The organism is Nonomuraea sp. ATR24, from assembly GCF_041950485.1.
Lineage (GTDB): Bacteria > Actinomycetota > Actinomycetes > Streptosporangiales > Streptosporangiaceae > Nonomuraea > Nonomuraea ceibae.
In genome coordinates, this window is sequence record NZ_JBGNUU010000002.1 from 173,028 (window position 1) to 230,184 (window position 57,157).

General features: G+C 72.4%; 54 protein-coding genes and 1 riboswitch. Of the genes, 12 read left to right on the top strand and 42 right to left on the bottom strand.

Features of this window, described 5'->3' with window-relative positions; all coding sequences use genetic code 11:
- Positions 1-54 precede the first annotated feature (54 nt).
- The 3 genes from ACBI99_RS04650 to ACBI99_RS04660 form a co-directional block, all read right to left on the bottom strand.
- Positions 55-453, bottom strand: coding sequence for a DUF3040 domain-containing protein (locus ACBI99_RS04650; protein WP_219507278.1), 399 nt, complete (start codon positions 451-453; stop codon positions 55-57).
- Positions 454-655: 202 nt separating this feature from the next.
- Positions 656-1,897, bottom strand: coding sequence for a DNA polymerase IV (gene dinB, locus ACBI99_RS04655; RefSeq protein WP_375071730.1), 1,242 nt, complete (start codon positions 1,895-1,897; stop codon positions 656-658).
- Positions 1,898-1,924: 27 nt separating this feature from the next.
- Positions 1,925-2,683 (bottom strand): methyltransferase domain-containing protein, encoded by a 759-nt coding sequence (locus ACBI99_RS04660; RefSeq protein ID WP_375071731.1) that lies wholly within the window; start codon positions 2,681-2,683, stop codon positions 1,925-1,927.
- A gap of 195 nt (positions 2,684-2,878) precedes the next feature.
- Here ACBI99_RS04660 and ACBI99_RS04665 point away from each other — a divergent pair, with 195 nt between their 5' ends.
- Entirely contained in the window at positions 2,879-3,481 is a 603-nt protein-coding gene (locus ACBI99_RS04665; RefSeq protein WP_375071732.1) for a TetR family transcriptional regulator, read from the top strand.
- A gap of 95 nt (positions 3,482-3,576) precedes the next feature.
- Positions 3,577-5,157: an MDR family MFS transporter gene (locus ACBI99_RS04670; protein WP_375071733.1), complete on the top strand. Its 1,581-nt coding sequence runs from the start codon at positions 3,577-3,579 to the stop codon at positions 5,155-5,157.
- 96 nt (positions 5,158-5,253) lie between these two features.
- On the opposite strand, the gene nusB is transcribed toward ACBI99_RS04670, so the two are convergent.
- From nusB to ACBI99_RS04705, 7 genes are all read right to left on the bottom strand, one after another.
- Positions 5,254-5,664: a transcription antitermination factor NusB gene (nusB, locus tag ACBI99_RS04675; protein ID WP_219507271.1), complete on the bottom strand. Its 411-nt coding sequence runs from the start codon at positions 5,662-5,664 to the stop codon at positions 5,254-5,256.
- A 1-nt stretch (position 5,665) separates the two neighbouring features.
- Positions 5,666-6,226, bottom strand: a complete 561-nt coding sequence (gene efp, locus ACBI99_RS04680) for an elongation factor P (RefSeq protein WP_219507269.1) — start codon at positions 6,224-6,226, stop codon at positions 5,666-5,668.
- 25 nt (positions 6,227-6,251) lie between these two features.
- A complete protein-coding gene (locus ACBI99_RS04685) occupies positions 6,252-7,289 on the bottom strand; it encodes a Xaa-Pro peptidase family protein (protein WP_357586598.1) in 1,038 nt (345 codons plus the stop codon).
- Positions 7,290-7,328: 39 nt separating this feature from the next.
- Positions 7,329-8,744 (bottom strand): protein kinase, encoded by a 1,416-nt coding sequence (locus tag ACBI99_RS04690; protein WP_375071734.1) that lies wholly within the window; start codon positions 8,742-8,744, stop codon positions 7,329-7,331.
- Between the two features lie 167 nt (positions 8,745-8,911).
- Positions 8,912-10,195 (bottom strand): dicarboxylate/amino acid:cation symporter, encoded by a 1,284-nt coding sequence (locus tag ACBI99_RS04695; RefSeq protein WP_308125840.1) that lies wholly within the window; start codon positions 10,193-10,195, stop codon positions 8,912-8,914.
- A 60-nt stretch (positions 10,196-10,255) separates the two neighbouring features.
- Positions 10,256-10,339 carry a putative leader peptide gene (locus ACBI99_RS04700; RefSeq protein ID WP_375071964.1) on the bottom strand — a complete coding sequence of 28 codons (84 nt, stop codon included), beginning with the start codon at positions 10,337-10,339 and terminating at the stop codon, positions 10,256-10,258.
- 65 nt (positions 10,340-10,404) lie between these two features.
- Positions 10,405-11,445 (bottom strand): LLM class F420-dependent oxidoreductase, encoded by a 1,041-nt coding sequence (locus ACBI99_RS04705; protein ID WP_219507266.1) that lies wholly within the window; start codon positions 11,443-11,445, stop codon positions 10,405-10,407.
- Positions 11,446-11,526: 81 nt separating this feature from the next.
- Between ACBI99_RS04705 and ACBI99_RS04710 the strand changes: the two genes are divergently transcribed.
- On the top strand, positions 11,527-12,417 hold the full coding sequence (locus ACBI99_RS04710; protein WP_219507265.1) for an endonuclease/exonuclease/phosphatase family protein: 891 nt from the start codon (positions 11,527-11,529) through the stop codon (positions 12,415-12,417).
- On the opposite strand, the gene ACBI99_RS04715 is transcribed toward ACBI99_RS04710, so the two are convergent.
- From ACBI99_RS04715 to ACBI99_RS04765, 11 genes are all read right to left on the bottom strand, one after another.
- The gene (locus ACBI99_RS04715; RefSeq protein ID WP_375071735.1) at positions 12,400-12,960 is read right to left on the bottom strand and encodes an NTP transferase domain-containing protein; all 561 of its coding nucleotides are present in this window, start codon (positions 12,958-12,960) and stop codon (positions 12,400-12,402) included. The two genes, ACBI99_RS04710 and ACBI99_RS04715, sit on opposite strands and share 18 nt — an antisense overlap.
- A complete protein-coding gene (locus tag ACBI99_RS04720) occupies positions 12,957-14,063 on the bottom strand; it encodes an XdhC family protein (protein ID WP_375071736.1) in 1,107 nt (368 codons plus the stop codon). Before ACBI99_RS04720 ends, ACBI99_RS04715 begins: the two co-directional genes overlap by 4 nt.
- Positions 14,056-15,123: a VWA domain-containing protein gene (locus ACBI99_RS04725; protein WP_375071737.1), complete on the bottom strand. Its 1,068-nt coding sequence runs from the start codon at positions 15,121-15,123 to the stop codon at positions 14,056-14,058. The genes ACBI99_RS04720 and ACBI99_RS04725 overlap by 8 nt, the downstream gene beginning before the upstream one ends.
- Entirely contained in the window at positions 15,116-16,006 is an 891-nt protein-coding gene (locus ACBI99_RS04730; RefSeq protein ID WP_375071738.1) for an AAA family ATPase, read from the bottom strand. Before ACBI99_RS04730 ends, ACBI99_RS04725 begins: the two co-directional genes overlap by 8 nt.
- An 18-nt stretch (positions 16,007-16,024) precedes the next feature.
- Positions 16,025-16,477 (bottom strand): PH domain-containing protein, encoded by a 453-nt coding sequence (locus ACBI99_RS04735; RefSeq protein WP_219507260.1) that lies wholly within the window; start codon positions 16,475-16,477, stop codon positions 16,025-16,027.
- A gap of 19 nt (positions 16,478-16,496) precedes the next feature.
- The gene (ribH, locus tag ACBI99_RS04740; RefSeq protein WP_219507259.1) at positions 16,497-16,967 is read right to left on the bottom strand and encodes a 6,7-dimethyl-8-ribityllumazine synthase; all 471 of its coding nucleotides are present in this window, start codon (positions 16,965-16,967) and stop codon (positions 16,497-16,499) included.
- Positions 16,964-18,181, bottom strand: coding sequence for a bifunctional 3,4-dihydroxy-2-butanone-4-phosphate synthase/GTP cyclohydrolase II (locus ACBI99_RS04745; RefSeq protein WP_219507258.1), 1,218 nt, complete (start codon positions 18,179-18,181; stop codon positions 16,964-16,966). Before ACBI99_RS04745 ends, ribH begins: the two co-directional genes overlap by 4 nt.
- The gene (locus tag ACBI99_RS04750) at positions 18,178-18,840 is read right to left on the bottom strand and encodes a nicotinamide riboside transporter PnuC (RefSeq protein WP_375071739.1); all 663 of its coding nucleotides are present in this window, start codon (positions 18,838-18,840) and stop codon (positions 18,178-18,180) included. Before ACBI99_RS04750 ends, ACBI99_RS04745 begins: the two co-directional genes overlap by 4 nt.
- The gene (locus ACBI99_RS04755; RefSeq protein ID WP_357586583.1) at positions 18,837-19,427 is read right to left on the bottom strand and encodes a riboflavin synthase; all 591 of its coding nucleotides are present in this window, start codon (positions 19,425-19,427) and stop codon (positions 18,837-18,839) included. Before ACBI99_RS04755 ends, ACBI99_RS04750 begins: the two co-directional genes overlap by 4 nt.
- Positions 19,427-20,551, bottom strand: a complete 1,125-nt coding sequence (gene ribD / locus ACBI99_RS04760) for a bifunctional diaminohydroxyphosphoribosylaminopyrimidine deaminase/5-amino-6-(5-phosphoribosylamino)uracil reductase RibD (RefSeq protein WP_375071740.1) — start codon at positions 20,549-20,551, stop codon at positions 19,427-19,429. Before ribD ends, ACBI99_RS04755 begins: the two co-directional genes overlap by 1 nt.
- Before the next feature lie 105 nt (positions 20,552-20,656).
- Positions 20,657-20,787, bottom strand: a riboswitch (FMN riboswitch).
- A 64-nt stretch (positions 20,788-20,851) separates the two neighbouring features.
- Positions 20,852-21,661, bottom strand: coding sequence for an oxygenase MpaB family protein (locus ACBI99_RS04765; RefSeq protein ID WP_364172325.1), 810 nt, complete (start codon positions 21,659-21,661; stop codon positions 20,852-20,854).
- 178 nt (positions 21,662-21,839) lie between these two features.
- Here ACBI99_RS04765 and ACBI99_RS04770 point away from each other — a divergent pair, with 178 nt between their 5' ends.
- Genes ACBI99_RS04770 through ACBI99_RS04790 form a run of 5 tightly spaced genes read left to right on the top strand, consistent with a single transcriptional unit; the run spans position 21,840 to position 27,714 of the window.
- Positions 21,840-22,841 carry an ABC transporter permease gene (locus ACBI99_RS04770; protein WP_219507254.1) on the top strand — a complete coding sequence of 334 codons (1,002 nt, stop codon included), beginning with the start codon at positions 21,840-21,842 and terminating at the stop codon, positions 22,839-22,841.
- Positions 22,842-22,850: 9 nt separating this feature from the next.
- Positions 22,851-24,632 carry an ABC transporter substrate-binding protein gene (locus ACBI99_RS04775; RefSeq protein ID WP_219507253.1) on the top strand — a complete coding sequence of 594 codons (1,782 nt, stop codon included), beginning with the start codon at positions 22,851-22,853 and terminating at the stop codon, positions 24,630-24,632.
- A 57-nt stretch (positions 24,633-24,689) separates the two neighbouring features.
- A complete protein-coding gene (locus ACBI99_RS04780; RefSeq protein ID WP_219507252.1) occupies positions 24,690-25,670 on the top strand; it encodes an ABC transporter permease in 981 nt (326 codons plus the stop codon).
- Complete coding sequence (locus ACBI99_RS04785) at positions 25,670-26,683, top strand: ABC transporter ATP-binding protein (protein WP_219507251.1); 1,014 nt, start codon at positions 25,670-25,672, stop codon at positions 26,681-26,683. The genes ACBI99_RS04780 and ACBI99_RS04785 overlap by 1 nt, the downstream gene beginning before the upstream one ends.
- Positions 26,680-27,714, top strand: a complete 1,035-nt coding sequence (locus ACBI99_RS04790) for an ABC transporter ATP-binding protein (RefSeq protein ID WP_219507250.1) — start codon at positions 26,680-26,682, stop codon at positions 27,712-27,714. Before ACBI99_RS04785 ends, ACBI99_RS04790 begins: the two co-directional genes overlap by 4 nt.
- A 63-nt stretch (positions 27,715-27,777) precedes the next feature.
- Here the strand turns inward: ACBI99_RS04790 and rpe are convergent, their stop codons facing one another.
- The 21 genes from rpe to pyrR all read right to left on the bottom strand — a co-directional run bounded on the left by rpe (position 27,778) and on the right by pyrR (position 52,153).
- Positions 27,778-28,440, bottom strand: a complete 663-nt coding sequence (gene rpe / locus ACBI99_RS04795) for a ribulose-phosphate 3-epimerase (protein WP_357586579.1) — start codon at positions 28,438-28,440, stop codon at positions 27,778-27,780.
- Between the two features lie 64 nt (positions 28,441-28,504).
- Positions 28,505-29,974: an RsmB/NOP family class I SAM-dependent RNA methyltransferase gene (locus ACBI99_RS04800; RefSeq protein ID WP_375071741.1), complete on the bottom strand. Its 1,470-nt coding sequence runs from the start codon at positions 29,972-29,974 to the stop codon at positions 28,505-28,507.
- A 49-nt stretch (positions 29,975-30,023) separates the two neighbouring features.
- The gene (gene fmt / locus ACBI99_RS04805; protein WP_375071742.1) at positions 30,024-30,956 is read right to left on the bottom strand and encodes a methionyl-tRNA formyltransferase; all 933 of its coding nucleotides are present in this window, start codon (positions 30,954-30,956) and stop codon (positions 30,024-30,026) included.
- A gap of 2 nt (positions 30,957-30,958) precedes the next feature.
- On the bottom strand, positions 30,959-31,507 hold the full coding sequence (gene def / locus ACBI99_RS04810) for a peptide deformylase (protein WP_219507245.1): 549 nt from the start codon (positions 31,505-31,507) through the stop codon (positions 30,959-30,961).
- A 26-nt stretch (positions 31,508-31,533) separates the two neighbouring features.
- Positions 31,534-32,871 (bottom strand): hypothetical protein, encoded by a 1,338-nt coding sequence (locus ACBI99_RS04815; protein WP_375071743.1) that lies wholly within the window; start codon positions 32,869-32,871, stop codon positions 31,534-31,536.
- 37 nt (positions 32,872-32,908) lie between these two features.
- Complete coding sequence (locus ACBI99_RS04820; protein WP_357586573.1) at positions 32,909-34,402, bottom strand: hypothetical protein; 1,494 nt, start codon at positions 34,400-34,402, stop codon at positions 32,909-32,911.
- A gap of 50 nt (positions 34,403-34,452) precedes the next feature.
- The gene (locus ACBI99_RS04825; protein WP_375071744.1) at positions 34,453-37,497 is read right to left on the bottom strand and encodes a hypothetical protein; all 3,045 of its coding nucleotides are present in this window, start codon (positions 37,495-37,497) and stop codon (positions 34,453-34,455) included.
- 249 nt (positions 37,498-37,746) lie between these two features.
- Positions 37,747-38,934, bottom strand: coding sequence for a methionine adenosyltransferase (gene metK, locus ACBI99_RS04830; RefSeq protein ID WP_219507240.1), 1,188 nt, complete (start codon positions 38,932-38,934; stop codon positions 37,747-37,749).
- 158 nt (positions 38,935-39,092) lie between these two features.
- Complete coding sequence (locus ACBI99_RS04835; protein ID WP_219507239.1) at positions 39,093-39,461, bottom strand: hypothetical protein; 369 nt, start codon at positions 39,459-39,461, stop codon at positions 39,093-39,095.
- Between the two features lie 95 nt (positions 39,462-39,556).
- A complete protein-coding gene (gene coaBC, locus ACBI99_RS04840) occupies positions 39,557-40,741 on the bottom strand; it encodes a bifunctional phosphopantothenoylcysteine decarboxylase/phosphopantothenate--cysteine ligase CoaBC (protein ID WP_357586569.1) in 1,185 nt (394 codons plus the stop codon).
- Between the two features lie 7 nt (positions 40,742-40,748).
- The gene (rpoZ, locus tag ACBI99_RS04845) at positions 40,749-41,018 is read right to left on the bottom strand and encodes a DNA-directed RNA polymerase subunit omega (RefSeq protein WP_219507237.1); all 270 of its coding nucleotides are present in this window, start codon (positions 41,016-41,018) and stop codon (positions 40,749-40,751) included.
- A gap of 5 nt (positions 41,019-41,023) precedes the next feature.
- On the bottom strand, positions 41,024-41,596 hold the full coding sequence (gene gmk, locus ACBI99_RS04850) for a guanylate kinase (protein WP_246645243.1): 573 nt from the start codon (positions 41,594-41,596) through the stop codon (positions 41,024-41,026).
- Positions 41,597-41,735: 139 nt separating this feature from the next.
- On the bottom strand, positions 41,736-42,059 hold the full coding sequence (mihF, locus tag ACBI99_RS04855) for an integration host factor, actinobacterial type (RefSeq protein WP_020541698.1): 324 nt from the start codon (positions 42,057-42,059) through the stop codon (positions 41,736-41,738).
- A 401-nt stretch (positions 42,060-42,460) separates the two neighbouring features.
- Positions 42,461-43,159 carry an orotidine-5'-phosphate decarboxylase gene (gene pyrF, locus ACBI99_RS04860; RefSeq protein WP_219507235.1) on the bottom strand — a complete coding sequence of 233 codons (699 nt, stop codon included), beginning with the start codon at positions 43,157-43,159 and terminating at the stop codon, positions 42,461-42,463.
- Positions 43,156-44,133: a dihydroorotate dehydrogenase gene (locus ACBI99_RS04865; RefSeq protein WP_219507234.1), complete on the bottom strand. Its 978-nt coding sequence runs from the start codon at positions 44,131-44,133 to the stop codon at positions 43,156-43,158. The genes pyrF and ACBI99_RS04865 overlap by 4 nt, the downstream gene beginning before the upstream one ends.
- Before the next feature lie 11 nt (positions 44,134-44,144).
- Entirely contained in the window at positions 44,145-45,011 is an 867-nt protein-coding gene (locus tag ACBI99_RS04870; RefSeq protein WP_246645242.1) for a dihydroorotate dehydrogenase electron transfer subunit, read from the bottom strand.
- A 22-nt stretch (positions 45,012-45,033) separates the two neighbouring features.
- A complete protein-coding gene (gene carB / locus ACBI99_RS04875) occupies positions 45,034-48,321 on the bottom strand; it encodes a carbamoyl-phosphate synthase large subunit (RefSeq protein ID WP_219507231.1) in 3,288 nt (1,095 codons plus the stop codon).
- Positions 48,308-49,414, bottom strand: coding sequence for a glutamine-hydrolyzing carbamoyl-phosphate synthase small subunit (gene carA / locus ACBI99_RS04880; protein ID WP_219507230.1), 1,107 nt, complete (start codon positions 49,412-49,414; stop codon positions 48,308-48,310). Before carA ends, carB begins: the two co-directional genes overlap by 14 nt.
- Positions 49,411-50,697: a dihydroorotase gene (locus ACBI99_RS04885; RefSeq protein WP_219507228.1), complete on the bottom strand. Its 1,287-nt coding sequence runs from the start codon at positions 50,695-50,697 to the stop codon at positions 49,411-49,413. The genes carA and ACBI99_RS04885 overlap by 4 nt, the downstream gene beginning before the upstream one ends.
- Positions 50,694-51,611, bottom strand: a complete 918-nt coding sequence (locus tag ACBI99_RS04890; protein ID WP_219507227.1) for an aspartate carbamoyltransferase catalytic subunit — start codon at positions 51,609-51,611, stop codon at positions 50,694-50,696. The genes ACBI99_RS04885 and ACBI99_RS04890 overlap by 4 nt, the downstream gene beginning before the upstream one ends.
- On the bottom strand, positions 51,608-52,153 hold the full coding sequence (gene pyrR / locus ACBI99_RS04895) for a bifunctional pyr operon transcriptional regulator/uracil phosphoribosyltransferase PyrR (RefSeq protein ID WP_219507225.1): 546 nt from the start codon (positions 52,151-52,153) through the stop codon (positions 51,608-51,610). Before pyrR ends, ACBI99_RS04890 begins: the two co-directional genes overlap by 4 nt.
- 146 nt (positions 52,154-52,299) lie before the next feature.
- On the opposite strand from pyrR, the gene ACBI99_RS04900 reads away from it, so the two are divergent.
- The 4 genes from ACBI99_RS04900 (at position 52,300) to ACBI99_RS04915 (ending at position 56,687) form a co-directional block, all read left to right on the top strand.
- Positions 52,300-53,544, top strand: a complete 1,245-nt coding sequence (locus ACBI99_RS04900) for an arginine deiminase (protein ID WP_219507223.1) — start codon at positions 52,300-52,302, stop codon at positions 53,542-53,544.
- Positions 53,545-53,553: 9 nt separating this feature from the next.
- Positions 53,554-54,975: an amino acid permease gene (locus ACBI99_RS04905; protein WP_219507222.1), complete on the top strand. Its 1,422-nt coding sequence runs from the start codon at positions 53,554-53,556 to the stop codon at positions 54,973-54,975.
- Positions 54,975-55,865 carry a universal stress protein gene (locus ACBI99_RS04910; RefSeq protein WP_375071745.1) on the top strand — a complete coding sequence of 297 codons (891 nt, stop codon included), beginning with the start codon at positions 54,975-54,977 and terminating at the stop codon, positions 55,863-55,865. The genes ACBI99_RS04905 and ACBI99_RS04910 overlap by 1 nt, the downstream gene beginning before the upstream one ends.
- Positions 55,866-56,192: 327 nt before the next feature.
- Positions 56,193-56,687, top strand: coding sequence for a transcriptional regulator (locus ACBI99_RS04915; RefSeq protein ID WP_026214021.1), 495 nt, complete (start codon positions 56,193-56,195; stop codon positions 56,685-56,687).
- Positions 56,688-57,157 lie beyond the last annotated feature (470 nt).

Genomic DNA, 57,157 nt, shown 5'->3' on the forward strand with positions numbered 1-57,157 from the left:
CCCCCCCCCCCCCCCCCCCCCCCCCCCCACGACCGTTTCACGGGCTGTTGAGGCTCAGCGCTCGTCGTGTCGACGGCGCCAGCGCTCCTCCATGCGTTCCATGAAGGTCCCCCGGTTTCCCCGGCGGGCCTGTTTGCCCGGAGCGGGGGCGCCGGGCGCCGGGGCGGAGTCGCCGCCGAACCCGTTCATGCGTTTCCAACTGGACAGACCCCACAGACACGCGGCGAGCATGACCACGAAACCGCCGACGCCGAGCGGGATCAGGTTGATCACAACGCCGACCATCAGCAGGACGACGCCGAGAGCAAAGCCGACGGAGGCTTTGATCAGGCGACGCTTGTAATGGCTGCGCGGGTCACTGATCCTTACGGTGTTGGCCCACTTCGGGTCCTCGGCGTAGAGGGCCTGCTCGATCTGGTCGAGCAAGCGCTGCTCGTGCTCAGAGAGCGGCACGGCGCCTCCCAAGGACGGCCCCTGGACGGGGAAGACGGCAACGGACGACACGGGGTGTCCGAACCTCGCGGTCGGTTATCCCCAGAATACGAGGCTGTAGACGTAGGCGAAAGCAAACGTCCAACGCAGACCAAACCGGAGGTGACGTCATGGCTTCATTCTGCGCCATATCGCCCTCCTCCCCGGAAGTCGTGACATCTCCTCACGCCTCCATTTCATCAAGTCTGCCCCGGACAAGCGAAGCCGGGAGCACCGCATCGGGGCCGAATCTGCGTACGGCCCGGTCCATGGCCTGCTCGGCCTCGCGCCAGCCGGTCTCCCGCTCACCCAGGCTGAGCTGGCGTGAGGCCGAATCGGCCGGGCGCAGGCCCTCCATCCGGACCCCCACGAGGCGCAGCCGCACCCGTTCCAGACCTGCCGCCTGGAACAGCTCGCACGCTGTGGCGTAAATCTCCTGGGCGACGTCGGTCGGCTCCTTGAGAGTCCGGGACCGGCTGATCGTGGAGAAGTCGGCTCGGCGCAGCTTCACACTTACAGTCCTGCCCACGTGTCCGGCCTTACGCATCCTGGCCGCGACCCGTTCGGACAGTCTCAGCAGCTCACGCCTGATCACGTCGGGGTCGTCGACGTCCGCGGCGAAGGTCTCCTCGTTGCCGATGCTCTTGTCGGGGACGTGCGCGGTCACCGGCCGCTCGTCGCGCCCCCACGCCAGCGCCGCCAGGTGGCCGCCGACCGCCTGGCCGAGCTCGCGCTGCAGCGTGGACACCGGCACTCTGGCCAGGTCGCCGACGGTGCGGATGCCGAGGCGGACGAGCGACTGCTCGGTGCGCTCGCCCACGCCCCACAGCGCCGAGACCGGCAACGGGTGCAGGAAGGCCACGACGTCATCGGGCGACACCACGAGCATGCCGTCGGGCTTGCACTGCTTTGAGGCGAGTTTGGCGATGAATTTGCTGCCCGCGACGCCCACTGAGCAGGTGATGCCGTAGCGCTCCAGCACCTCGGCCCTGATCCCGGCCGCGATCTCCGCGGGCGAGCCCAGCCGGCGCCGCGCCCCCGCCACGTCGAGGAACGCCTCGTCGGAGGCGATCGGCTCGACGAGCGGCGTGATCGCGTGGAAGATCTCCATCACGCCCCTGGAGACCTCGGCGTACTTGCCGTGGCTGGGCGGGATGATCGTGGCCTGCGGGCACAGCCGGCGCGCCCGGCTCATCGGCATCGCCGAGTGCACGCCCCGCGCCCTGGCCTCGTAGGTGGCGCTGAGCACCACGCCCCGGCCCGCGGGCGAGCCCACGATCACCGGCAGGCCGCGCAGCTCGGGCCGCTCCAGCAGCTCGACGCTGGCGAAGAAGGCGTCCATGTCGACATGCAGGATCGGGCAGCCGCTGTCGTCGCCCCCGGTCCGCGGAGCGGGGCCGATGCCGGTGATCTGCTTGCGAGACACGCCGCCGAGTCTATCCGAACAGGCGTTCTACGCCGAGGCCTTGTGGCCCAGCACGTGCAGCTGGGTCGCGATGTCGCGCAGCACCGGATGGGCGGAGGCGGCCTGCTCCAGCGCCGCCAGCGCCTCGGCGGCGCCCGCCTCGCCGTCGACCAGCCGGCTGGGCACCAGGTCGGCGAAGACACGCACCCCGTGCACCACGCCCGGCCGGAACCCGGCCGAGGTCAGCAGCCCGGTCAGGGTCTCGCCGGTGAAGCGGCGCGGCGTGGGGTCGCGGTCGCCCCAGCTGCCCATCGGGTCGGCCAGCACGGCCCTGGCCTCGTCGAACTGCCCGGCCAGCGCCCGGTGGATGGCGCTGGCGACGGGGTTGGCGGCCAGCACGCTCACCGCGCCGCCCTCGCGCAGCAGCCCGGCCATCGCCGACAGCGCGCCGACCGGGTCGTCCACGTACTCGAGCACGCTGTGCGACAGCACCAGGTCGGCGCTGTCGCGGCTGAGCAGGTCGCCCAGGTCGGCGGCGTCGCCCTGCAGACCGCGCACCTCCACGTCACGCTCCTTGGCCCGGCGCTCCAGCGCGGCCAGCGAGTCGGGGCTCGGGTCGACGACGGTCACGGTGTGGCCCAGCGCGGCCAGCGGCACGGCGAACCCGCCGGTGCCGCCCCCGGCGTCGACGATGTCGAGGGCCTCGCGCCCGGTGGCGGCGGCCAGCTCGGCCAGCACCGCCCGTAGCGCGTCCCAGACGACGGCGGTCCGCACCGCCGGGGTCCTCGTGACGCCTTCAGCACGCAACGTCGAGCCTCCCTCTTTCCACCGACCAGCCCAGCCTACGCCGTGCGCGCCGCCCTCCGCGCCCCCGGACGGCAGGCGCTTTCCCTCGGATGCGCCAACCGGGCCTCCGTCCGGGATGCGTACCTTGTGTGATCTGCCGTACTTCGCATCATGAAAGATTGCAGATCCTGAAATTTCTTCCCTACCCTGTTCGTTGTGACCACCGTGGACAGCAACGACGAGCTCAGCCGGAGGGACCGCAAGAAGCTCGAGACCCGCGCGGCGCTGGAGCGCGCCGCCCTGACGCTGGTCGCCGAGCGCGGCCTCGCGGGGGTCACGGTGGAGGACATAGCGGAGGCCGTGGACGTCTCCTCGCGCACGTTCTTCAACTACTTCCCGTCCAAGGAAGACGCCCTCATCGGCCGCAACCGGATGGTCGGCGCCGAGCTCAAGGAACGGCTGGCCGGCGTCCCCGGCGACGTGCCCGCCCTCGACGCGCTGCACCTGGTGCTGCGCGAGCAGGCCGAGCAGGTGCAGGACCAGCGCGAGTGGTGGCTGCTCCGGCTGAGGGTGCTGGAGCAGAACCCGTCGCTCCTGCCGCACCTCGTCTCCGGCGGCGTCGAGACCGAGCTGGTGCTGACGGGCCTGCTCGCCGAGCGGGCCGGCGACGAGGGCTACGCCCACCTCGTGACGGCCGTCTCCATGGCGGCCTTCCGGGCCGTGATGATGCGCTGGAGCGCCGGTGACGGGGTCCCCACGCTGACGGTGCTGCTCGACGAGGCGTTCACCCGGCTGGCCGGCGGCCTGTCCACGCCCTGACCCGCCCCGAAGACCCTCCCAAGACCTTCCCTGAACCATCGCCCGACCGCGCGGCGCCCGACCGGGGCGCCGCGTGCCCCTGCCTGAGAGGAAACATGACAACGACCAGCGCGCAGCCCGGACCCGAGGCCGCGCCCGCCGAGCGCACATCCCGGCGCAAGGTCCTGCAGGCTCTGTCAGGGCTGATGGTGGGCATGTTCGTGTCCATCCTGGCCTCGACCGTCGTGGCCAACGCCCTGCCCCGCATCATCACCGACCTGAACGGCTCCCAGACCGTCTACACCTGGATCGTCACCTCCGAGCTGCTGGCCATGACGGCCACGGTGCCGCTCTGGGGGAAGATGTCCGACCTCTACAGCAAGAAGCTGCTCATCCAGCTCTCCCTGGGACTGTTCGTCGCCGGCTCGCTCATCGCGGGCCTGACGCCGAACGTGGAGATCCTCATCGTCAGCCGGGTCGTCCAGGGCGTCGGCGCGGGCGGCATGACGGCGCTGTCGATGGTCGTGATGGCGGCCATGATCCCGCCGCGCGAGCTGGGCCGCTACGCCGGCATCTTCGGCGCCGTGTTCGGCATCGGCACGGTCGCCGGGCCGCTGATCGGCGGCGTGCTCGTCGACACCTCCTGGCTCGGCTGGCGCTGGTGCTTCCTGTTCGGCGTGCCGTTCACGATCGTGGCCATCATCCTGCTGCAGCGCACGCTGAACCTGCCGGTGGTGCGCAAGGACGTGAAGGTCGACTACCTGGGCGCGCTGCTCATCACGGTGGGCGTCTCCACGCTGCTCATCTGGTCGTCGCTGGCCGGCCACCAGTTCGCCTGGGGCTCCTGGTGGACCGTGGGCCTCGTGGGCGGCGGCCTGATCGTCCTGGCGCTGGCCGTCTGGGTGGAGTCGCGGGCGCCTGAGCCGATCATCCCGCTGTACCTGTTCCGCAACCGCACCGTCACCCTCACCACCGTGGCGAGCGTGCTGGTGGGTGTGGCGATGTTCGGCGGCACCGTGTTCCTGTCGCAGTACTTCCAGGTGGCGCTCGGCAAGTCGCCGACCGTCGCGGGCCTGATGAGCCTGCCGATGGTGTTCGGCCTGCTGATCTCCTCGACCGTCGCGGGCCAGCTCATCACCAAGTGGGGCCGCTGGAAGGGCTTCCTGGTGGCGGGCGGCGTCACGATGCTCGCCGGGATGGCCCTGCTCAGCACCATCGACGGCAAGACCAGCACGGTGCTGCTCGGCATCTACATGGCGGTGCTCGGCATCGGCGTCGGCATGCTCATGCAGAACCTGGTCCTGGCCGCGCAGAACGACGTCCCCGCGCACGACCTGGGCGTCACCACCTCGGCGCTGTCGTTCTTCCGCAGCATGGGCGGCACGATCGGCGTCAGCGCGCTGGGCGCGGTGCTGGCCAGCCAGGTGACGTCGCAGATGAAGGAGCGGCTCGGCCCGCTGGCCGCCGGTGGCGGCGGGGGCGAGGGCGCGGTCCCGGACATCTCCACGCTGCCGCCGCAGGTGGTGGCGATCATCCAGGACGTGTACGCGACGGCCACCGCCGACCTGTTTCTCATCGGGGTGCCGCTGACGGCGCTGGCCCTGGTGGCGGTGCTGTTCCTGAAGGAGAAGCCGCTCAACGACCTGTCGGGCGAGGAGCGCCTGGCCCAGGAGCGGGCCGTGGCCCCCGGCCACTGATCGGCGCAGCGGGTCACGCGGGCCGCGGCCGGCCTCCGGGCCGGACGCGGCCTTCGCCGTCTTCGCCGGGGCGCACGGCCCCGGGGCGGCCCCGCGCTAGAGGGTCAGGCTGGGCTTGAGCTGCTTGAAGCGGGCCAGCAGCCCGTTGATGAACTGCGGCGACTCGTCCGTCGAAAGCTCACCGGCCAGGTGGACCCACTCGCTGATGACGACGCCCTCGGGGACGTCGGGCATCCACAGCAGCTCGTACGTGCCGCCGCGCAGCAGGTTGCGGTCGACGGCGGGCATGCGTTCGAGGGTCCAGCCCTCGGAGTAGGTCGTGATGAGCTCGTCGATGCGGGCGTGGTGCCGGGCGACGCCCTCGACGATGGCCGAGGTGTATTCGTTGACCGGCGGGTCGCCCCGCTCCACCCGCTCGGCGAGGATCTTGAGCGGGTCCTCCGTGCGCAGTTCGGCCTCGAAGAGGATGTCGAGGGCGCGCCTGCGTGCTTTGCCTCGTGCCGACACCTCAGGCCCGGCCGAGGTACTCGCCGCTGCGGGTGTCGACCTTGACCCGCTCGCCGGTGGTGATGAACAGCGGCACCTTGATCTCGGCGCCGGTCTCCAGGGTGGCGGGCTTGGTGCCGCCGGTGGAGCGGTCGCCCTGCAGGCCGGGCTCGGTCTCGGCGACGGTCAGCTCGACGGCGGCGGGCAGGTCCACGTAGAGCGCGGAGCCCTCGTTGAAGGCCACCGTGGCGAGCGTGTTCTCCAGCATGTAGTTGGCGGCGTCACCGACGGTGCGGCTGGAGACGTTGACCATGTCGTAGGTCTCGGTGTCCATGAACACGAAGTCGTCGCCGTCACGGTAGGAATACTGCATCTCGCGCTTGTCGACGTTGGCCACGTCGACCTTGACGCCGGCGTTGAAGGTCTTGTCGACGACCTTGCCGGACAGCACGTTCTTGAGCTTGGTGCGCACGAACGCGCCGCCCTTGCCCGGCTTGACGTGCTGGAACTCCACGACGGCCCACAGCTCACCACCGTCGAGCTTCAGCACCATGCCGTTCTTGAGGTCGTTGGTCGTCGCCACTCGTCATCTCCCGCGTGCGGCCGCTCTACAGAACGAGCAGCTCCTTGGTCGTCTTGGTGAAAAGTTCCGCGCCGCCCCCGCGTGTCACGACTGTGTCCTCGATGCGAACGCCGCCCCGGCCCGGGAGATAGACCCCCGGCTCGACGGTGATCGGAACTCGGTCCTCAAGTCTACCGGTACGCGAAGGGCCGAGGAACGGCTCCTCGTGGATCTCCAGGCCGACGCCGTGGCCGAGGCCGTGACGGAAGTGGTCGCCGTGACCGGCGGCCTTGATGATGTCGCGTGAGGCGGCGTCCACCTGCTTGGCCTCGGCCCCGGGGAGCACCGCCAGGCTGCCGGCCCGCTGCGCCTGGGCCACCAGCTCATAGATCTCCCGCTGCCAGGCGGCGGGCTCGCCGAGGCTGACCGTACGGGTCATGTCGGCGTGGTAGCCCTGGTAGAGGGCGCCGAAGTCCATGGTGACGAGGTCGCCGGAGCGCAGCTCCCTGTCGGTGGGGGCGTGGTGGGGGACGGCGCCGTTCTCGCCGGCGGCGACGATGGTCTCGAAGGCGGGCTTGTCGGCGCCCAGCTCGATCATCCGGGCGTCGAGGAGGCGGGCCAGGTCGCGTTCGGTGACGCCGGGCCCGATGGTGCGGATGATGTCGGCGAACGCCTGGTCGGTGATGGCGCAGGCGGTGCGCAGGAGCTCCAGCTCGTCGTCGTCCTTGACCGCCCTGAGCCGTTCGACCAGGGGCTCCAGCGGGACGAGCCCGGCGCCGAGCCGGTGGTAGGTCGCCACGCTCATGCTGGCGGCCTCGATGCCGACGCCGGGGGCGGCGAGCTCGCCCGCCACGTCGGACGCCTCCACGGCCTCGACGTCGAGGCCGCGGGTCTTGTCGATGTAGCGGTTGTCGGTGACGAGCAGGGCCGAGCCGTCCGCCCTGATCAGGACGGCGGCGTTGGAGCTGGCCAGCCCGGTGAGGTAGCGGACGTTGACCGCCGAGGTGACCAGCATGGCCTCGACCTCGTGCGCGGGCAGCATCGCCGCGAGCCGGGCCCGTCGCTCCTGATAATTGACCGTCATTTCGCCAATGTACGCGTATCGAACATCACCTCGGGGCGCCTACTCCAGACGCCATTCGCTCAGCCACTCCGGCAGCGGCCCCTCCTTGGCGATCTTGCCCTTCTCCTGGGCGCGCAGGAGGTCGCGCAGGACGCCGCGGACGTGGTCGCGCCCGGAGTCCTCGTGCCCCTCGGCGAACTTGCGGGCGGCCTTGGCGAGCTTGTCCTGGGCCTTGCCGGCGACGCGGGGGTCGATGCCGTTCAGCCGCATCTGGGCGGTCAGCGCGGAGCCGAACTGCCTGAGGTAGCCCTCCCAGCCCCCCGGCGGCACGCCGACGCCGACGGTGCCCTTGGGGTTCGCCCCGTCGGTCTCCCGCAGCGAGGTGGGCTCGCGGGCGGGCTCGGGGGTGGTGGTGGGGAGGGGTTCGACGGTGGGCATGGGCTCGGGCGTGGTGTCGGGCGTGCTGGTCACGGCCACCGACGGGGCGGGGGTGTTCTCGGCGACCGGCTGCTCGTCCCCGGAGGCGCCCCAGAGGATCATCACGACGGTGATGGCGACGATCGCGGCCAGGGCGGCGCCGAACTGGACGTACAGCCGCCGGTTCCCGCCGCCCCCGCCGCCCGGTGGCGGGGGCGCGAGCTCGGCCGCGTCGAAGACGGCCGTGTCACCGGCCCGCGGGGCGGGGGCCTGGAGCGGGGGCCGCGCGTGCACCTCGGTCGTGGGCGGCGGCACGGTGGCGCGCGGCCTGGCGACGGCGGCCAGCGCCCGGCGCAGTGACTCGCCGCTGGCGGGACGGCGGCCGGGGTCGGCGGACAGCAGGGACATCACCAGCCGGTCGAGCTCCGCGGGCACGCCCTGGCGCAGCGCGCCCGGCGGCTGCCCGGCGGGCTTCTGGCCGGTGAGGAGCTCGTAGCAGACCACGCCGAGCGCGTACAGGTCCGCGGGCGGCCCGCCCTCCCCCTCGGGGGCCCGGTAGTGCGGGTCGCCGTCGCCGGGCGCCTGCTCGCCCAGGCCGAACCCGACGACCTTCAGCACCCCGCTGCCCGCCTGCCGGAAGCTGTGCGGGCGGACGTGCCCGTGCACCACGCCGGCCCGGTGCGCGGCGTCCAGCCCGGCGGCGGCCTGGCCGATCAGGTCGCACACCTCCACGACCTTCAGCGGCCCGCGCGCGGCCAGCTCCTCGTCCAGGCTGGGCCCGGTGAGGAACTCCATCACCAGGAACGGCGCCCCCTCGTGGTCGCCCACGTCGAGCACCATGGCCACGTTCGGGTGGATGACCCGGGCGACCGCCTGGGCGTGCTCGCGCAGCACCTGGCGGGTGGCCGCGCCCTTGGCCCTGGCGCCCAGGACCTTGACCGCCACGGTCCAGTCGGCGCGGGTGTCGTAGCCGCGCCACAGCTCTCCCATCGGCCCGCTGCCGATGAGCTCGTCAAGCCGGTACCGGCCTGCGACCAGGGACGGCGTCGCGTCGGACATATCTCCGCCAATACTCACAACTCACCACTGCAGTTTCGGACCAACCATAGGCCCCACAGCCCCCGCCCGCCGCACATCCGGCCGTGCGCGCGGGAAGATCCGCCGTCCGGAGACAGCAAGAGGGCGGGGAGCCGGGTGGCTCCCCGCCCTCGGGCGTCGATGTCAGGTCAGGCCGGGACCGGCTCCGGCGAGCGCGTGGCGGCGGGGCCGCCGGTGAGGGGCTGGGACGGGGCGTTGAAGACGGCCTCGTCCAGGCGGCCCTCCGAGCGCGCGACCAGCACCGGGACGACCATCTGCCCCGTCACGTTGGTGGCGGTGCGGATCATGTCCAGGATCGGGTCGATGGCCAGCAGCAGCCCGACGCCCTCCAGCGGCAGGCCCAGCGTGCTGAGCGTGAGCGTGAGCATGACGATGGCGCCCGTGAGCCCGGCGGTGGCGGCGGAGCCGACGACCGAGACGAACGCGATCAGCAGGTACTCCCCCAGCCCCAGCGGCACGCCGAACACCTGGGCCACGAAGATCGCGGCCAGCGCCGGGTAGACGGAGGCGCAGCCGTCCATCTTGGTGGTCGCGCCGAACGGCACGGCGAAGGAGGCGTAGTCGGCGTCGACGCCGTTGCGCTCGACGGTGACGCGCTGGGTCAGCGGCAGGGTGCCGACGGAGGAGCGGGAGACGAAGGCCAGCTCGATGGCGGGCCAGGCGTTGCGGAAGAAGCGGATCGGGCTGACCTTGCCCCAGACGGCGAGCAGCGTCGGGTAGACGGCCAGCAGCACGATGAAGCAGCCGATGTAGACGGCGGCGCTGAACTTGGCGAGCGGGGCGAGCAGGTCCCAGCCGTAGGTGGAGACGGCCTTGCCGATGAGCCCGGCGGTGCCGATGGGGGCGAGCCGGATGACCCACCACAGGGCCTTCTGGACCAGCTCCAGCACCGAGCGGCCGAGGTTGAGCAGGGGCTCGGCCTTCTCGCCGACGGCCAGCGCGGCGGCGCCGACCACCACGCCGAGGAACACGATCTGCAGGACGTTGACCTCGGTGAAGGCGGTGACGACGTTGGTCGGCACGATGCCGGTGACGAAGTCGAGCCAGGAGCCGGTGTTCTCGGGGGCCTTGGCGGCGCCGGTGTCGAGGGTGACGCCGCGGCCGGGGTTGACGAGCAGGCCGAGGCCGATGGCGAAGGCCACGGAGACCGCGGCGGTGACGAGGAACCACAGCAGCGTCTTGGAGGCCAGCCGGGCGGCGCCGTTGACGTTACGCAGGTTGGCGACGCTGACGAGGACGGCGGTGAACACCAGCGGCGGCACCGCGAGCTTGAGGAGCTGGACGAAGAGCGCGCCGACCTGGGTCAGCGTCTCGGCGAGCCAGGCGACGTCCCAAATCCTGGCGACGAACCCGAGGGCCACGCCGAGCACGAGGCCCAGCAGCAACTGCAGGGAAAAGCTGAATCTCTTCACGGAAAACAGAACTCCGGAGGTGGGAAGGGGTGTCTGGCGATCGAGCGCGGGAATGCGCGATCAGCGACAGAGCGAGCCCAGCACGCGGCACAGATCGATGTGCAGCCGCTCCACGAGCCGCACGATGATGACCGAAAACCTCACGGACGTCCCTAACAAGGGGCTCGTTCACCTTTATTCCAAGAACGAGCCCCTTGTCGGAAAAACTTTCAGCCGGCGATCTCCTTGATCGTCTCGATCAGCCGCACCCGGTCCTCGTGCGTGCGGCCCAGCGGGGCGACGTTGAGCGTCGTCACGCCCGACTCCTTCATCGCGGCCACCCGGTCGCGCACGAAGCCCTCGTCGCCGATCAGCGACATCTTCTCCAGCAGCTCCTGCGGCACCAGCGCCGCCGCCTCGTCCTTCTTGCCGTCGAGGTAGAGGTCCTGGATCCGCTCGGCCTCCTTCTCGTAGCCGTAGCGCCGGGCCAGGTCGTTGTAGAAGTTCTTGCCCTTGGCGCCCATGCCGCCGATGTACAGGGCGGCCATCGGGCGGCCGAACTCCAGCAGCCCGGCCACGTCGTCGCCGATCGCCAGCGACGCCTGCGCGATCACGTCCAGCTCGCCCAGCTCCGGGTCGCGCCTGGCCTTCCCGGCGGCCAGCGAGGGGCCCCACACGTCGGCGGCCTTCTCCGGCATGTAGAAGATCGGCTCCCAGCCCTCGGCGAGCTCGGCGGTCAGCTCGACGTTCTTGGGGCCGATGGCGGCGACCACGATCGGGATGCGGGGGCGTACCGGGTGGTTGATGAGCTTGAGCGGCTTGCCCAGTCCGGTGCCGCGGTCGGCGGGCAGGGGCAGCGTGTAGTGCTTGCCGTCGTACTGGACGCGCTCGCGCCGCCACACCTGGCGGCAGATCTCGATGACCTCGCGGGTACGGCCCAGCGGCGCGGTGTAGGGGACGCCGTGGAAGCCCTCGATGACCTGCGGGCCGGAGGCGCCCAGGCCGAGCGTGAAGCGGCCGTCGGAGACGTAGTCCATGCCCGCGGCCGTCATCGCCAGCAGCGTGGGCGTGCGCGAGTAGATGGGCAGGATGCCGGAGGCGATCTCCAGCCGCTCGGTCCTGGCCGCGATGTAGCCCATCTGGCTGACGGCGTCGAAACTGTAGGCCTCGGCCACGAAGACGATGTCGAGCCCGGCCTTCTCGTAGTCGGCCAGCTCGGCGACCGTCTCCTTGAAACCGCCCGAGTAGTTCAGTGCCATCCCGATGCGCATGCCCGACTCCCCACCTACCGAATGATGTTCCGTTGCGATGGCGAAAGGCTATCGCAGCGGCGAGCCGCTAGCTTGGTCAGAATGTTGAGGAACGGCGTCGTCGTCGTGTCGGTCGTGGTCGCCGCGGCTCTGGCAGGACACCGGTTGATCCCCGTGCTGGGCGGGTTCACCCCCGTGATGGAGAGCGTGCTGCCGTGGATCGGGCTGGCCGTGCCCGTGCTGCTGCTGGCCGCCCTGGTGGCCCGGTCGGGGGTGGCGACGGCGGCGGCCCTGGTGCCGGGCGTGGTGTGGGCGGCGATGTTCGGCTCGACGCTGGTGCGCACGCCGCCGGGCGGGCCGAGCGACCTGGCCGTCGGCACCGTCAACGTGGGCGTGCGCAACGACGCCTCGGGCGAGGCGGTGCGGGCCGTCGCCGACGGCCTCGACCTGCTGGCCGCCCAGGAGCTCACGCCGGGAGGCCCGGCGGCCAAGCAGCTCAACAAGATGTTCAAGCACCGCTACCCGGTCAGCACGGTCGGCCTGTGGAGCCGCTACCCGATCACCGAGAAGCGCCCGCTGGACGTGGGCATGGGCTGGCCCCGCGCGCTGCGTGCGGTGGTGTCGACGCCGAAGGGGAAGGTCACCGTCTACGTGATGCACCTGGCCTCGGCCAGGCCGGGCCACACGGCCTCGCGCGACGCCTCGCTGGCCCAGGCGCGCAAGCTCATCGACGCCGACCGCAGCGAGCGGATCCTGCTGCTGGGCGACCTCAACACGGCCACCACCGACCGGGGCATGCGCGGCCTGACGCCGCCGCTGACCGACGCGCAGGAGGTGGCTGGCGACGGGTTCGGCTTCACCTGGCCCGCCGAGTTCCCCATCACCAGGCCCGACCACATCCTGTTCCGCGGCATGACGGCGACGAAGGCGGGCGTGGCCCCGGCGACGGGCAGCGACCACCGGGCCGCGATCGCCTCACTCCGCCTGCAGTAGCCGCAGGTCCTCAGGCGTGTCGATGTCGGCCGGGTCGCCGGGGCAGGGCACCTCGGCGACGAGCTCGGGGTGGGCCTTCAGGAAGGGCCTGGCGCCCACGTCGCCCCGGGCCAGCGCGGCCACCCCGGCGAAGTGCGGGCGGGCGATCAGCACCGGGTTGCGGCGGCGGCCGTCGTAGGTGGCGACCGCGACGGGCGCGCCCGAGGCGATGAGCGCGCGCACCGCCTCCGGCCGCACGAACGGCTGGTCGACCAGCGCGATCACCACCGCCTCCGCCTCCTCGGGCAGCGCGGCCAGGCCGGTGCGCAGCGAGGAGCCCATGCCGCTCGCCCAGCCGGGGTTGCGCACGGTGACGGCCCGGCGCACCTGCACCGTGGCGGCGCCGAGCACGACGACGACCGGGTGGCAGCCGCCCTCCTCCAGCAGCCGGACGCCCCGGTCGACCAGCCGCTCGCCGGCGTGCTCCAGCAGCGCCTTGGGTCGGCCCAGCCGCGCCCCCTGCCCGGCCGCGAGCAGCAGCCCGGCCACCTTCGTGTACGTCATGACGCCCCGCCGGGAGTGGTCTCGTGGTGGATGCGGCCCTCGGTGTGGGTGAGCGGCCTGCCGGAGCCGCCCCAGCGGAGCTGGATGAGCTCGGCGGCGATCGACACGGCGGTCTCTTCCGGGGTGCGGGCGCCCAGGTCGAGGCCGATGGGCGAACGCAGCCGGGCCAGCTCGGCCTCGGTCAGCCCGGCCTCGCGCAGCCGCGCCAGCCGGTCCTCGTGGGTGCGGCGCGAGCCCATCGCGCCCACGTAGCCCGCCTCCGTGCGCAGCGCCACCTCCAGCAGCGGCACGTCGAACTTGGGGTCGTGGGTGAGCACGCAGACGACCGTGCGCTCGTCCACCGCGACGGAGGCGAGGTAGTCGTGCGGCCACCTGACCACGACCTCGTCGGCCTCCGGGAAGCGCTTGGGGGTGGCGAAGACGGGCCGGGCGTCACAGACGGTGACGTGGTAGCCGAGGAACTTGCCGACCCGGGCGACGGCCGCGGCGAAGTCGATCGCGCCGAACACCAGCATCCGCGGCGGCGGCGCGAAGGCGTGCACGAACACCGACAGGTCGTCCAGCCGCCGCTCCCCCTCGCCGCCGTAGTGGCGGATGGCGGTCAGGCCCTGGGCGAGCATGCCGCGGGCGTCGTCGTCCACGGCCTCGTCGAGCCGGCGCGGCCCGAACGTGCCGGCCGAGCGGTCCGGCCAGACGACGCGGCGGGCGCCGATGCGGCCGGGGCCCGCCACGACGGTGGCGACGGCCACGGGCTCGTGCGCGGCGACGGACGCGGCGACCTCCCCCAGCTCGGGGAAGGTCTCCAGGGAGATCGGCTCGACGAGGACGTCGATGATGCCGCCGCAGGTGAGCCCGACGGCGAACGCGTCGTCGTCGCTGACCCCGTACCTCTGCAGAACGGGGGTGTCGATCTCGGCGGCGAGCTCGAAGACCGCGCCCTCGACGCAGCCGCCGGAGACGCTGCCGACCACCTCGTCGCCGCGCACCGCCATGGCGGCCCCGGGCGGCCGGGGCGCGCTGCTGAACGTGCTCACGACCGTCGCGAGCCCGAACCGCAGCCCCGATTCCCACCAGCGCATGATCTCCGGCAGCACGTCACGCATGGGCGAGCCTTTCGCTGAGTGCCTCGTAGGCGGCCAGGCTGTGCCCGGCCACCAGGTCGTCCAGGTACGGCAGGGCGGCCCGCATGCCTCCGGTCAGCGGCTGATAGTCCTCGTACCCTTTGTGCGGGTTGACCCAGATCACCCGGTGGGCCTGGCGGGACAGCCGGGCCATCTGGGCGCCCAGCAGGGCCGGGTCGCCGCGCTCCCACCCGTCGGAGGCGATGACCACGATCGCGCCGCGGGCGCTGCGCCGGGTCAGGAACTCGCGCAGCTCCTCCCCCAGCCGGGTGCCGCCGCTCCAGTCGGGGATGGCCCGCGACACCGCGTCGAGCGCCGTGCCGGGGTCGCGGTGGCGCAGCTCGGCGGTGACGCAGGTGAGCCGGGTGCCGACGGAGTAGACGGCGGTGGCCCGCGGCCCGGTCCTGACCAGGGCGTGGGCGAAGCGCAGCAGCGTCTCGGCGTAGGGGCTCATGGAGCCGCTGACGTCCACGAACAGCACCACCCGGCGCTGCCTGACGGTGTGCCTGCGCCGCAGCAGCCGGGCGGGCTCGCCCGTCTTCAGCGCCTCGCGCACGGTGCGCCGCCGGTCGAGGCCGCCGCGCCGGGCGCTCTCGTGGCGGCGCGAGCGGCGGACCGGGCGGCGGCCGCTGAGCAGGGCGAGCAGCCGGTGCACCTCGGCGCGCTCGGCCTCGGTGAGGCGGGCCACGTCGCGGTGGCGCAGGATCTCGGCCCGGCTGGCGGTGGCGGGCGCGGCCTCCCCTTCGCCCCGGCGCCCGCCGTCCTCGGCGGCGGTGTGGCGGGTGACGGAGGTGGTCGCGGCCCGGCCGGGCTCGGCCCGGACGCCGCCGAAGAACGCGGCGAAGCACCGGTCGTAGCGGGGCAGGTCGTCGGGTCCGGCGCAGAGCGTCAGCCGCCCGGCCCAGTAGACGTCGCCGGGCGAGGTCAGGTCGAGATGGTCCAGGGCGCGCAGCATGGCCTGGGCCCGCTCCTGGTCGGCGGCCACGCCGGCGGCCCGCAGCGTGCGGGCGAAGGCCGTGACGGTGGCCGCCAGGTCATTCATGGGCGAGCAGCCCCTCGCCCAGGACGCGCTCGACGTCCTCGCGGTATTTCAGCGCCGCGCCGAGCGTGGCGGCGGCGCGGCCCGGGTCGAGCTCGCGGGCGCCGAGCGTGAGCAGCGCCTCGGTCCAGTCGAGCGTCTCGGCCACGCCGGGCGGCTTGACCAGGCCGGCCTCGCGCAGCCGCCGGGCGGCGCGGGCCACCTGGGCGGCCAGCGTCTCGGTGCAGCCGGGCAGCCGGCGCAGCAGGATCGCCACCTCCCGGTCGAAGCCGGGATGCTCCAGCCAGTGGTAGAGGCAGCGGCGCTTGAGCGCGTCGTGGACCTCGCGGGTGCGGTTGGAGGTGACCACGGCGACGGGCGGGCTGGCGGCCCTGACGGTGCCCAGCTCGGGGATGGAGATGGTGAAGTCGGACAGCACCTCCAGCAGGAACGCCTCGAACTCGTCGTCGGCCCGGTCGATCTCGTCGACCAGCAGCACGCTCGGCTGCGTCTCCAGCGCCTTCAGCAGCGGCCGGGCGATGAGGAAGCGCCGGTCGTAGATCTCCCCTTCGAGCCGGGCGGCGTCGGCCACGCCGGCCGCCTCGGCGGTCTTGAGGTGCAGGAGCTGGCGGGCGAAGTCCCAGTCGTAGAGCGCCTGGGAGGCGTCGAGCCCCTCGTAGCACTGCAGCCGGATCAGCGGCGCGTCGAGCAGCGCGGCCAGGGTCTTGGCCAGCTCGGTCTTGCCGACCCCGGCCTCGCCCTCCAGGAACAGCGGCCGGCGCATCCGCAGCGCCAGGAACGCGGCGGTGGCCAGGCCGTCGTCGGCCAGGTAGTCGTGCCGGTCGAGCAGCGCGGCGAGCTCGTCCGGCGAGGTGAGGTCCAGGGGCCTGATAGTCCGGCGCAGCACGCCTTCAGGCTACGCCGATCAGTCCTCGCGCGCCTCGCCGCGCTCGTGGATGAGCGCGGCGAGCTCGGCGGTGGCGCGGCGGGCCATCGCCTTCTCCGAGCCCTGGATGCCCATGGCGCCGATCGTGCGCCCGTCGGAGAAGTCGACCCTCGGCCAGGGCTCGCCGGGCAGCAGCGTCACGTCGATCACCTCGGGCCAGGTGTAGCGGTGCGAGCGCACCGCGTTGACCAGCGTGACGCCCTCGTCGTCGGCCTCCACCCGCACCCGGCCCAGCAGGTGGAGGACGAACGCCACCGCGCACCCGAACAGCACGATCGCGATCCGGTCGGGCAGCTTGAACGGATCGGCGATGAGGATCGCCATGACGACCGCCCCGATCACGACGAGCGTGGCGAATCCGTAGGCGACGATCCTGCCCCGGCGGGGACGCCAGGTGACGGGCAGGGGCGGAGGCGGCACGGGCTCAGACACGAGGGAAACCTACCTCAGGTCAGTGCAGGTCCCTCAGGAGGAGTGCGGTCTCCAGCGCGGCGATCGCCGACTCGTACCCCTTGTCCTCCTTGCTGCCGGGCAGCCCGGACCGGTCCAGCGCCTGGTCGAGCGTCTCGCAGGTGAGCACGCCGTTGCCGACGGGGGTCCGCTCGTCGAGCGAGATCCGGGTCAGCCCCGCCGTGACCGAGTCGCAGACGTACTCGAAGTGGGCCGTCTCGCCCCGGATGACCGCGCCGAGCGCCACGACGGCGTCGCAGCGGCGGGCCAGCGCCTGGGCGACCACGGGGATCTCCAGCGAGCCGGGCACGCGCACGACGGTGGCGGTGGCGCCGGAGTCGTCGCACGCCTGGACCGCCCTGGCCACGAGCTGGTCGGTGATCTTGGCGTGCCAGCTCGCCGCCACCACGCCGACGGTCAGCCCCGCCGCGTCGGGCGCGGCCCCTGCCGCCGGCCGTCCATCGCCGCTCATGACGCCTCCGAGATGTCGTGGCCGAGCCTGTCGCGCTTGGCCGTCAGGTAGCGCTCGTTGTGGGGGTTCATGGCCACCGGCATCGGCTCGCGGCCCAGCACCTTGATGCCGTAGCCGTCCATGCCGCGCAGCTTGGCCGGGTTGTTGGTGAGCAGCCGCACCGATTTCACGCCGAGGTCGGCGAGGATCTGGGCGGCGTTGGAGAACTCGCGCGCGTCGACCGGCAGCCCCAGCTCGACGTTGGCGTCCACGGTGTCGACGCCGCCGTCCTGGAGGCTGTAGGCCTTGAGCTTGGCCAGCAGGCCGATGCCGCGCCCCTCGTGGCCGCGCAGGTAGACGATCACCCCGGCGCCCTCCTCGGCGACGGCCGACATGGCGTTGCCGAGCTGCACGCCGCAGTCGCAGCGCAGCGAGCCGAACACGTCGCCGGTCAGGCATTCGGAGTGGGCGCGCACCAGCACGTTCTCGCCGTCGCCGAGGTCGCCGAGCACGAGCGCGACATGCTCGCCGCCGTCGAGCGCGCTGGCGTAGCCGTACGCCTTCCACAGCCCGTACGTGTTGGGCAGGCTCGTCTCGGCGACCCGGGTGACCATGCTCTCGGTGCGGCGGCGGTGGTCGACGAGCTGCTCGATGGAGATGAGCGCCAGGTCGTGCTCGTCGGCGAAGACGCGCAGCTCGGGCAGCCTGGCCATGGTGCCGTCGTCGTTGACGACCTCGGCCAGCACGCCGGCGGGGCTGAGCCCGGCGAGCCTGGCCAGGTCGACGGCCGCCTCGGTGTGGCCGCGCCGGGCCAGCACGCCGCCCTCGTGGTAGCGCAGCGGGAAGATGTGGCCGGGCCTGACCAGCTCGTTCGGCTCGGTCGCGGAGTCGGCCAGGGTGCGGATGGTGCGGGCGCGGTCGGCGGCGGAGATGCCGGTGGTGACGCCGTCGCGGGCGTCGACGCTGATCGTGTACGCGGTCCGCAGCCGTTCGCGGTTCTGGAACACCATGAGGGGCAGGCCGAGCCGGTCGAGCTCCTTGCCCTCCATCGGCACGCAGATGACGCCGCTGGTGTGACGGATGGTGAAGGTCAGCAGCTCGGGGGTCGCCCGGGAGGCGGCGAAGATGATGTCGCCCTCGTTCTCCCGGTTCTCGTCGTCGACGACCACGACGGCCTTGCCGGCGCGGATGTCCTCCACGGCCCGCTCCACCGGGTCGAACCTGATCTCGCTCATGACGCCACCGCCAGTTCGGGACCGGCCGCGAGCCGGTATTCACGCAACCATTTGACGAAACCGATCATCACCAGCACGAAGAACACGCCGTAGACGGCGCCCGTGACGTACAGCCCGGTGCTGAAGGCCAGCGGGACGCCGACGAGGTCGACGGCCACCCAGACGATCCAGAAGTCGACCAGCGCCCTGCCCTGCGCCCAGGTGGCCACGGCGCTGCCGACGAAGATGTAGGCGTCGGCGGCGACCAGGAACGCGCCCTCGGGCAGCGGCTTGGCCGCGCCCCACGACAGCCCGGTGACGAAGAACAGCAGCCCGACGACGACGGTGCCGGCGAGCATGACGCCGGCCAGCGTGCCGCGCTCGCGGGCGGTGGCCGGGCGGACGGCGAGCTGCTTGCCGCCCTCGGTGCCGCGCCGCCAGGCCCACCAGCCGTAGACCGCCAGCGCGCCGAACAGCACCTGCTTGAGCGCGTTGCCGGCGAACCCGGCGTTGATCGAGGCGATGAGCAGCAGCACCGAGCCGGTGAACTGCACCGGCCAGGTCCACATGGATCTGCGCATCGCCAGCAGGACGGTGGACAGCGCGGCGACGTTGCCGACCAGGTCCGTCCAGAGCACGTGTGTGCCGAACACCTCGAATCCGGCTTCAGCCCAGTTCACTGCCTGACCACCAGCCTTTCCACATACTTAGCGATCACGTCGACCTCGATGTTCACCAGGTCGCCCACCTGGCGTTCGCCCATGGTCGTCAGCCGGAGCGTGGCGGGGATGAGGCTCACGCCGAAGCTTCCGTCGTCAACAGTCGTGACCGTGAGGCTGATTCCGTCGATGGCGATCGAGCCCTTCTCGGCCACGTAGCGGCTGAGCGGCTCGGGGAGCGAGAAGCGCAGGTCGTCCCAGTTGTCGCCGGGGCTCCTGGACAGCAGCGCGGCGGTGCCGTCGACGTGGCCCTGCACGATGTGGCCGCCGAGCCGCTGGTCGGCGCGGACGGCGCGTTCGAGGTTGACCGCCGAGCCCTCGGTGAGGACGCCGAGGGAGCTGCGGTCGAGCGATTCCTTGACCACGTCGACGGTGAAGACGTCGTCCTTGACGTCGACGACCGTCAGGCAGACGCCGTTGACGGCGATGGAGTCGCCGTGGCGCGCGTCGGAGGTGACGAGCGCGCCGCGCACGGTCAGCCTGGCGGCGTCGCCGGCCCGTTCCAGGGCGACGACCTCGCCCTTCTCCTCGATGATTCCGGTGAACATCACTTCTCCCTGCTGTTGTCTGCGCTGTTGTCTGCGAGCTGCGGCCGGGCGACGATCTTCAGGTCCGGCCCGATGCGGGAAATCTCCTCGAAGCTCATGCGGTGCGCCCGCGCGATCGTGGCCACCCCCGCCTCGCCCAGCGCCGCGGCCCCCGCTCCGAGGAGGGCCGGCGCCACGTACGCCACGACGCGGTCGACGAGGCCCTGGGCGAGGAACGCTCCCGCCAGGGTGGGCCCGCCTTCCAGGAACACGCTGACGACGTCGCGCGCGGCGAGTTCCTTGAGCAGCGCCGCCAGGTCCAGCCCGGCGCCGTGGCGGGGCAGGGGCAGCAGGGCGGCGCCCCGCGGGGTGGTCACGCCCTCGGCGACGGCGACGAGCGTCGGCGCCTCGCCGTCGAGCACCCGCGCCCCGGGCGGGGTGCGGCCGGAGGGGTCGACGACGACCCGCAGCGGGGTCCGGTCCGGCGAGCCGTCGCCGGGGGGACGGGCTGTCAGGCGGGGGTCGTCGGCCAGCACGGTGCCGACACCCGCGACGATCGCGTCGCTGCGGGCGCGCAGCCGGTGCACGTCGGCGCGCGCCTCGGGCGAGGTGATCCACTGGCTGGTGCCGTCGGCGGCGGCGGAGCGCCCGTCGAGGGTGGCGGCGTACTTCCAGGTGACGTGCGGCCGGCCGAGCCTGGCGAAGGTCAGCCACTCGGCGTTGACCCGTTCGGCCTCTGCGGCGAGGAGCCCGGTCTCGACGGCGACCCCGGCGGCGCGCAGCCGGTCGGCGCCGCCGGCCGCCCGCGGGGTGGGGTCGGGCACGGCGACGACCACGCGGGCCAGGCCGGCGTCCAGCAGCGCCAGGCTGCACGGCCCGGTCCGGCCGGTGTGGTCGCAGGGTTCCAGCGTCACGTACGCGGTGCCGCCGCGGGCCCGCTCGCCCGCCTCGCGCAGCGCCACGACCTCGGCGTGCGGGCCGCCCGCGTACGGGTGGGACCCCTCGCCTGCCACCCGGCCGGAGGCGTCGAGCACGACGCATCCCACCACGGGGTTGGGGCTGGTGCGGCCGTGCCCGAGTGCGGCCAGCTCGATCGCGCGCGCCATGTGGACGGCGTCATCGCCGTCGTGGGCGGTGTGGTCCACCCCCGGCCTCCTACTCGCCAGTAGCTCCAAGCCACGGCGGGCCCCGGGGGGACAAGCGGTGCGCGCACGCACCACTGGTGGCGCCCGGCGACGAAAACCGGGCACCCGCGCGCTTCCTCCCATCCGGACTTTCACCGTCGGTCCCGGAATTTCACCGGGTCAACCGGCCGATGGCATCGGCCGGGTCGCGGACTGTCACCGCCGGTTCGGACTTTCACCGACCCCGGAGCACGCTAGCTCTGTTCTCCTACCAGTTTGCCATGCCCGAAAAGCGACATGCGACCCCTACTCCGCCTGACGTCACGCGGCGGTGAGACGGCGGGCGCGCTTGGCGTCCGGGGCGTAGCGGACCCTGGCCGGGACGAGGCCGAGCCCGGTGTGCAGGGCGCGCAGGGTGGCGGTGGCCCACAGGTCGCCGACCGGCGTGGCGGGCAGGCCGTACAGCCGTCTGGCCCAGCGCGGCAGCGTGGCGAAGGCCAGGAACGTCACGGCGGGCAGCACCGGGCGCAGCGCGGTGAGCGGCGGGGGCAGCGGCGTGCGCAGCGAGAGCCCGAGCGGGTGGGCGGCCTCGGGCACGAACCTGAGGCCGGGCCGCCGCTCGTCGATGTAGGCGTTCAGCTCGGCGACCGTGCCGGGGACGGTGTCCGGGTCGAGGCCGACGACCTCGGCGGCGCGCCGCCACTCGGCCACGAACGTGTCGGCCTCGGCGTCGGTCAGGCGCACCCCGGCCCGGCGGGCGACCGACAGGTAGGAGTCGACCTCGCCGACGTGCACCCAGCGCAGCCCCTCGGGCTCGTCGAGGCGGTAGCGGACGCCGGCGTCGGGGTCGTAGGCGTCCAGCCGGGCGTGGATGCCGCGCACCCGGCGTCCGGCCCGCTCGACCTCCGCGCGGGTGCCGTACGTGCGCACGCGGACGAACTCGGTCGTGCGCGCGAAGCGCGCCCACGCCTCGTCGGGGTCCATGAGGGCGGAGTTCTGCAGCACGCCGCGCATCGTGCGCGGGTGCAGGCCCTGCATGAGCAGCGCGCGGAATCCGCCGACCAGCAGGATCGGCTCCCCCATGACCCGCCACGTCACGGATCCGGGGCCGAACAGTCCGTGATCCTCCATAAGCAACTGCTTACCCCCCAGATGCCGACATGTCACAATGTTTTCAAGATTGTGTCGCAAATCCGTGATTACGCAGCGAAATCCCTGCAGGTCATTGCGCTGCGCAAGGATCCTTGAGAACGTGCTCGATGGCCCGGAATTTCCGGAATCTTGTACGTGCATGGGGAGCCCCGACCAGATGACGACACCGACGTCCACAGAAGACGCGATCGACGCGACGTCCGTGACCGAGACTTCCGGTGCTGTGGGCCGTTCACCCGGCCAGCTCATGTGGATGCGCTTCAAGCGCGACCGCACCGGCGTCATCTCGGCGATCATCGTGATCTTCTTCTTCCTGGTCGCCCTCCTGGCCCCCGTGATCTCGATGGTCTACGGCAAGGACCCGTACACGCTGTACGGCCAGGACATGCCGGGGCTGCTCAACGACTACGGCTACCCGATCCAGCCGAACGGCGGCATCAGCTCCGAGTTCTGGTTCGGCCTCGAACCCAGCCTCGGCCGCGACGTGTTCATGCAGCTCGTGTACGGCATCCGCACCTCGCTCGGGATCGCCGTGGCCGCCACGCTCATCACCACCACGCTCGGCATCGTCGTCGGCATCGTGGCCGGCTACGCGGGCGGCAAGACCGACTACTTCGTCGGCCGCCTCATCGACCTCACGCTGTCGTTCCCGCAGACCATCTTCATCATCGCGTTCACCCCCGTGGTGGAGAGCCTGCTGGTCCCGGCGGACGAGGAGACCCCGGTGTGGCTGCGGGCGGTGACGCTCACCATCATGCTCTCGGCGTTCGGCTGGGCCGGCCTGGCCCGGCTGCTGCGCGGCTACGTGCTGTCGATGCGTGAGCGCGAGTACGTGGAGGCGGCCAGGGTCACCGGCGCCTCCCCCGGCCGCATCGTGTTCAAGGAGCTGCTGCCCAACCTGTGGACGCCGATCCTCATCCAGTCGACCCTCCTGCTCCCGGCCATGGTGACGGCGGAGGCGGGCCTGTCGTTCCTGGGCGTCGGCATGGGCGAGCTCGTCCCCGACTGGGGCCGCATGTTCCTGCGGGCCACGCAGGTGTACCAGAACGACATCACGTACCTCATCTTCCCCGGCGTCGCCCTGTTGATCTTCGTGGTCGCCTTCAACCTGCTCGGCGACTCCGTCCGCGACGCCTTCGACCCCAAGATCAAGCGTTAGAGGAGAGAAATGAACTACCGTAGACGGTCGGCTCTCGCGGTGCTCGCCGCCGCGACGCTGACCCTGGTCGGCGCCTGCGCGCCGGGGAACCAGGGCGCCCCGGCGGGCGCGCCCACCGCCGGTTCCTCGGCCCCGGCGCAGGAGCCGTACAAGCCCGCGGTGATCACCCTCGGCACCGCCGAGGACTCCAAGGGCCCGGCCATCGCCCCCGAGGGCGTCGTCAAGGGCGGCACCGTCACGATGATCGACCGTGACGACTTCGCCCACCTCGACCCCGCGCAGAGCTACGTCAACACGGCCACCAACTTCGGCCTGCTCATCCACCGCGGCCTCACCGGCTACAAGCGGACCGCCAAGGGCGAGTACAAGCTCGTGGGCGACCTCGCCACCGACGCCGGCCAGGTCTCCGACGGCGGCAAGACGTGGACCTTCACCCTCAAGGACGGGGTGAAGTGGCAGGACGGCAGCGCGATCACCTCCGCCGACGTGCGGTGGACGATCGAGCGGTCGTTCGCCGACTTCATCACCTTCGGCCCCAGCTACATCCAGCAGTGGCTGACCCAGGACGACTACAAGAAGGCCTACTCCGGCCCGTACGACGGCAAGCAGCTCGAGAACATCGAGACGCCGGACGACAAGACGATCGTCTTCAAGTTCAAGGCGCCGCACGCCGACGCCAACTACGCCTTCGCCATGGGCGGCTACGCCATCGTGCCCAAGGCCAAGGACACCAAGGAGAAGTACGACAAGGAGCCCTTCTCCTCCGGCCCGTACATCATCAAGTCGCACGTCGTCGACAAGTCGATGGAGCTGGCCCGCAACCCGCACTGGGACCCGGCCACCGACCCGATCCGCGGCGCGTACCCGGACGTGTGGAAGCTCGAGTTCGGCCAGGAGGCCCTGCAGATCACCGACCGGTTCATCGCCGACGTCGGTCCTGACCAGCAGGCGTTCACCTTCTACGCGGCCGTCCCGCCGGAGCGGCTCCAGCAGGTGCTGAACGACGCGAGCCTGGCCGACCGACGCATGGTCAGCCCCTCGCCGTACGGCAACTACTACTACTTCAACCTCGACCGGGTGAAGGACCAGAAGCTGCGTCAGGCCGTCAACTACGCCTGGCCGTCCAAGCAGATCCAGCAGACCATCGGCGGCCCGCAGGCCGCGGCTCTGCCGACGACCATCCTGAACGAGAACACCACGGTCGGTTACAAGCCGTACGACCTGTTCGGCAAGACCACCAAGCCCGAGGGTGACATCGAGAAGGCCAAGCAGCTCATCGCCGAGTCGGACAACCCGAACCCGACGATCGTCTACGCCTACAACCAGACCCCGGTCCAGGAGCAGGTCACCGTCGTGATCAAGAACGCCCTGGAGAAGGCCGGCATCAAGGTCGTGGCCAAGCCGCTGGACCGCAAGACGTACTACGACTCGATCAGCCAGACCAAGAACGAGTTCGACCTGTACTGGGGCGGCTGGGGCGCCGACTGGCCGTCCGGCTCGACCGTCATGCCGATCATCTTCGGCCCGGTCTCCGACGGCGGCCAGAACATGTCGCACCTGAACACGCCGGAGCTCACGGCGAAGATGAAGGAGATCTCCGAGAACCCCGACATCGACGCGGCCAACGCCGCGTGGATGGCGCTCGACAAGGAGATCCAGGAGAAGTACACGCCGCTGGTCGTGGCCGAGAACCGGATCGCCACCACGCTCCACGGCTCCAAGGTGGGCGGCGCCGAGATCGACCCGCAGATGTGGATCGTCTCGCCGAACACCATCTTCGTGAAGCCGTAGCGACACCGCTCCGGGCGCCCGACCGGGTGCCCGGAGCACCCTCTTGGAGATCATCCCGTGCTTCGATTCCTCACCCGCCGCGTACTGGGCGCGCTGGTCATCCTGCTGATCATCTCAGCGGTGACCTTCTTCCTGTTCTACGCGATCCCCGCCGACCCGGCCCGGCTGGCCTGCGGCAAGGTCTGCCCGCCCGAGACGCTTGAGCAGGCCCGGCAGAACCTCGGCATCGACAAGCCGCTCATGGTCCAGTTCGTCAGCTGGCTCGCGGGCATCTTCGTCGGCCGCGACTACGGGGGCCTCGGTCACTGCCCGGCTCCCTGCCTGGGCTTCTCGTTCGTCAACCGCGCCCCGGTGTTCGAGACGATCATCGACCGGATGCCCGTCACGATCGCGCTGACCATCGGCGCCGCGGTGATCTTCCTGATCTTCGGCGTGGCCACCGGCATCGTCGCCGCGCTGCGTCAGGGCAAGCCCCTCGACAAGATCGCCAGCGTCTCGTCGCTGATCGGCGCCTCGGTGCAGATCTACTTCGTCGGCACCCTGGCCATGTACTTCTTCGTCTACCAGATGCAGGTCTTCCGGCAGCCGAAGTACATACCGATCACCGAGGATCCCGTCGGCTGGTTCAGCGGCCTGCTGCTGCCCTGGCTGGTGCTCGCGCTCATCTTCACCGCGAACTACACCAGGATCACCCGCTCCACCATGGTGGAGAACCTGAACGAGGACTACGTGCGCACCGCCCGCGCCAAGGGCATGTCGGGCCGCAGCGTGGTGCTGCGCTTCGCCCTGCGCGGCGCGCTGACGCCCGTGATCACGATCTTCGGCGTCGACCTCGGCACGCTCATCGGCGGCGCGATCATCACCGAGACCACGTTCGGCCTCCAGGGCATCGGCCGCCTCGCCGTCCGCGCGGTGGACTACTCCGACCTGCCGACGCTGATGGCCACGGTCCTGCTCGCGGCGGGTGCGATCGTGGTGATGAACGTGATCGTGGACTCCCTGTACGCCGTCATCGACCCCCGCGTGAGGCTGAGCTGATGTTTCTCGAAGTCAACGACCTCACCGTCGACTTCCACACCGAGGACGGCGTCGTGCACGCCGTCGACGGGCTGTCGTTCGAGGTCGACCGGGGCAGCACCCTCGGCATCGTGGGCGAGTCCGGCTCGGGCAAGTCGGTGACGAACCTGGCCATCCTCGGCCTGCACAACCCCGACACCGCCAAGCTCTCGGGCAGCATCAAGCTCGACGGCCGCGAACTGATCGGCGCGCCGCAGCGCGAGCTGGAGAAGCTCCGCGGCAACAAGATGGCGATGATCTTCCAGGACCCGCTGACCTCGCTGTCGCCGTTCCACACGGTCGGCCAGCAGATCGCCGAGGTCTACCGCAAGCACAAGGGCGTCTCCAAGTCGGTGGCGCGCGACCGGGCCATCGAGATGCTCGACCGGGTCGGCATCCCGCAGCCCAAGATCCGCGTCGACGAGTATCCCCACCAGTTCTCCGGCGGCATGCGCCAGCGCGCCATGATCGCCATGGCGCTGGTGTGCGACCCCGGCCTGCTCATCGCCGACGAGCCGACCACCGCGCTGGACGTGACCGTCCAGGCGCAGATCCTCGACCTGCTGCGCGACCTCCAGGAGCAGACCGGCACCGCGATCATCATGATCACGCACGACCTCGGCGTGGTGGCCAGCACCGCGCACGACGTGCTCGTCATGTACGCCGGCCGCGCCGTCGAACGGGGCACCAAGCAGGAGGTGCTGCGCGAGACCCGCCACCCCTACACGTGGGGGCTGCTCGGCTCGATGCCCAGCCTGACCCACCCGGTGGACGTGCCGCTCGAACCCGTGCGCGGCACCCCGCCCAGCCTGATCAACGTCCCGCCCGGCTGCCCGTTCCACCCGCGCTGCGACTATGCGAAGCTGCTCGGGCCGGGCGTGTGCACGGGTGAGCGGCCCGAGCTGTCGCCGCACCGCGGCCACGGCGACGCCTGCTATCTGCCGATCAAGCAGAAGGCCGAACTCAGGAGACTACCCGGTAAGGAGGCGTCGTGACGGAGAAGCTGCTGGAGCTGTCCGGCGTGGTGAAGCACTTCCCCGTCAGAGGCGGCTCGCTGATCAAGCGGCAGATCGGCGCGGTCCACGCGGTGGACGGCATCGACCTGACCGTGCACGAGGGTGAGACGCTCGGCCTGGTGGGCGAGTCCGGCTGCGGCAAGTCCACCACCGGGCGGCTGGCCGCCCGGCTGCTGGAGCCGACCGGCGGCACCATCAGCTACCGGGGGCGGGACATCAGCCACGCCAACCGGCGCGAGCTCAAGCCGATCAGGTCCGAGATCCAGATGATCTTCCAGGACCCCTACTCGTCGCTGAACCCGCGGCACACGGTCGGCTCGATCATCCGCGGCCCGATGGACATCAACGACATCAACCCGGAGGGCGGCCGCGAGGCCAAGGCCCGGGAGCTGCTGGAGATCGTCGGGCTCAACCCCGAGCACTACAACCGCTTCCCGCACGAGTTCTCCGGCGGCCAGCGCCAGCGCATCGGCGTGGCCCGCGCGCTCGCGCTCAACCCCAAGCTGATCATCGCCGACGAGCCGGTCTCCGCGCTGGACGTCTCGATCCAGGCGCAGGTCATCAACCTGCTGCAGCAGCTCCAGCGCGACCTGGGCATCGCGTTCCTGTTCATCGCGCACGACCTGGCCGTGGTGCGGCACTTCTCGCAGCGGGTCGCCGTGATGTACCTGGGCAAGGTGGTGGAGATCGCCGACCGCGACTCCCTCTACGAGCGCCCCCGCCACCCCTACACGCACGCCCTGCTGTCGGCCGTGCCGGAGGCCGACCTCGGGGCGCCGCCGCGCGAGCGCATCCGCCTGGCGGGCGACGTGCCCTCCCCCATCAACCCGCCGACGGGCTGCCGCTTCCGCACCCGCTGCTGGAAGGCGCAGGACAAGTGCGCCACGGAGGAGCCGCCGCTGGTGCAGCTGTCGGGCAACCGCGACGGCCACCTGACCGCCTGCCACTTCCCCGAGGAGCCCGGCGTCCGCGGCGAGGACATCGTCCTCGACCCGGCCCTCCAGGCCTGACACCCGCTGATCGACGGCCGGGCGGCACACTGCGTGCCGCCCGGCCGTCGGCGTCTCGCGGTCCTACGAGGCGGCGCCCGCCGCCAGCGAACGCAGGGAGTCGACGGCCGCGACCCGGTCGGCGGAGCCGTAGACGGCGTTGCCCGCCACGAACACGTCGGCGCCCGCCTCCGCGCACCGCTCGATCGTGCTCTCGGACACCCCGCCGTCGACCTGCAGCCACACCTGCCCGCCGTGCCGCTCGATGATCGACCGCGCCCGCCGCACCTTCGGCAGCACCATGTCGAGGAACTTCTGCCCCCCGAACCCCGGCTCCACCGTCATCAGCAGCAGCATGTCGACCTCGCCGACGAGATCCTCGTACGGCTCCACCGCCGTGGCCGGGTTGAGCGCCAGCCCCGCGCGGGCGCCGAGCGAGCGGATCTCCCGCAGCGTCCGCACCGGCGCCGAGGACGCCTCCGCGTGGATGGTCACGCTCCCCGCCCCCGCCTCGGCGTAGCCGGGGGCCCACCGATCGGGGTCCTCGATCATGAGGTGGCAGTCGAGCGGCAGCGAGGTCGCCTTGAGCAGCGACTCGACCACGGGCAGCCCGAGGGTCAGGTTGGGCACGAAGTGGTTGTCCATGACATCCACGTGCAGCCAGTCGGCGTTCGGCACGGCGGCCGCCTCGTCGGCGAGCCGGGCGAAGTCGGCGGACAGGATGCTGGGCGAGATCTGTACGGCCATGATGGTCAGAGTCTAGCCACGCCCCGCCCGGCCGGACCGCCCGCCCCGCGCCCGGCGGGGCAGCTCACCCCGCCCGGCGCAGCAGCGCCAGGAACATCGCGTCGGTGCCGTGCCGGTGCGGCCAGAACTGCGCGTACGGCCCGTCGCCGAGCCCGCCCACCTCCGGCAGGTAGGCGCGCGCGTCGAGCGTCTCCACGTCGTCCCTGCCGCCTGCGACGTCGCCCACGACCACCCGCGTCTCCGCCAGGTGCGGCGAGCACGTCACGTACGCGACGACCCCGCCGGGACGCACCGCGTCGAGCGCGGTGCCCAGCAGCCGCCGCTGCAGCCTGCCCAGCTCCGCGATGCTCGCCGGGTCGCGCCGCCACCGCGCCTCCGGGCGGCGCCGCAGCGCGCCGAGCCCCGTGCAGGGAGCGTCGAGCATCACCCGGTCGAACACCCCGGGCCGCCACGCGGGCTCGGTGCCGTCAGCGGTGATCACCGCGGCGTCCCTGGTCGTCTCCCAGACGAGCCGCGCCCGGTGATACTGCACGTCACCGGCCAGCAGCCGGGCCCCGCCCGGGTGCGGCATCACCGCGCCGCCGGCCTCGGTGCCTTCGACGTCGCCGTGACGGGCGATCGCGTCGAGCAGACCCGCCTTGCCGCCCGGCCCGGCGCACAGGTCGAGCCACAGCTCCTCGCCGCCGTCGAGCGGCACCCGGGTGAGGGCCAGCGCGACGAGCTGGCTCGCCTCGTCCTGGACCGCCGCCCGCGTGTCGTGGACGGCCTCGATCCGGCCCGGGTCGCCCTCGGACAGGTAGGCGGCGTAAGGCGAGTAGCGGCCCGGCTCGGCCCCCGACTCCCGCAGCTCCTCGACCGAGCTGCGGCCCGGTCTGGCCACCAGCGTCACCAGCGGCCGCGCGTTGTCGGCGTCGAGCAGGTCGGCGGTCTCGTGCGCGGCGGGGCCGAGCGCGTCGCGGAACGCGCTGACGATCCACCGGGGATGGCTGTGCGCCACGGCCAGGTGCCCGGCCGGGTCGTCGCCGGCGTCGGGCGCCACGATCGGCACCCACTCCTCCAGCGACCTGGACGCGATCTTGCGCGCGACGGCGTTGGCGAACTTGGCCGCCCCCGGGCCGACGCGCAGCCGTACGAGATCGACGGTGGTGCCGACGGCCGCGTGCGGCGGGACGCGCATCTTCAGCAGCTGGTGCGCGCCGAGCCGCAGCGCGTCACGCACCTCCGGGTCGGGCGCGCGGTCGCTGCACACCTCGATGATCGCGTCGTACGTGCCGAGGCCGCGCAGCGTGCCGTAGGCCAGCTCGGTGGCCAGCGCCGCGTCGCGCCCGCCGATGCCGCGCTCGCGCAGCATGCGGGGCAGCAGCAGGTTGGCGTAGGAGTCGCGCTCGTCGACGGCGCGCAGCACGTCGTAGGCGGCGTTGCGCGCCTGGTCGCGCGGCGGCCGCCGCCCCCCGCCCCCGCCACGGCCGCCGCCGCGGCCGGTCGGCTGGCCGCCGCGGCTGTCGCCGTGCGGCCGGTTCCCCCGTGCTGTCATGCTTTCCGGCTTTCCCTCGCGGCGCGGCCGCGCGGGCCGGCCGGCGTGCTCACCCAAACCGCTCGCCGCTCTCCGGGCGGGTGCCGCGGGCCCACTCGCCCGCGCTCATCAGCCGCTTGCCCTGCGGCTGGACCTCGCCCAGCTCGACCGGGCCGGTGGCGGTGCCGACCAGCACCGTGTTCTTGCCCGCGACGAGGATCTCGCCGGGCGCGAGCCGCTCGGCGGCCTCGGCGAGCCGGACGGGGCCGAGCTTGACCCGCTGCCCGCGGAACTCGCTCCACGCCCCCGGGTTGGGGGTGCAGCCGCGGATGAGCCGGTCGGCGTGCAGGGCGGGCTTGGCCCAGTCGACCCGGGCGTCGGTCACGCTGATCTTGGGGGCGAGGGTCACTCCGTCGTGCGGCTGCAGGCGGGCCTCCAGGGTGCCGTCCTCGACGCCGTCGAGCGTCGCGGCCAGCAGCCCGGCCCCGGACACCGACAGCCGCTCCAGCAGCGCGCCGCTGGTGTCACCGGCGCGGATCTCCTCGGTGACGACGCCGTAGACGGGCCCGGCGTCGAGCTCCTTGACGATCCGGAACGTGGTCGCGCCGGTGATCTCGTCGCCGTGCAGGACGGCGTGCTGCACGGGGGCGGCGCCGCGCCACGCGGGCAGGATCGAGAAGTGCAGGTTGATCCAGCCGTGGCGGGGCACGTCGAGCGCCGACTGGGGCAGCAGCGCGCCGTAGGCGACCACGGGGCAGCAGTCGGGCTCCAGCTCCCGCAGCCGCTCCAGGAACTCAGGGTCGCCGGCCTTGGCGGGCCGCAGCACCTCGATGCCCGCCTCCTCGGCCAGCTCGGCCACCGGCGACGGGTGGACCTTGCGGCCCCGGCCGGACTGGGCGTCGGGCCGGGTGACGACGGCGGCCACCTCGTGGCGGGGCGAGTCGATCAGGGTGCGCAGCGACGGCAGCGCAGTCTCGGGCGTGCCCGCGAAGACCAGGCGCATCGTCACAGCGCCTTTCCGCCGGTGGCGTGCGGGGAGAACTTGACCGTGGGCGCCGCCAGGCCGCTCCACTCGGCCTCGCGGATGGCCTTCATCGCGAGCTTGCGCTGCTTGGCGTCCATCCGGTCGATGAACAGGATGCCGTCGAGGTGGTCGGTCTCGTGCTGGAAGCAGCGCGCCATCAGGTCGGTGCCCTCCAGCGTGACCGGCTCGCCGTGCATGTTGAAGCCCCGGGCGACGGCGCGGATGGCGCGCGGCGTGGGGAACGACAGGCCGGGGAACGACAGGCAGCCCTCCTCGCCCTCCTCGTCCAGGTCGTCGGACAGGTCGAGGTCGGGGTTGATCAGGTGGCCGAGCTGGTCGTCGACGTAATAGGTGAACACGCGCAGGCCCACGCCGATCTGCGGCGCGGCCAGGCCGGCGCCCGGCGCGTCCATCATCGTGTCGGTGAGGTCCTTGACCAGCTTGCGGAGCTCCTTGTCGAAGTCGGTCACCGGCGCAGCCGGGGTGCGCAGCACCGGGTCTCCGAACAGCCGGATCGCCTGGATCGCCAAGGGGGTCACTCCGTTTCGTAGGTGGATCAGTCCATTTTAGTGTGCGCGAGGGAGCGCGCCTTCATCGCCGCTTTGCGCGCCGCCTTGACGACCGCCTGGTCGTCGTGCGCGCCGGCGAGCATGTCGAGGACGGCCACGGTGTCGGGGTGGCCGACGGCCGGCATCGCGGTGATGAGCTTGACCAGGTCCTCGCCCGGCTCCGGCGTGTCGAGCCGGCCGGCGACGGGCCCCGACATGTGCATGAGCGCGGCCAGCGAGTCGACCGCGATCCAGGTGTGGTCCTCGGGGCTGAGCGGCGGCGCCTGAAGGTCGCGGATGTGCAGCCAGGAGGCGGCGTAGCGGCGCATGAGCGGCAGGGCGAGCGCCTCGCGCATCGGGGCCTCGGCCTCGGGCCCGAGCTCCTCCAGGACGGCGCCCACCGCGCCGCGCCGGCCGGCGTCGCCCTCCGCGGCGATCGCGATGAGCTCGCGGGCGGCCTCCTCGGGCGGGCGGCGCTCCAGCCACCCGGCGACGGCGCTCTGCGTGGCCGAGCCCTTGACCAGGGCCTCCACCAGCTCGGCGGCCGACAGGTCGGCGAACACCTCGACCTCGGCGGCCGTGGGCGCGTCGTGGCCCTCGCGCAGCAGGTCGCGGCGGATCGCCCAGACGCCCAGCGGGGTGAGCGCGGTGCGCCCGGCCGACGTCTGCTCGACCAGGCCGCAGTAGGACAGCAGCGACAGCGCCTCCAGCAGCTCGGCCGGGAGCGCCGCGGCGAGCCTGCGCATCTCCGCGTCGCCGGGCGCGCAGGCCACCTCGTGCGACTGCAGGATGCCCCGGGCCAGGTTGGCGATCGCGACGCCGGACCGTACGGAGTAGATCGTGGCGAGCATCTCGGCGAGGTGGCCGTCGACCACGGTGGAGCCGGTCAGGCCCTCGTCGGCGCGGTCGAGCACGTCCATGACGACGCCGTCCCAGAACTCCAGCGTCGCCTCCACCGTCAGCCGCGCCGGCAGCGGGCCGCGCGACGCCCGGCCGCGCGCGATGCGCAGCAGGCCGGTGTTGACCGCGACGATCCAGACCAGCCGCAGCCGCGACGGCGCCAGGCCGAGCGCGGCGACGGCCGCCGCCCGGTCGGCCTCCGGCAGCAGCCCGTCCGGCGACACCGGGCGCTCGCCCGTCCAGGTGGCGAGGCGGATGGCGTCGGCGACGAGCGGGACCGTCGGGACCACCCGCGCGAGCTCGGCGTCGCCGGCCAGCGTGACAGGCGGGAACGTGAGCGCCTCGTGCTGCGCGGGGGTCTTCTCCTGCGGCGGCCGTGGCGGCACGGCGGCCTGCTCATCGATCAGCTTGCGCAGCTCGGCGAGGTCGAAGACGTTGTTTGCCACCCACGAAACTTACTGCACAGGAGTCACAGAGGCGTACTCATCGGATGCCCCGGGAGCGCGCCTTGAACGCCGCCTTGCGGGCCGCCTTGGCCGCCGTGCCGTCGGGCAGCGAGCGTCCGAGCAGCTCCAGGACCTCGACGACGTCGGGGTGGTCGACCCGCCACATCTCCTCGATGAGGTGGGCCGGCGGGCCGGAGGCGGCGATGTTCTCGGCGAACATCTCGGGGTCGTCAGCGGCCGCCGGGGTCGCCAGCGCGAGCATGTCGACGCTGACCCACAGCAGCTCCTCCTGGCTGAGCGCCGGGGCCGGCAGGCCGCGCGCGGTGAGCCAGTGGATGGCGTGCGGGCGCAGCTCCTGGTCGTCGAGCCAGGGCCGCACCTCGCCGGCGGCCTCGGCGCCGAGCCGGTCCACGATCGTGACCGCGATCCCGCGCGCCACGGCGGGCGCGCCGGAGGCGGCGGCGAGCAACTGGGCCGCGGCCTCGCCGGCCGGGCGGGCGGCCAGCCAGCGGCTGATGTCGTCCTCGGCCAGCTCGGTCGGCACGCCGTCGAGCAGCCCCTCGATGAGCCCGCGCGCGTCGGCCTCGGCCAGGTCGGGAGCCTGCGGCGCGTCGAGCCCGAGCGCGAGGTAGTGCTCGCGCAGCGCCCACACGGCGGCAGGGGTGAGCGCGACCGTGCCGTCCTCCAGGCGCAGCAGGCCGCACCAGGCCAGCCGCTCCAGCACGGCGGGCACGTCGACGGCGGTGTCCTCGGCCAGGTCGGCCAGGTAGTCGCCGGCCACGGCGGCGGGCGCGGGCGACTGGAGCCGGTAGAGCATGTCGAGCAGGTCGTAGAGCTCCTCGTCGACCTGCGGGTGGCCGGTGACCTGGCCGCCGGTGTCACGCTCGACGAGGTGGGCGACGACCGCCGCCCAGCGCGGCAGCGGCTCCCCCTCGGCCACCTCGCTCAGGTAGGGCACCTCACCCCGGTCGAGCGCGGCCAGCAGCGGGACGTCGCGCAGCTCCGCCTCCAGCGCCTCGGGCGAGGGCAGCCGGACGGCCGGCCTGGGCGTGCAGCCGGGGCAGTCGCAGGGCGCCTCCCCCAGGTCGGGCACCTCGCCCGACGGGATGGCGATCGACTGCTCCAGCGACTCCGGCCCGATCGAGCTGAACAGGCTCTTGGCCATGCCGAAGTTGGCGGTGTCGGCCAGCGCCCCCGGCATCCGGGTGGCGATGTCGCTCAGCCGCTCACGCATCAGCGCAGCCGTCTCACCGCTGACCGCGCCCGACTCCTGCAGGTAGTCGACCAGCGTGCGGGCGGCGGCCACCGTCTCCGGCGCGCTCTCCGGAGGCGCGATCACCTTGCGCGGGTAGATGGACAGCAACAGTTCGTCGAACGTGGCGGGGACGAAGTCGCCCAGCTCGTTGACGTTCAGGTAGTCGCTGGCGTAATCGCAGAGCAGGCGGATCTCGTCCGCGTCCACCTCGACGCCCCGCCCGCGCCCCCAAGCACGCAGATCGTCGATGGCCAGGTTCACCCATTCGATCGACACAGAGGGCACGCTAACGGCTGGCTTACAGATGAGCGAATCGGGGAAACGGCCTAAATCAGGTCGAGCGGGTCGACACTTACCCTCACGACATCTGGTGTCTTTCTGGCCGCGCGCACCCCACTGGCCCCTTTGAGCGCCGCGGCCAGCGCCGCACCGCTCCCGCGCGGCACCCGGATCATGGCGCGTTCCTGGCCCGAGTCGTCGATCGGCACCGGCCCGAGCACCTGCGCGTCGGCGGGCAGGCGCGCCTCGGCCACCATCTGCCGCACCGCCGCCGCCGTGCCCGTGAGCGTCGCCATCCGCACCGCAGGCGGGAACCCGAGCTCCACCCGCTCGGCCAGCTCCCGCTCGGCGTGCGTGACCGCGTCCCAGCGCAGCAGCGCCTGCACCGCCGGCAGCCCCGCGTCGGCCAGCACCACCAGCTCACCGCGCGGGCGCACCAGCGCGGCGGCGTTCATCCACCGGCGCACCGCCTCCTCCCCCGCCCGCAGGTCCGCCCGGCCCAGCAGCGCCCACCCGTCGAGCAGCACCACCGCCGCGTAGCCGCCCTCGGCCACCGGCTCGGCCCCGGGCGTCGCCACGACCAGCGCCCGGCTCCCCGGCACGCTCGCCAGCACCCCGTCACGCCCCGACGTGCGCACCGGCACCGACGGGAAGGCCCGGCCCAGTTCCTCCGCCGTCCGCCGCGCGCCCACGACCACCGCCCGCAGCCTCGGGCTCCCGCAGTGCTCGCACTTCCACGCCGCGTCCACCCGTCCGCACCAGCGGCAGTACGGGGCCGCGTGCCCGCCCCTGAGCGCCAGCGGCCCCCGGCACAGCCCGTCCCCAGCGCCCGCACGCCCCTCACCCCCGTACGCCGTGCCCGTACGCCCCTCGCCCCCGTACGCCGTGCCCGTACGCCCCTCACCCTCGTACGCCGCGTCCCCGGGCACGGCGAGCCGCATCGCCTCCCCCACGCCGGCGGTCCCTGAGCCCGCGTCGGGAGCCGAGGAGCCGGCTGTCCCGGACCCACCGGGCCCGCCCAGAACCCCCTGGCCCTGCGACACGAACCCTCCGGGGGCGCCCGCGTACGCCGCCGCGCCCGCGTGAGCCGCCGACCCCGTCGAGGCCGGGAGACCCGTGCGGGTCGGCGGGTGCGAGCAGCGCGCCGGGGCGCGGCAGTGCCGACAGGCCAGCGCCGGCAGGTAGCCGCGCCTGGGCACCTGCACGAGGACGGGCCCGCTCTCCAGCCCCTGGCGCAGCGCCCGCCAGGCCACGCTGGGCAGCCGGGCCGCGCGCGCCGCCTGGTCCTTGGCCAGCTCGGCGTCCTCCCCCGCCGGGCGGACGTGCGGGGCGAGGCTCCTGATCGTCTGGCGGTCGGCCACGATCGGCCTGGCCCAGCGGGAGGCGAGCAGCTGGGTGGCCTCGGCGGTGCGCGCGTAGGCGCCGATCAGCATGGCCGCGCCGGTCCGGTGCGCCCTCAGCCCCAGCACCTCCCGCGCGTGCGGGTACGGCGCGAGCCGCTCGGCGTGCAGGTCGTCGCCGTCGTCCCAGATCGCCACCAGCCCCAGCCGCTCCACGGGCGCGAACATCGCCGCCCGCGTCCCCACGACCGCCCGCACCTGCCCGCGCAGCACCGCCAGCCACCGCCGGTAGCGCTCGGCCGGGCCGAGGTCGGCGGTCAGCGCGACATGCCGCCCGGCGCCCAGCATCCGGTCCAGCTCGGCGTCGAGCAGCGCCACGTCCTTCCCGTCGGGCACGACCACGAGCGCGCCCCGGCCGCCGTCCAGCGTCGCCCGCACCGCCTCCGCGACAGGGCCCGCCCACCCCCGCGCCCCGGGCAGCGCCGACCACACCGCCCTGGGCGCCCTCCCGTGCCGCAACGCGTCCAGGAACGACGCCCCCATCGGGTACGCCCCCCACGCCCCACCGAGATCCCGGCCCGCGCCTTCCCCCCGGCCACCGTCCTGAACCCCACCGACGCCCCCCGCGCCGTCCCCCTGAGGCACGCCCTCACCGACCCGAGCCGCAACCGTCTCGTCCGGGGAGCCACCGCCCTGAAGGGAGGCACCGAGGTCGGGCCCGCCGACCTGGCGCGAGGCATTCGAGAGAGGCGGACCGCCCTGCTGAGTGCCCCCGGGGGTCGCCCCCTGCGGATCCTCGGGCGTGGGGGTCTCGGACGCCGGGGCCGTGGACGCCGCAGCCGGGGACGCCGGGCTCGCGGACGCCGGGGCCGTGGACGTCCGGCCTGCGGAAGCCGGAACCTCGGGCGTCGCGGCGTCGGCTGTCGCGGCTTCGGACCTGGGGGTCTCGGGCCCCGTGGCAGGGAACGCCGGGGCCTCGGACGTCCGGCCCTCGGGCGTCGGGCCGGCGGGGGTTGCCGCCTCGGGGCTCGGGGTCCCGGGGCTCGGGGTCCTGGGGGTCACAGCCCCGGGCGTCGCCGCCTCGGGGGTCGCCGCCTCGGGGGTCGCCGCCTCGGGGGTCGCCGCCTCGGGGGTCGCCGCCCCGGGGGTCGCCGCCTCGGGGCTCGGAGGCTCGGAGGTCGGGGTCTCCGGCGGCAGGGCCGCTGTCGCGGTCGGTGGCTGCCGTACGCGGTCCGCCGGGACGGAGGGGAGGTCAGGGGGCGTGGAGCGCTCCGCCGGGCCGGAGGGGGCCTTGGGGGGCTCCGCAGAGGCCGCGGCGGCCCGGGTGGCCGTCTCCGTCCTGGCGTGGCGGGGCGGGACGGCCAGGCGCAGCACGTCGGCCAGGGTGCCCGCGTAGCGGTCGGCCACGGCCCTGGCGAGCCCGGCCACCTCGGGGGTGAGCACCCGCTCGGGCGAGACGACGCGTTCGAGGGGCGTCAGCCGCCCGGCGTGCTCGCTCTCGTCGGCCCGTTCCAGCAGGAACCCGTCGACGAGCTTGCCGGCGAACCGCACCCGCACCCGCACCCCCGGCTGGGCGCTCTCGTGCATCGAGGCGGGCACCAGGTAGTCGAACGGCCGGTCGAGGTGGGGCAGCGGGTTGTCCACGGCCACCTTGGCCACCGGCAGCTCCGGGGCGGGCACGACGGCGCCCTTCGCCGACGCCGCGGGCCGCACGGCGTCGAGCGGCAGGAGGGCGTCGTCGGAGGTCGTCACCCACTACGTCTACCAGACTTGGGCCCCGCCCCACGCCCGCCCGCGGACGCTCCCGCCACCGGCCGCCGGGAACGCCGCGGAAGGGGGTCCGCCACCGGAGGACACCCCGTCCACGAGCACCCGAGCAGCCACGTACGGACGCCGCCCGGGCCTTGAGAGGCGCCCGGTCCTGAAAGCGCGACGACGCCGCCCCGGGACACGCGAAGATGCCGCACCCCCTCCTGGGGGCGCGGCATCGGCGGCGTCAGGTCAGAGGCCCGCGGCGGTGCGGAGCGCCTCGGCGCGGTCGGTGGACTCCCAGGAGAAGCCCTCGCGGCCGAAGTGCCCGTAGGCGGCGGTCTCGGAGTAAATAGGACGCAGCAGATCGAGGTCGCGGATGATCGCGGCCGGGCGGAGGTCGAAGACCTCGAGCACGGCGGCCTGGATCTTCTCGACCGGCAGCTTCTCGGTGCCGAAGCACTCGACGAACAGGCCGACCGGCTGGGCCTTGCCGATGGCGTAGGCGACCTGGACCTCGCAGCGGTCGGCGAGGCCGGCCGCGACGACGTTCTTGGCGACCCAGCGCATGGCGTAGGCGGCCGAGCGGTCGACCTTGGACGGGTCCTTGCCCGAGAAGGCGCCGCCGCCGTGGCGGGCCATGCCGCCGTAGGTGTCGATGATGATCTTGCGGCCGGTGAGGCCGGCGTCGCCCATGGGGCCGCCGATCTCGAAGCGCCCGGTCGGGTTGACGAGCAGGCGGTAGCCCTCGGTCTCGATCTCGAGGCCGGCGAGCACGGGGTCGACCACGTGCTCCTTGATGTCGGGGGTCAGCATCTCCTTGAGGTCGATCTCGGCGGCGTGCTGCGTGGAGACGACCACGGTGTCGAGGCGGACCGGGCGGTCGCCGTCGTACTCGATGGTGACCTGGGTCTTGCCGTCGGGGCGCAGGTAGGGCACGGTGCCGGACTTGCGGACCTCGGACAGGCGCTGGGCGAGGCGGTGGGCGAGCGTGATGGGCAGCGGCATCAGCTCGGGGGTCTCGCGGCAGGCGTAGCCGAACATGAGGCCCTGGTCGCCGGCGCCCTGGCGGTCGAGCTCGTCGGCGTCGCCGCCGACGCGGTGCTCGTAGGCGTCGTCGACGCCCTGGGCGATGTCGGGCGACTGCGCGCCGATGGACACCGACACGCCGCACGAGGCGCCGTCGAAGCCCTTGTGGGAGGCGTCGTAGCCGATCTCCAGGATCTTCTCCCGGATGACGCCGGGGATGTCGACGTAGGTCTCGGTCGTGACCTCGCCTGCGACGTGAACCTGGCCGGTAGTGATCATCGTCTCGACGGCGACCCGGCTCCGCGGGTCGTCCTTGAGCATGGTGTCGAGAATCGCGTCACTGATCTGGTCGGCGATCTTGTCCGGGTGGCCCTCGGTGACCGACTCGGAGGTGAACAGGCGACGTGACAACTCAGTGGCTCCTCATGCAGCGGCTGCTGACGGCTGGGGACTCGGGGTGCTGGGCACACCTGAGCCTCGCCGAAGTCTAGCCCTACCTGGCGCCAGGTAGCGAAACCCGCCCCGCGATCCGGCACTCTGGAAGGAGGGCGGGGCCGATCGGGGCACGTTCAGAGATGGGGCAGGGGGTCGAGCGGCAGCGTCTCCGGCGCGAACACCTCGGCGTCGGCGGCGGCGACCACGGCCGCGTACTCGTCGTCGAACTCGAAGAGCATGTCGCCGAGCTCGATGACCGGCGACGGGCCGTGACGGATGGGCCCGAGCCGCGTGTTGCGCGGGAACGTGGCGTGCACCGAGACCGGGCGGTCGCTCCTGAGCATCCGGGTGGCGAGCACCGAGACGGCCAGGTCGGTGACGACGACGAGGAAGTTGGCGGCCCCCGGCGGCCCGACGGACAGCGCCGGGAAGACGTAGCGGATCGCGCCACGATGGCCGAGAACCGTCCTGCATCGGTCCCTGACAGCAGCACTTATTGGCATCCCGTCCCCCTTTGGCCCAGTATCCGTAGCTATAGGGAGATCCCGCAACAGGTGATCAGGTAATCCATCCGAGCGGTTAGCTGCCCGTACGGGATTCAGGACAGGCGGGCGGCGACGGCGTCCCAGACGGCGTCGGCCACGTCCTCCTTGGGCCCCCGGGGCACCTCAATGGGGTCGCCGCCGGCGACGAGCACGGTCGCGGCGTTGTCGGGGGTGCCGAAGGCCAAGTGCTCGCCGACCTGGTTGACGACCAGCAGGTCACAGCCCTTGCGGGCGAGCTTGGCCTGCCCGTTGGCGAGCACGTCGTGGGTCTCGGCCGCGAAGCCGACGATCACCTTCGGGTACGCGCCGCGCTCGCGGCCCAGCTCGGCCAGGATGTCGGGGTTCTTCACCAGCCGGATCGGGTCGGGCTCGCCGTCGGTCTTCTTGATCTTCACGTCCTGCCGGTCGGCGGGCCGGAAGTCGGCGACGGCGGCGGCCATGACGACCACGTCGGCGGAGGCGGCGGCGGCCATGACGGCCTCCCGCAGCTCGGCGGTGGTCTCCACCCGCACCACGGCGGCTCCGGCCGGGTCGGGCAGCGCGACGTTGGCGGCCACCACGGTCACCTCGGCGCCCCGGGCGGCGGCGGTGCGGGCCAGCGCGTAGCCCTGGAGTCCGGAGGAGCGGTTGCCGATGAAGCGGACCGGGTCGAGGGCCTCGCGGGTGCCGCCGGCGGAGACGACGACCTTGCGCCCGGCCAGGTCGCGCGGCGCGCCGCGCAGCACGCGCAGGCACACCTGGAAGATCTCGGCGGGGTCGGGCAGGCGGCCGGGCCCGGTGTCGGCCCCGGTGAGCCGGCCGACGGCCGGGTCGATCACGATCGCGCCCCGCTCGCGCAGGGTGGCGACGTTGGCGCGGGTGGCCGGGTGCTGCCACATCTCGGTGTGCATCGCGGGCGCGAACACCACCGGGCAGCGCGCGGTCAGCAGCGTGTTGGTGAGCAGGTCGCCGGCCAGCCCGTGGGCGGCCTTGGCGAGCAGGTCGGCCGTGGCGGGGGCGACCACGACGAGGTCGGCCGCCTGGCCGATGCGCACGTGGGGCACCTCGTGGACGCTCTCCCACACGTCGGTCGTCACCGGGTTGCCCGACAGGGCGGCCCAGGTGGGCTCGCCCACGAACCGCAGGGCGTCACGGGTGGGGACCACCCGGACCTCGTGCCCCGACTCGGTGAACAGGCGCAGCAGCTCGCACGCCTTGTACGCGGCGATGCCGCCGGCGACGCCCAGGACGACCTTCATCGAGCGGTCAGGCCGCGCCTTCGATGGGCTCGGCGTTGAGCAGGCCCTCGGAGACCTCGCGCAGCGCGATGGACAGCGGCTTCTCCTGGGCGTGCGTCTCGACGAGCGGGCCGACGTACTCCAGCAGGCCCTCGCCGAGCTGGGAGTAGTAGGCGTTGATCTGGCGGGCCCGCTTGGCGCCCATGATCACCAGAGAGTATTTGCTGTCGACGATGTCGAGCAGCGCGTCGATCGGAGGGTTGGTGATGCCCTCGGCGACCGGGGCGACTCCTGCCACGATTGTCAGACCTCTCGCTTGGTGGTTGTGATGACCCCCTGAGGGTCGGTCATCAAGGCTATCAGCCGGTGGCACACGTCTTTGACATCCGTGTTCACCAGCGTGAGGTCGAACTCCTCCTCGGCCGCCATCTCGACCCGGCCGGCCGCCAGCCGCCTGGCGATGACGTCCTCGGGCTCGGTGCCCCGGCCGCGCAGCCGCTTCTCCAGCTCCTCCCAGGTGGGCGGGGCCAGGAAGACGAGCAGCGACTCCGGCATGCTGCGCCGCACCTGCCGGGCGCCCTCCAGGTCGATCTCCAGCAGCGTGGGCACGCCCGCCGCCAGCCTTTCGAGCACGGCCTGGCGCGGCGTGCCGTAGCGGTTGCCCGCGAACTCCGCCCACTCCAGCAGCTCACCGGCCGCGACGAGCCGGTCGAACTCCTCGCCGTCGACGAAGAAGTAGTGCACCCCGTGCACCTCGCCGGGCCGGGGGCTTCTGGTGGTCACCGAGACCGACAGCCACACCTCGGGGTGTGCCCGCCGGAGCTCGGCGACGACCGTGGACTTGCCGACGCCTGACGGCCCTGACAGGACCGTCAGCCGCCTTTCGCGCGAGGGGAGGAAGCCGCCGACTCTTGCGCCCGCTCCGACTGCCTCGTGGGCCCTTACACTGCCGGACCAGGACCTGTCGGTCACTTCCTACCCCCCGTTGAACCAGCGTTTTCGTGTGGAACCGAGATTAGCTCTCGTTGCCACCGAACTCGCGCTCGAGGGAGGCCCTCTGGTTCGCGCCGAGACCCCGCACGCGGCGGGACTCGGCGATGGCGAGCCGCTCCATGAGCTGCTTGGCGCGGACCTTGCCCACGCCGGGGAGCGATTCCAACAGTGCCGACACCTTCATCTTGCCGATGACGTCGTCGGTCTGCCCATCCTTGAGCACCTCAGCCAGAGAAACCGCGCCATGCTTGAGCCGGTTCTTGACCTCGGCACGCTCTTTACGGGCCTTGGCAGCCTTCTCCAGGGCTGCGGCGCGCTGCTCAGGGGTCAGGGGAGGAAGAGCCACGCCGGGTCACCTCGAATTTCTGTCGATGTACTCGGACGGGAAGGGAAACTAGCTGGTCATCGCCCCCTAAGCAACGTCAAGAGCGGTTTCTCTCGCCACAAAGTCGACTTCATCACTTTGGGTGATGGTAAAATCACTTTCTGCTGATCAAATCGCCCTCACTTCCCGCTTCTCGGCCGTGCGCGCGGTGCTGCCCGGGGGCGCTACGATGATCACGACAGGGCGGGCGCACTGTGTCCGAAAGCCGGGTTGACCTGTGTCCGAAACCCGTGGGGGACCTTTCGAGATCTTCCTCCGGCGTGCCCTCGCACGAGCGTCACGGCGACGCCTGGCGAGCCGTCCCGCGGAGGGTCCGGAGCCGGGCACTGACACGCGCCCGGCCCCCGGAGCGTCCGCGGCTGTCAGGAAGGGCCGGAGCGGCGCAGGGAGGCGGCGATGGCGGCGGCCGCCGCGCCCGGGTCCGGGGAGCCGGTGATGGGGCGGCCGATGACCAGGAGGTCGGCGCCGTCGGCGAGCGCCTGCTCCGGGGTCGCCACCCGGACCTGGTCCTGGGTGGCCGAGCCCGCGGGCCGGACGCCGGGGGTGATGAGCGTGACGCCCTCCCCCACCTCGGCGCGTACGGCGGCGACCTCGTGGGGGGAGCAGACCAGCGCGGTGGCGCCGGCCTCGACGGAGAGCGCGGCCAGGCGGCGGACGGCGTCGTCGGCGGGCCCGGCCAGCCCGATGCGGGCCAGGTCGTCCTCCGACAGGGAGGTCAGCACGGTGACGGCGGCGATCTGCGTGTGGGGGGCGGCCTCGACGGCGGCCCTGATCATGGCGGGCCCGCCGGCGGCGTGCACGGTGAGGATGGCGGGCCGCAGCCGGGAGACGGCTCTGGCGGCGCCCGAGACGGTGTTGGGGATGTCGTGGAGCTTGAGGTCGAGGAAGACCCGCACCCCGCTGGCCCCGCGCACGGAGGCGATCACGTCGGGCCCGTAGCGCATATAGAGCTCCAGGCCCACCTTGACGGTGCTGACGTGCGGGGTCACCAGCCCGGCCCACCTGGCGGCGGTCTCCAGGTCGGGGGCGTCGAGGGCGACGGCTATGGGAGCGGGAGTCAAGGCGTGCTCTCCTCGGAGTCGACGAGCAGGTGCCGGGGCGCGCTGCCCGGCGGACGGTGGGCCAGGCCGACGGCGTCGGCCAGCCGCTGGAAGCCGCGCGCCCGGAGCAGGTCCTCGAGCTCGCGCTCGATGCGCAGGCACGCGTACGGGTCGTGGAACAGGGCGGTGCCGACGCCCACGGCGCAGGCGCCCGCCAGGATGAGCTGGAAGGCGTCCTGGCCCGTCATGACGCCCCCGACGCCCACGATGGGGACGCCGGGCAGGGCGGCGTGCACCTGCCACACGCAGCGCACGGCCAGGGGCAGGACGGCGGGGCCGGACAGCCCGCCGGTGACGGCTGCCAGCGAGGGCCGCAGCGTCTCGGTGTCGATGGCCATGCCCAGCGGGTTGTTGATCATGGACAGGGCGTCGGCCCCGGCGTCGACGCTGGCGCGGGCGACGGCGACGATGTCGGCCACGTCGGGGGCCAGCTTGGCCACCACGGGCACGTCGTAGCGCATGATGGACCGGACCGAGGCGATCACCTCGGCGGCGGCGCTGCCCTCGCGGGCGAAGACGCGGCCCCGGTCCTCCATGTTGGGGCACGACAGGTTGACCTCCAGGGCGGTGACGCCGGGCGCGTCGGCCAGCCTGCGGGCCAGCTCCGAATACTCCGCCACGGTGCCGCCGCCGATGGAGACGATGGTCTTGATGCCGCGCTGGGCCAGCCAGGGCAGCTCGCGTTCAAGGAAGGCGTCGATGCCGGGGCCCTGGAGGCCGACGGCGTTGAGCATGCCGGAGGGCGTCTCGGCCATCCGGGGCGTGGGGCGGCCGGCGCGCGGCGCCATCGTGATCGAGCGCGTGGTGAGCGCGCCCAGCCGGTGCAGGTCGAAGAACTGGGCCAGCTCGCGCCCGGAGGCGGCGCAGCCGGCGGCCGTGGTGACGGGGTTCGCCAGCTCCACATGCGCCAGGAACGTACGCATATCAACCGACATATCGTTACCCCTCAGCCGGCATGGCGGGCACCGCCCCCCGGGGCGCCGAGAGCGTCGAACGGGATCGTTCCCACGTCCTCGAAGCGCACCCGTTCCCCCCGGAACACCGGCCCCTCCGCACACGCCCGGACCATCCGGGTGACGCCGTCGTCGCCGATGACCGGCAGCACGCACGTCATGCAGACGCCGATGCCGCACGCCATCGCCTCCTCCACCGCCACCTGCACCGGGATGTCGAACTCCATCGCCACCGCGGTCACCGCCCGCAGCGACTCCATCGGCCCGCACGCGTAGACGGCGTCGGCGTGCGTGTCGGCGATCACCGACGGCAGCGCGTCGGTGACCCGGCCGCGCACGCCGAGCGAGCCGTCCTCGGTCGTCAGCGTGGTCGTCTCGGCCATCCGCCGGGCCCGCATCGCGCCGAACACCCGGTCCGCGCTGGCCGCGCCGAGCACGAAGTCGACCCGGCAGCCGCGCTCCAGCAGCGCGTCGGCCAGCGGGAACAGCACGGCCGAGCCGTACTCGGCGCCGACCAGCACGCAGTGCACCGGATCGCGCGGCAGCGGGAACGGCCGGCCCAGCGGGCCGACCAGGTCCAGCGTGTCGCGGGCGCGCCGCTCGGCCAGCCACGCCGTGCCGGGACCGCGCACGGTGAAGACCAGCTCCACCGTGCCACCGTAATCAGACTTGACGTCGTGGATGGACAGGGCGCGCCGCGTCACCATGGACGTGCCGGCGCCCCCGGCCGCGACGGAGACGAAGTGGCCGGGGCGGTAGCGCTCGGCGATGCCGGGCGCCACCACGGTCAGCGCATGGTAGGCGTCGACCCGGCGCGTCGTCAGCACCGTGCCCGTCACCTGCACCGGAGTGCCGGCCAGTCTGCTTCACCTCCTGGGGGAGCTAGCCCCGTAGTGCCTGCGCGTGCTCCTGGAGGGACCGTACGCCGACGTCGCCCCGCACGATCGCCTGGATGCCCGCCGCGGCGGCGGCGAGCCCGGAGACGGTGGTGATGCACGGCACGCCGCGCAGCACCGCCGCGGTGCGGATCTCGTAGCCGTCGAGGCGCGGCCCGGACTGGCCGGGGCTGCCGAACGGCGTGTTGACGATCAGGTCGATCTCGCCGTCCAGGATGCACTGCACGATCGTGGGCTCACCTCCGGGACCGGTCCCCTCGCTGTGCTTTCGCACGATCTTGGCATGGACGCCGTTGCGGCGCAGCACCTCGGCCGTGCCCTCGGTGGCGAGGATCTCGAACCCGAGGTCGGCGAGCGCCTTCACCGGGAAGATCATCGCACGCTTGTCGCGGTTGGCGACGGATACGAACGCGCGTCCCTTCGTCGGAAGCTCACCGTACGCCGCGGCCTGCGACTTGGCGAAAGCCGTGCCGAAGAACGCGTCGATGCCCATGACCTCGCCCGTCGAGCGCATCTCCGGCCCGAGCACGATGTCGACGCCGCGGAAGCGGTTGAACGGCAGCACCGCCTCCTTGACCGCGATCGAGGCGTCCAGCGGCAGCGTGCCGCCGTCGCCGCCGGTCGGCAGCATGCCCTCGGCGCGCAGCTCGGCGAGCGTGGCGCCGAGCATGACCCGGGCCGCCGCCTTGGCCAGCGGCACCGCGGTCGCCTTGGACACGAACGGCACCGTGCGGCTGGCGCGCGGGTTGGCCTCCAGGACGTACAGGACGCCGGCCGACATCGCGTACTGGACGTTGAGCAGGCCGCGCACGCCCACCCCGGCGGCGATGGCCTCGGTGGCGGCGCGGATGCGCTTGATGTCGTGGCTGCCGAGCGTGATGGGCGGCAGCGCGCACGCCGAGTCGCCGGAGTGGATGCCGGCCTCCTCGATGTGCTCCATGACGCCGCCCAGGTAGAGCTCGGAGCCGTCGTAGAGCGCGTCGACGTCGATCTCGATGGCCTCGTCGAGGAACTTGTCGACCAGCACCGGGTGGCCGCCCTCCTGGGCCGCCATGTAGGTGGTGAGCGTCTCGTCGTCGTAGACGATGGCCATGCCGGCGCCGCCGAGCACGTACGAGGGCCGCACGAGCACCGGGTAGCCGATCTCCTCGGCGACGGCCAGCGCCTCGGCGACCGTGGTGGCGGTGCCGTGCTTGGGCGCCGGCAGCCCGGCCTCGGCCAGCACCCGGCCGAACGCGCCGCGCTCCTCGGCCAGGTGGATCGACTCCGGCGAGGTGCCGACGACGGGCACGCCCGCGTCCTTGAGCGCCTGCGCGAGGCCGAGCGGCGTCTGGCCGCCGAGCTGCACGATGACCCCGGCGACGGGGCCGGTCTGCTGCTCGGCGTGCACGACCTCCAGGACGTCCTCCAGCGTGAGCGGCTCGAAGTAGAGCCGGTCGGAGGTGTCGTAGTCGGTCGAGACGGTCTCCGGGTTGCAGTTGACCATGACGGTCTCGAACCCGGCCCTGGCCAGCTCGAACGAGGCGTGCACGCACGCGTAGTCGAACTCGATGCCCTGCCCGATGCGGTTGGGCCCGGAGCCGAGGATGATCACCTTCTCGCGCTCGCCGTAGGGGACCTCGCTCTCCTCGTCGTAGGCCGAGTAGAGGTAGGGCGTGCGGGCGGCGAACTCGGCGGCGCAGGTGTCGACGGTGTTGTAGACGGGCCGCAGGCCGAGCGCGTGACGCAGGTCGCGGACCCGGGCCTCGTCGATGCCGCGGATCTCGCCGATCTGCGCGTCGCTGAAGCCGTGGCGCTTGGCCCGCTGGAGCGTCTCGGCGGTCAGGTCGTCGGCCGCGGCGAGCTCGCGGGCCTCCTCGTCCAGCAGGAAGAGCTGGTCGAGGAACCACGGGTCGACGCTGGTCGCCTCGAACAGCTCCTCGGGCGTGGCGCCCGCCCTGATCGCCTGCTGCATGGTGCGCAGCCGGCCGTCGTGCGGGACGCGGCACTCCTCCAGCAGCTCGTCCTTGGGACGCACCTCGCCGGCCCAGGTGAAGGACGAGTCCTTCTTCTCCAGCGACCGCAGCGCCTTCTGCAGCGCCTCGGGGAAGGAGCGGCCGATGGCCATCGCCTCGCCCACGGACTTCATGTGCGTGGTGAGCGTGCGGTCGGCGCCGGCGAACTTCTCGAAGGCGAAGCGCGGCACCTTGACCACGATGTAGTCGAGGGTCGGCTCGAAGGAGGCCGGGGTCTCCTTGGTGATGTCGTTGGGGATCTCGTCGAGCGTGTAGCCGATGGCCAGCTTGGCGGCGATCTTGGCGATCGGGAAGCCGGTGGCCTTCGAGGCGAGCGCCGACGAGCGCGACACGCGCGGGTTCATCTCGATGACGATCATGCGGCCGGAGCGCGGGTCGACCGCGAACTGGATGTTGCAGCCGCCGGTGTCGACGCCGACCTCGCGGATGACCGCGATGGCCACGTCGCGCATGTTCTGGTATTCGCGGTCGGTCAGGGTGAGCGCGGGCGCGACGGTGACGCTGTCGCCGGTGTGGACGCCCATCGGGTCGATGTTCTCGATCGAGCAGACGATGACGACGTTGTCGGCCTTGTCGCGCATCACCTCCAGCTCGTACTCCTTCCAGCCGAGGATGGACTCCTCCAGGAGCACCTCGGTGGTCGGCGAGGCGTCGAGCCCGGCCCCGGCGATGCGCCGCAGGCCCTCCTCGTCGTAGGCGAAGCCGGAGCCGACGCCGCCCATCGTGAACGACGGCCGCACCACCAGCGGGTAGCCGAGCTCGCCGGCGGCGGCCAGCACCTCGTCCATCGTGTGGCAGATGAGCGAGCGGGCCGACTCGGCGTTGAGGCCGTGCTCGCGGGCGACCTTGGCGACGATCTCCTTGAACTTCTCGCGGTTCTCGCCGGCCTGGATGGCGTCGAAGTCGGCGCCGATCAGCTCGACGTCGTAGCGCTCCAGCACGCCCGCCTCGTGCAGCGCGACCGCGGTGTTGAGCGCGGTCTGGCCGCCGAGCGTGGGCAGCAGCGCGTCGGGCCGCTCCTTGGCGATGATCTTCTCGACGAACTCGGGGGTGATGGGCTCGACGTAGGTGGCGTCGGCGAACTCCGGGTCCGTCATGATCGTCGCCGGGTTGCTGTTGACCAGGATGACCCGGAAGCCCTCGGCCCGCAGCACGCGGCACGCCTGGGTGCCGGAGTAGTCGAACTCGCACGCCTGCCCGATGACGATCGGACCGGAGCCGATCACCAGGACGGAGCTGATGTCCTCACGCTTGGGCACGACGCATGACCTCACAGAACTCGTCGAACAGGTAGGCCGCGTCGTGCGGCCCGGCGGCGGCCTCGGGGTGGTACTGCACGCTGAAGGCGCGCCCGTCGAGCAGGCGCAGCCCCTCCACGCAGCGGTCGTTGAGGTTGACGTGGCTGACCTCGGCCGGCCCGTACGGGGTGTCGAACGGGCCGTCGAGCGGCGCCTCGACGGCGAAGCCGTGGTTGTGGGCGGAGATCTCCACCTTGCCGGTGCGCACGTCCTGGACGGGCTGGTTGACGCCCCGGTGGCCGTAGCGCAGCTTGTAGGTGGAAAGGCCCAGGGCGCGGCCGAAGATCTGGTTGCCGAAGCAGATGCCGAAGAACGGCACCCGGGCCTCCAGGACCTGCCGCAGCGCGGTGACGTCGACGGTGGCGGGGTCGCCCGGCCCGTTGGACAGGAACACCCCGTCGGGCTCGACGGCCATGATCTGCTCGAACGTGGCTCCGGCGGGCAGCACGTGCACCTCGCAGCCGCGCTCGGCCATCCGCTGTGGTGTCATGCCCTTGATGCCCAGGTCGACGGCGGCGACGGTGAACCGCTTCGCGCCGACGGCCGGCACCACGTACGGCTCGGCCGTGGTGACCTCGCCGGACAGGTCGGCGCCCTGCATGCGGGGCGACTGCCGGACGCGCTCGACGAGCTCCTCGACCGGCTCCGACGGGGCGGAGAAGATGCCGGCCCGCATGGCGCCGCGCTCGCGCAGGTGGCGGGTGAGCGCCCGGGTGCCGGGGATGGCGATGCCGACGACGCCCTGGTCCTTGAGGTAGTCGCCGAGCGAGCGGGTGGCCCGCCAGTTGGAGACCACCCGGGACGGCTCGCGCACCACGTAGCCGGCGACCCAGGCGCGGCCCGACTCGGGGTCCTCGTCGTTGACGCCGGTGTTGCCGATGTGCGGGGCCGTCATCGCGACGATCTGACGGTGGTAGGAGGGGTCGGTCAGGGTCTCCTGGTAGCCGGTCATGCCGGTGTTGAAGACCATCTCGCCGAAGGTCTCGCCTTCGGCGCCGTAGGGAGTTCCGTGGAAGACTCGGCCGTCTTCCAGGACGAGAACCGCGTTGGTCACGCCAGCTTCCCTTCGAGAACGGTGGGCTTGCCCCTCAGGAACGTCGCCACGACCCGGCCGGGCAGGGTCATGCCCGTGTACGGAGTGTTGCGGCTCTTGGACGCGAACGCTGAGGGGTCCACCTCGGTGCGGACGGACGGGTCGTACAGGGTGATGTTGGCCGGTGAGCCGGGCTCGATCGGGCGGCCCTGGCCCGCCAGGCGGCCGATGCGCGCGGGCGCGGCCGACATGCGGTCGGCGACGCCCGCCCAGTCGAGCAGGCCGGTGTCGATCATGGCCTCCTGCACCACGCTGAGCGCCGTCTCCAGGCCGACCATGCCCATGGCGGCGGCCGACCACTCGGTCTCCTTGTCCTCCACCGGGTGGGGGGCGTGGTCGGTGGCCACGACGTCGATGGTGCCGTCGGCCAGCGCCGCGCGCAGCGCCTCGACGTCGGCGCGGGTGCGCAGCGGCGGGTTGACCTTGTAGATGGGGTTGTAGGCGCCGGCCGGCGACTCCTCGACGAGGTCGTCGGTCAGCAGCAGGTGGTGCGGGGTCACCTCGGCGGTGATGTTCCAGCCCTTGGACTTGGCCCAGCGCAGGATCTCGACCGAGCCGGCGGTGGAGACGTGGCAGACGTGCAGGCGGGAGCCGACGTGGGCGGCCAGCAGGCAGTCACGCGCGATGATCGCCTCCTCGGCGACCGCCGGCCAGCCGGTCAGGCCGAGCCTGCCGGAGACGACGCCCTCGTTCATCTGGGCGCCCTCGGTGAGCCGGGGCTCCTGGGCGTGCTGGGCCACGACGCCGTCGAACGCCTTGACGTACTCCAGCGCGCGGCGCATGAGCACGGCGTCGCTGACGCACTTGCCGTCGTCGGAGAAGACGCGGACGCGGGCGGCGGAGTCGGCCATCGCGCCGAGCTCGGCGAGCTGGCGGCCGTCGAGGCCGACCGTGACGGCGCCGACCGGGTGCACGTCGCACAGGCCGTACTCGCGGCCGAGCCGCCAGACCTGCTCCACGACGCCGGCGGTGTCGGCGACGGGCGAGGTGTTGGCCATCGCGTGCACGGCGGTGTAGCCGCCGCGGGCCGCCGACTGGGTGCCGGTGAGCACGGTCTCGGCGTCCTCGCGGCCCGGCTCGCGCAGGTGGGTGTGCAGGTCGACGAGGCCGGGCAGCGCGACGGCGCCCTGCCCGTCGATCACCTCGCCGCCGGTCAGGCCGGTGCCGACCTCGGCCACGACGCCGTCGGCTATGCGGATGTCGACCGGCTCGCCGCCGAGAATCCGGACGTTGTGAATGATCACGCGATCTCCCCCCCGAGGAGCAGGTACAGCACGGCCATGCGGATGGTCACCCCGTTGGCGACCTGCTCGACGATCGTCGAGCGGGGCGAGTCGGCCACCTCGGCGGCGATCTCCATGCCCCGGTTCATCGGACCCGGGTGCATGACGATGGCCTCCTCCGGCAGCTTGGCGAACCGGTCACGGTCGAGGCCGTAGCGCCGGGAGTATTCGCGCTCGCTGGGGAAGTAGGCGGCGTTCATCCGCTCCTTCTGCACGCGCAGCATCATCACCGCGTCGGACTTGGGCAGCACGCCGTCGAGGTCGTAGGAGACCGCGCACGGCCAGGTGTCGACCGAGACCGGCAGCAGCGTCGGCGGGGCCACCAGCGTGACCTCGGCGCCGAGCGTGTGCAGCAGCAGCACGTTGGAGCGGGCGACCCGGCTGTGCAGCACGTCGCCGACGATCGTGATGCGGCGCCCGTCGAGCGAGCCGAGGCGGCGGCGCATCGAGAAGGCGTCGAGCAGCGCCTGGGTGGGGTGCTCGTGGGTGCCGTCGCCGGCGTTGACCACGCTGCCGTGCACCCAGTTGGCCAGCCGGTGCGGCGCGCCGGACGAGCCGTGCCGGATGACGACGGCGTCGGCGCCCATCGCCTCCAGCGTCAGCGCGGTGTCCTTGAGCGACTCGCCCTTGGAGACGCTCGACCCCTTCGCCGAGAAGTTGATCACGTCGGCGGACAGCCGCTTGGCCGCCGCCTCGAACGAGATCCTGGTGCGGGTGGAGTCCTCGAAGAACAGGTTGACCACCGTGCGCCCGCGCAGCGTGGGCAGCTTCTTGATGGAACGTTCCGAGACTCTCGCCAGCTCCTCGGCGGTGTCGAGGATGAGCAGCGCGTCGTCGCGGGTGAGGTCGCCGGCGGAGATGAGATGACGGTTCATCTGGCGTCCTCCTTCATGAGCAGGACCGCGTCGCGCCCGTCGATCTCCTGCAGGAAGACCTTGACCTTCTCGCTCTTGGCCGTGGGCAGGTTCTTGCCGACGTAGTCGGCGCGGATCGGCAGCTCGCGGTGGCCGCGGTCGACGAGCGTGGCGAGCTGGACGGCGGTCGGCCGGCCGAGGTCGTTGAGCGCGTCGAGGGCGGCGCGGACGGTGCGGCCGGAGTAGAGGACGTCGTCGACGAGGACGACGGTCCGGCCGTCGATGCCGTCGGCGGGCACCTCGGTGCGGCCGAGCGGGCGGACGGGGCCGCGGCGCAGGTCGTCGCGGTACATGGTGATGTCGATCGAGCCGACGGGGATCTTCAGCCCCTCGAACTGCTCGATGCGGTCACCGAGCCGGCGGGCCAGCGTGGCGCCGCGGGTCGGGATGCCGAGGAGGACGACTTCGTCGGCGCCCTTGGTTCGTTCGAGGATCTCGTGCGCGATGCGCGTGAGCGCCCGATGGATGTCCGGGCCTTCGAGCACGGCCCTGGATTCGGACATGAGGGATTCACCACCTTTCCCGCCTCACAGGACGGGTCTTAAAGGATGCTGGTCGGCACACACAGTACCAGGCGGCTACCAGCGGCAACGGCGGGGTAGGCGTCAGGTGATGGGTCACACAGGGGGTTTCCGGGGATAGAGGGAAAATGACATTTCACGTCGATTCGGAGGTGGGCCGGCTCCACCAGGTCCTGTTGCACCGGCCGGAGCTGTCGCTGAAGAGGCTGACGCCGTCCAACAAGGACGCCTTCCTCTTCGACGACGTGCTGTGGGTGCAGCGGGCGGTCGAGGAGCACCGCGAGTTCGAGCAGGTGCTGCGCGGCCGGGGCGTCGTCGTGCACCTGCTGTCGGACCTGCTCGGCGAGACGGTGGAGATCCCCGAGGCGCGCAAGCACATCCTGGACGCGGTCGTGGACGAGCGGTGGCTGGGCCCCGTGGCGGTCGACGACATCCGCAACGCGCTCGACGCCATGGACGCCGGCACGCTGTCCACGTACCTGACCGGCGGCATCACCCGCGGCGAGCTGGCCGCGCTGGGCTGCGAGCCGCGGTCGGTGGCCTTCCACACGCTCGGCCGCGACGACTTCATCCTGCCGCCGCTGCCCAACCACCTGTTCACCCGCGACACCTCCTGCTGGGTGTACGACGGCGTGTCCATCAACGCCATGAAGAAGAAGGCGCGGATGCGCGAGACGGTGAACATGGAGGCGATCTACCAGTTCCACCCGATGTTCGCCGGCGGCTTCGACCGGCCGGGGCCGGGCGGCTACCACGTGTGGATGCCGGGGCACGCGGTGGCGCCGGCCACGCTGGAGGGCGGCGACGTGCTCGTCATCGGGCGCGGCGCGGTGCTCGTCGGGATGAGCGAGCGCACCCAGCCGCAGGCCGTGGAGATGCTGGCCCGCAACCTCTTCAGGGCCGGCTCGGCGCGCCGCATCGTGGCGCTCAACATGCCGAAGGCCCGCGCGTTCATGCACCTCGACACCGTCATGACGATGCTGGACGAGGGCGTGTTCACCAAGTACGCCGGGCTCGGCATGCTGCCCGCCTACACGATCGAGCCCGGCCGCAACGACAAGGAGCTGCTGGTCACCGACCATCCGCCGCAGGACATGCACGCCGCCATCGCGCACGCGCTGGACCTGCCGGAGATCACCGTGCTGACGCCGACGCAGGACGTCTCCGCCGCCGAGCGCGAGCAGTGGGACGACGGCTGCAACGGCCTGGCCGTCGAGCCGGGCGTCGTCATCGCCTACGAGCGCAACACCACGACCAACAACTACCTGCGCGACAACGGCATCGAGGTCATCACCATCCGGGGCAGCGAGCTCGGCCGGGGCCGGGGCGGGCCGCGCTGCATGAGCTGCCCGCTCGAACGCGACGGCATCTGAGGGCCCGCCGTGTCACTGATCCGCGGCCTGCTGCGCACCAAGCCGGCCGAGCGCATCGTCGCCGAGGGCGGCCGGGGCGAGGGCGGCGAGCTGCGCCGCACCATGTCGCTGTGGCAGCTCACGCTCTTCAGCGTGGGCGCCACGCTGGGCACCGGCATCTTCGTCATCCTCGGCCAGGCCGTGCCCAAGGCCGGACCGGCGGTGGTGCTGGCGTTCGTGCTGGCGGCGATCACCGCCCTGTTCTCCGCGCTGTCGTACGCCGAGCTCGCCGGGACCATCCCGGTGTCCGGCTCGTCCTACTCCTACGCGTACGCGACCATGGGCGAGCTCGTGGCCTGGGTGTGCGGCTGGTGCCTCATGCTGGAGTACGCCGTCTCCGTCGCCGCCGTCGCCGTCGGCTGGGGCGAGTACCTCAACGCCTTCCTGTACGGCCTGACCGGCTGGACGCTGCCCGACGCCGTCACCCGCTCGCCCGGCCAGGACGGCGGCGTCGTCAACGTCACCGCGATCCTCATCGTGCTGCTGGCCACCTGGGTGCTGCTGCGCGGCTCCTCCGAGAGCGCCACGGCCAACAGCGTGTTCGTGCTCATCAAGATCGCCGTGCTGGTGTTCTTCTGCGTGGTGGCGTTCACCGGCTTCCAGGCGGGCAACTTCGCCCCGTTCGCGCCGATGGGCGTCGCCGGGGTGACGGCCGCCGCGTCGCAGGTGTTCTTCTCCTACATCGGCTTCGACGCCGCCTCCACCGCGGGCGAGGAGGCCAAGAACCCCAAACGCGACCTGCCGCTGGCCATCGTGCTGTCACTGGCCGTCGTCACCCTGCTGTACGTGCTCGTCGCGCTGGCCGCCATCGGCGCCATGCCGTGGACGGACTTCGACCCCGAGAGCACCGAGGCCAGCCTGTCGCTCATCGCCGACCTGGCCACCGGCTCCACGTGGGCGGGGCTCGTCGTCTCGTTCGGCGCGGTGATCGCGATCGCCAGCGTCGTCCTGACCGTCATGTACGGCCAGACGCGCATCCTGTTCGCCATGTCCCGCGACGGGCTCGTGCCGCGGATCTTCCAGCGGGTCAACCCGCGCCGCCAGGTGCCGGTCGCCAACACGCTCATCGTCACGCTGTTCATCGCGGTGCTGGCCGGGCTCGTCCCGCTCGGCCAGCTCGCCGAGGCCACCAGCATCGGCACGCTGTTCGCCTTCGCCATCGTCAACGCCGGCGTGCTCGTGCTCCGCTACCGGCGCCCCGACCTGCCGCGCAGCTTCCGCGCCCCGCTGTTCCCCCTCACGCCGGTGCTCGGCGTCATCCTGTGCGTCCTGGTGATGGCCGGCCTGGCCGGGGTCACCTGGGCGGCGTTCGGCCTGTGGATGCTGGCCGGGCTCGTCTGTTACTTCCTGTACGGCTACCGCCACTCGCGGTTGAACGCCGAGGTGCGCTGATGCGGTTCGAGAACGTGCTGACCGGATTCATCCCGGAGGCCCGGGGCCGCGACGGGCTGACGCTGGCCGTGCTGCTGGCCAGGCAGACCGGCGCGCGGCTGACGGTCGCCGCCGTCAAGCCGCCCGCCTGGGGCCCGCCGGGACCGGCGCGCGCCGACGCCGGGGCGTGGGCCGCCTACCTCGACGAGCAGGCCGCCGCCACCCTCGACCAGGCGCGCGAGCTGACCGGCGAGCTGGCCGGCAAGGAGATCGGGGAGAACGCCGCCTACCTCGCCTACACGCACAAGGGCAGCGGGCGCGGGCTGGTGGAGCTGGCGCGCAAGCGCTCGGCGGACGTGGTCGTCATCGGGTCGGCGCCCGGCGGCGGCAAGGACCGTATCGCCCTCGGCAGCACCGCCGACCAGCTCCTGCACGCCTCGCCGGTGCCGGTGCTGCTGGCCCCGCGCGGCTACGCCGACGAGCCGCCCGCCGCGCTTGAGCGCCTCACCGTCGCCTACCGGCGCGGCCCCGGCGCGGACGCCGCCGTCAAGCGCGCCGCCGCCATCGCCACCGGCCTGGACCTGCCGCTGCGCCTGGTCACGCTGGTGCTCAGGAGCGGCCGCCCGGCCAGGGCCGAGGAGGAGATGCTGGCCCGGCTGCGCGACCAGGCCGCCGCCGACCTGAAGTCGGCCGCCCGGGGCCACCGGCGGCGCACCCAGGTGGAGGTGGAGATCCTGGAGGGCCGCAACGTCGCCCAGGCCATGCGCGCGGGCACGTGGCTGCCCGGCGAGCTGGTCATCTGCGCCTCCAGCGACTCGGGGCCACTCAGGCGGGTGTTCCTCGGCGACACCAGCATCAAGATCGTACGGGCGGCGACCAGGCCGGTCATGATCCTGACCCGTCAGCCCTGATCCGCTTTCGCCCCGGTGCCGAAACCGGCCCTGTTACTCGGCAAACTATGACGAAGTAGTGTTACCACCGGGACATGAGGGGCTTAAGTGGCGTTCCATACCGGATCGGATTCGGCATCTTTTTTCCAATCAGCTTGACCTTAGGCGTCCACCCCTTTACCGTCACTGAGCGTAACCAACACCGCGCGGCGTTCCCGGGGGCAGCCCGGGGGCCACGGCCACCCCATGGCGCCGGACCCGGCACCGTACCCCCGGTGGCTCAGGCATTCGCCGCAAGGGAGCACAATCTACTGAGAGCTATAGATACGAGAGCCGGGGGGCCACACAATGCCGTCTGAGTACGCAAAGTCGCTGGGTGCACGACTCCGCGCCATCCGCACCCAGCAGGGCCTGTCCCTGCACGGAGTCGAAGAGAAGTCGCGCGGCAGGTGGAAAGCCGTGGTCGTGGGCTCGTACGAGCGCGGCGACCGCGCCGTCACCGTGCAGAAGCTTGCCGAGCTTGCCGACTTCTACGGGGTGCCCGTCTCGGAGCTGCTGCCGGGCGGCGCCGCGCCGAGCCCGCTCGGGCCGACGCCCAAGCTTGTCATCGACCTGGAGCGGCTTGCCACCCTGCCCAAGGAGAAGGCCGGCGCCCTGGCCCGCTACGCCGCCACCATCCAGAGCCAGCGTGGCGACTACAACGGCAAGGTCCTGTCGATCCGCCAGGAGGACCTGCGCTCCCTTGCGGTCATCTACGACAAGTCGCCGAGTGAGCTGACGGAGGAGCTCATCAGCTGGGGCGTCCTCGACGCCGAGGCCCGGCGCGCCGTCGAGTCCTTCTGACCCGCGACCGACTCCCCAAGGGGCGCCCGAGACCCACGGAGCGCCCCTTTTTCATGCTCATTTACTGGCATGTTGACCGTTTTAGGACAAACCCAACAAAGCACGCCAATCTGGTCACCATTCCCGCCCTCTCCCGCCGCCGGCCGCTCCCCAACCCACCCCGCCCCTTCTTCGGGGCCCAGGACCGGCCCTGCGGGCACGTGGGAGCGTTCCCTAAGGGCCGGAGAACGCTCTCCAGGCGACGAACACACCCAAGGTGCCCCAAGGGGCCACAAGTGCCCTCCTGGGGCGCGGAAACCGCCTTCCCGGGCGCTGGGGCCGCCTTCGCGAAGGACTTGGCCCGCCGCTGCCCGCTGGGATCGCCTCCGGGAAGGCCGGCCGGGGGCAACGCCCCCAAGGGGACGGGCCGTGAACGCGCACGGAAAGACCGGGCCCTGGGCGCGCGCCCGGGAAGAATGGGCCAGGGCTGC

Bases quoted from the DNA above. Each gene is read 5' to 3' on its own strand.
- ACBI99_RS04670 (WP_375071733.1), top strand. From the start codon at position 3,577: ATGACAACGACCAGCGCGCAGCCCGGACCCGAGGCCGCGCCCGCCGAG.
- ACBI99_RS04685 (WP_357586598.1), bottom strand. From the start codon at position 7,289: ATGACGGTCAATTATCAGGAGCGACGGGCCCGGCTCGCGGCGATGCTG.
- ACBI99_RS04690 (WP_375071734.1), bottom strand. From the start codon at position 8,744: ATGTCCGACGCGACGCCGTCCCTGGTCGCAGGCCGGTACCGGCTTGAC.
- ACBI99_RS04705 (WP_219507266.1), bottom strand. From the start codon at position 11,445: ATGCGCATCGGGATGGCACTGAACTACTCGGGCGGTTTCAAGGAGACG.
- ACBI99_RS04710 (WP_219507265.1), top strand. From the start codon at position 11,527: ATGTTGAGGAACGGCGTCGTCGTCGTGTCGGTCGTGGTCGCCGCGGCT.
- ACBI99_RS04715 (WP_375071735.1), bottom strand. From the start codon at position 12,960: ATGACGTACACGAAGGTGGCCGGGCTGCTGCTCGCGGCCGGGCAGGGG.
- ACBI99_RS04720 (WP_375071736.1), bottom strand. From the start codon at position 14,063: ATGCGTGACGTGCTGCCGGAGATCATGCGCTGGTGGGAATCGGGGCTG.
- ACBI99_RS04725 (WP_375071737.1), bottom strand. From the start codon at position 15,123: ATGAATGACCTGGCGGCCACCGTCACGGCCTTCGCCCGCACGCTGCGG.
- ribH (WP_219507259.1), bottom strand. From the start codon at position 16,967: ATGAGCGGCGATGGACGGCCGGCGGCAGGGGCCGCGCCCGACGCGGCG.
- ACBI99_RS04745 (WP_219507258.1), bottom strand. From the start codon at position 18,181: ATGAGCGAGATCAGGTTCGACCCGGTGGAGCGGGCCGTGGAGGACATC.
- ACBI99_RS04755 (WP_357586583.1), bottom strand. From the start codon at position 19,427: ATGTTCACCGGAATCATCGAGGAGAAGGGCGAGGTCGTCGCCCTGGAA.
- ACBI99_RS04765 (WP_364172325.1), bottom strand. From the start codon at position 21,661: ATGGAGGATCACGGACTGTTCGGCCCCGGATCCGTGACGTGGCGGGTC.
- ACBI99_RS04770 (WP_219507254.1), top strand. From the start codon at position 21,840: ATGACGACACCGACGTCCACAGAAGACGCGATCGACGCGACGTCCGTG.
- ACBI99_RS04775 (WP_219507253.1), top strand. From the start codon at position 22,851: ATGAACTACCGTAGACGGTCGGCTCTCGCGGTGCTCGCCGCCGCGACG.
- ACBI99_RS04785 (WP_219507251.1), top strand. From the start codon at position 25,670: ATGTTTCTCGAAGTCAACGACCTCACCGTCGACTTCCACACCGAGGAC.
- rpe (WP_357586579.1), bottom strand. From the start codon at position 28,440: ATGGCCGTACAGATCTCGCCCAGCATCCTGTCCGCCGACTTCGCCCGG.
- ACBI99_RS04800 (WP_375071741.1), bottom strand. From the start codon at position 29,974: ATGACAGCACGGGGGAACCGGCCGCACGGCGACAGCCGCGGCGGCCAG.
- fmt (WP_375071742.1), bottom strand. From the start codon at position 30,956: ATGCGCCTGGTCTTCGCGGGCACGCCCGAGACTGCGCTGCCGTCGCTG.
- ACBI99_RS04835 (WP_219507239.1), bottom strand. From the start codon at position 39,461: ATGCCAATAAGTGCTGCTGTCAGGGACCGATGCAGGACGGTTCTCGGC.
- coaBC (WP_357586569.1), bottom strand. From the start codon at position 40,741: ATGAAGGTCGTCCTGGGCGTCGCCGGCGGCATCGCCGCGTACAAGGCG.
- ACBI99_RS04865 (WP_219507234.1), bottom strand. From the start codon at position 44,133: ATGTCGGTTGATATGCGTACGTTCCTGGCGCATGTGGAGCTGGCGAAC.
- ACBI99_RS04890 (WP_219507227.1), bottom strand. From the start codon at position 51,611: ATGAACCGTCATCTCATCTCCGCCGGCGACCTCACCCGCGACGACGCG.
- pyrR (WP_219507225.1), bottom strand. From the start codon at position 52,153: ATGTCCGAATCCAGGGCCGTGCTCGAAGGCCCGGACATCCATCGGGCG.
- ACBI99_RS04900 (WP_219507223.1), top strand. From the start codon at position 52,300: ATGACATTTCACGTCGATTCGGAGGTGGGCCGGCTCCACCAGGTCCTG.
- ACBI99_RS04910 (WP_375071745.1), top strand. From the start codon at position 54,975: ATGCGGTTCGAGAACGTGCTGACCGGATTCATCCCGGAGGCCCGGGGC.
- ACBI99_RS04915 (WP_026214021.1), top strand. From the start codon at position 56,193: ATGCCGTCTGAGTACGCAAAGTCGCTGGGTGCACGACTCCGCGCCATC.